This is a genomic window from Stenotrophomonas maltophilia (assembly GCF_003970865.1).
Classification (GTDB): Bacteria; Pseudomonadota; Gammaproteobacteria; order Xanthomonadales; family Xanthomonadaceae; genus Stenotrophomonas; species Stenotrophomonas maltophilia_AR.
The window spans coordinates 1-57,671 of the sequence record NZ_RXLZ01000015.1 but is presented as its reverse complement, the minus strand read 5'-3'; the positions used below and the strand labels follow the sequence as shown (position 1 = coordinate 57,671).

The 57,671-nt window shown below is 66.2% G+C and carries 46 protein-coding genes and 1 tRNA gene (1 of these 47 running past the window's edge); 20 read left to right on the top strand and 27 right to left on the bottom strand.

Going from position 1 to position 57,671, the window contains the following annotated elements; all coding sequences use genetic code 11:
• The 10 genes from EKL94_RS07030 to EKL94_RS06985 all read right to left on the bottom strand — a co-directional run.
• Nucleotides 1-1,826, bottom strand: partial view of a tetratricopeptide repeat protein gene (locus tag EKL94_RS07030; RefSeq protein ID WP_126928539.1) — the 5' portion only. It extends 13 nt beyond the left edge of the window; 1,826 of the gene's 1,839 nt are visible here — the first part of the coding sequence; it begins with the start codon at nucleotides 1,824-1,826; its stop codon lies beyond the left edge, outside the window.
• Nucleotides 1,823-2,827: a vWA domain-containing protein gene (locus tag EKL94_RS07025; protein ID WP_126928538.1), complete on the bottom strand. Its 1,005-nt coding sequence runs from the start codon at nucleotides 2,825-2,827 to the stop codon at nucleotides 1,823-1,825. The genes EKL94_RS07030 and EKL94_RS07025 overlap by 4 nt, the downstream gene beginning before the upstream one ends.
• Nucleotides 2,824-3,273: a DUF4381 domain-containing protein gene (locus EKL94_RS07020; RefSeq protein ID WP_126928537.1), complete on the bottom strand. Its 450-nt coding sequence runs from the start codon at nucleotides 3,271-3,273 to the stop codon at nucleotides 2,824-2,826. The genes EKL94_RS07025 and EKL94_RS07020 overlap by 4 nt, the downstream gene beginning before the upstream one ends.
• Nucleotides 3,270-4,199, bottom strand: coding sequence for a DUF58 domain-containing protein (locus EKL94_RS07015; RefSeq protein WP_126928536.1), 930 nt, complete (start codon nucleotides 4,197-4,199; stop codon nucleotides 3,270-3,272). Before EKL94_RS07015 ends, EKL94_RS07020 begins: the two co-directional genes overlap by 4 nt.
• Before the next feature lie 8 nt (nucleotides 4,200-4,207).
• Complete coding sequence (locus EKL94_RS07010; RefSeq protein WP_126928535.1) at nucleotides 4,208-5,233, bottom strand: AAA family ATPase; 1,026 nt, start codon at nucleotides 5,231-5,233, stop codon at nucleotides 4,208-4,210.
• Nucleotides 5,234-5,430: 197 nt separating this feature from the next.
• Nucleotides 5,431-7,401: a type IV pilus secretin PilQ gene (locus tag EKL94_RS07005; protein ID WP_126928534.1), complete on the bottom strand. Its 1,971-nt coding sequence runs from the start codon at nucleotides 7,399-7,401 to the stop codon at nucleotides 5,431-5,433.
• A 21-nt stretch (nucleotides 7,402-7,422) separates the two neighbouring features.
• Entirely contained in the window at nucleotides 7,423-7,956 is a 534-nt protein-coding gene (locus tag EKL94_RS07000) for a pilus assembly protein PilP (protein ID WP_019659994.1), read from the bottom strand.
• Nucleotides 7,956-8,633, bottom strand: a complete 678-nt coding sequence (locus EKL94_RS06995) for a type IV pilus inner membrane component PilO (RefSeq protein WP_126928533.1) — start codon at nucleotides 8,631-8,633, stop codon at nucleotides 7,956-7,958. Before EKL94_RS06995 ends, EKL94_RS07000 begins: the two co-directional genes overlap by 1 nt.
• Nucleotides 8,630-9,520: a PilN domain-containing protein gene (locus tag EKL94_RS06990; RefSeq protein ID WP_126928532.1), complete on the bottom strand. Its 891-nt coding sequence runs from the start codon at nucleotides 9,518-9,520 to the stop codon at nucleotides 8,630-8,632. Before EKL94_RS06990 ends, EKL94_RS06995 begins: the two co-directional genes overlap by 4 nt.
• Nucleotides 9,520-10,578: a pilus assembly protein PilM gene (locus tag EKL94_RS06985; RefSeq protein ID WP_010484061.1), complete on the bottom strand. Its 1,059-nt coding sequence runs from the start codon at nucleotides 10,576-10,578 to the stop codon at nucleotides 9,520-9,522. The genes EKL94_RS06990 and EKL94_RS06985 overlap by 1 nt, the downstream gene beginning before the upstream one ends.
• Nucleotides 10,579-10,797: 219 nt before the next feature.
• On the opposite strand from EKL94_RS06985, the gene EKL94_RS06980 reads away from it, so the two are divergent.
• Complete coding sequence (locus EKL94_RS06980) at nucleotides 10,798-13,221, top strand: penicillin-binding protein 1A (protein WP_071229171.1); 2,424 nt, start codon at nucleotides 10,798-10,800, stop codon at nucleotides 13,219-13,221.
• A gap of 407 nt (nucleotides 13,222-13,628) precedes the next feature.
• A complete protein-coding gene (locus EKL94_RS06975; protein WP_126928531.1) occupies nucleotides 13,629-14,273 on the top strand; it encodes a hypothetical protein in 645 nt (214 codons plus the stop codon).
• A 258-nt stretch (nucleotides 14,274-14,531) separates the two neighbouring features.
• On the opposite strand, the gene EKL94_RS06970 is transcribed toward EKL94_RS06975, so the two are convergent.
• The 7 genes from EKL94_RS06970 to EKL94_RS06940 all read right to left on the bottom strand — a co-directional run bounded on the left by EKL94_RS06970 (nucleotide 14,532) and on the right by EKL94_RS06940 (nucleotide 26,021).
• Nucleotides 14,532-15,275 (bottom strand): hypothetical protein, encoded by a 744-nt coding sequence (locus EKL94_RS06970; RefSeq protein WP_126928552.1) that lies wholly within the window; start codon nucleotides 15,273-15,275, stop codon nucleotides 14,532-14,534.
• A 69-nt stretch (nucleotides 15,276-15,344) separates the two neighbouring features.
• Nucleotides 15,345-19,523, bottom strand: coding sequence for an ESPR-type extended signal peptide-containing protein (locus tag EKL94_RS06965; protein WP_126928530.1), 4,179 nt, complete (start codon nucleotides 19,521-19,523; stop codon nucleotides 15,345-15,347).
• 62 nt (nucleotides 19,524-19,585) lie between these two features.
• On the bottom strand, nucleotides 19,586-20,296 hold the full coding sequence (locus tag EKL94_RS06960; protein WP_126928529.1) for a pilus assembly protein: 711 nt from the start codon (nucleotides 20,294-20,296) through the stop codon (nucleotides 19,586-19,588).
• An 18-nt stretch (nucleotides 20,297-20,314) separates the two neighbouring features.
• On the bottom strand, nucleotides 20,315-21,256 hold the full coding sequence (locus EKL94_RS06955; protein ID WP_312023655.1) for a CblD like pilus biogenesis initiator family protein: 942 nt from the start codon (nucleotides 21,254-21,256) through the stop codon (nucleotides 20,315-20,317).
• Nucleotides 21,257-21,456: 200 nt separating this feature from the next.
• Nucleotides 21,457-24,186: a TcfC E-set like domain-containing protein gene (locus EKL94_RS06950; RefSeq protein ID WP_126928527.1), complete on the bottom strand. Its 2,730-nt coding sequence runs from the start codon at nucleotides 24,184-24,186 to the stop codon at nucleotides 21,457-21,459.
• Nucleotides 24,187-24,246: 60 nt separating this feature from the next.
• The gene (locus EKL94_RS06945; protein WP_126928526.1) at nucleotides 24,247-24,744 is read right to left on the bottom strand and encodes a CS1 type fimbrial major subunit; all 498 of its coding nucleotides are present in this window, start codon (nucleotides 24,742-24,744) and stop codon (nucleotides 24,247-24,249) included.
• Nucleotides 24,745-25,232: 488 nt separating this feature from the next.
• Entirely contained in the window at nucleotides 25,233-26,021 is a 789-nt protein-coding gene (locus EKL94_RS06940; protein ID WP_126928525.1) for an alpha/beta fold hydrolase, read from the bottom strand.
• A gap of 92 nt (nucleotides 26,022-26,113) precedes the next feature.
• Between EKL94_RS06940 and EKL94_RS06935 the strand changes: the two genes are divergently transcribed.
• A complete protein-coding gene (locus EKL94_RS06935; protein WP_126928524.1) occupies nucleotides 26,114-26,887 on the top strand; it encodes an AraC family transcriptional regulator in 774 nt (257 codons plus the stop codon).
• A gap of 125 nt (nucleotides 26,888-27,012) precedes the next feature.
• Here the strand turns inward: EKL94_RS06935 and EKL94_RS06930 are convergent, their stop codons facing one another.
• From EKL94_RS06930 to gmk, 8 genes are all read right to left on the bottom strand, one after another.
• A complete protein-coding gene (locus tag EKL94_RS06930) occupies nucleotides 27,013-28,290 on the bottom strand; it encodes a citrate synthase (RefSeq protein ID WP_126928523.1) in 1,278 nt (425 codons plus the stop codon).
• 296 nt (nucleotides 28,291-28,586) lie between these two features.
• Nucleotides 28,587-28,829: a type B 50S ribosomal protein L31 gene (locus EKL94_RS06925; protein WP_005418951.1), complete on the bottom strand. Its 243-nt coding sequence runs from the start codon at nucleotides 28,827-28,829 to the stop codon at nucleotides 28,587-28,589.
• Between the two features lie 88 nt (nucleotides 28,830-28,917).
• Nucleotides 28,918-29,856: a nucleoside hydrolase gene (locus EKL94_RS06920; RefSeq protein WP_126928522.1), complete on the bottom strand. Its 939-nt coding sequence runs from the start codon at nucleotides 29,854-29,856 to the stop codon at nucleotides 28,918-28,920.
• 459 nt (nucleotides 29,857-30,315) lie between these two features.
• Nucleotides 30,316-32,427, bottom strand: coding sequence for an ATP-dependent DNA helicase RecG (recG, locus tag EKL94_RS06915; protein ID WP_126928521.1), 2,112 nt, complete (start codon nucleotides 32,425-32,427; stop codon nucleotides 30,316-30,318).
• A gap of 7 nt (nucleotides 32,428-32,434) precedes the next feature.
• Nucleotides 32,435-32,821, bottom strand: coding sequence for a RidA family protein (locus tag EKL94_RS06910; protein ID WP_005410875.1), 387 nt, complete (start codon nucleotides 32,819-32,821; stop codon nucleotides 32,435-32,437).
• Between the two features lie 181 nt (nucleotides 32,822-33,002).
• Nucleotides 33,003-35,165: a RelA/SpoT family protein gene (locus EKL94_RS06905; RefSeq protein WP_126928520.1), complete on the bottom strand. Its 2,163-nt coding sequence runs from the start codon at nucleotides 35,163-35,165 to the stop codon at nucleotides 33,003-33,005.
• A 106-nt stretch (nucleotides 35,166-35,271) separates the two neighbouring features.
• Nucleotides 35,272-35,571, bottom strand: a complete 300-nt coding sequence (rpoZ, locus tag EKL94_RS06900; RefSeq protein ID WP_005410877.1) for a DNA-directed RNA polymerase subunit omega — start codon at nucleotides 35,569-35,571, stop codon at nucleotides 35,272-35,274.
• Nucleotides 35,572-35,681: 110 nt separating this feature from the next.
• A complete protein-coding gene (gene gmk, locus EKL94_RS06895) occupies nucleotides 35,682-36,347 on the bottom strand; it encodes a guanylate kinase (protein WP_014038334.1) in 666 nt (221 codons plus the stop codon).
• A gap of 290 nt (nucleotides 36,348-36,637) precedes the next feature.
• On the opposite strand from gmk, the gene fdnG reads away from it, so the two are divergent.
• The 10 genes from fdnG (at nucleotide 36,638) to EKL94_RS06840 (ending at nucleotide 48,446) form a co-directional block, all read left to right on the top strand.
• Complete coding sequence (gene fdnG / locus EKL94_RS06885) at nucleotides 36,638-39,706, top strand: formate dehydrogenase-N subunit alpha (RefSeq protein WP_148105800.1); 3,069 nt, start codon at nucleotides 36,638-36,640, stop codon at nucleotides 39,704-39,706.
• Between the two features lie 10 nt (nucleotides 39,707-39,716).
• Nucleotides 39,717-40,634: a formate dehydrogenase subunit beta gene (gene fdxH / locus EKL94_RS06880; RefSeq protein WP_126928518.1), complete on the top strand. Its 918-nt coding sequence runs from the start codon at nucleotides 39,717-39,719 to the stop codon at nucleotides 40,632-40,634.
• The gene (locus EKL94_RS06875; protein ID WP_032127833.1) at nucleotides 40,631-41,278 is read left to right on the top strand and encodes a formate dehydrogenase subunit gamma; all 648 of its coding nucleotides are present in this window, start codon (nucleotides 40,631-40,633) and stop codon (nucleotides 41,276-41,278) included. The genes fdxH and EKL94_RS06875 overlap by 4 nt, the downstream gene beginning before the upstream one ends.
• A gap of 389 nt (nucleotides 41,279-41,667) precedes the next feature.
• A complete protein-coding gene (gene fdhE, locus EKL94_RS06870; RefSeq protein ID WP_126928517.1) occupies nucleotides 41,668-42,651 on the top strand; it encodes a formate dehydrogenase accessory protein FdhE in 984 nt (327 codons plus the stop codon).
• A gap of 4 nt (nucleotides 42,652-42,655) precedes the next feature.
• Complete coding sequence (selA, locus tag EKL94_RS06865) at nucleotides 42,656-44,080, top strand: L-seryl-tRNA(Sec) selenium transferase (RefSeq protein WP_126928516.1); 1,425 nt, start codon at nucleotides 42,656-42,658, stop codon at nucleotides 44,078-44,080.
• Nucleotides 44,077-46,008 carry a selenocysteine-specific translation elongation factor gene (gene selB, locus EKL94_RS06860; protein WP_126928515.1) on the top strand — a complete coding sequence of 644 codons (1,932 nt, stop codon included), beginning with the start codon at nucleotides 44,077-44,079 and terminating at the stop codon, nucleotides 46,006-46,008. Before selA ends, selB begins: the two co-directional genes overlap by 4 nt.
• A gap of 24 nt (nucleotides 46,009-46,032) precedes the next feature.
• Nucleotides 46,033-46,128 (top strand) — tRNA-Sec (locus tag EKL94_RS06855).
• 26 nt (nucleotides 46,129-46,154) lie between these two features.
• Nucleotides 46,155-47,234: a selenide, water dikinase SelD gene (selD, locus tag EKL94_RS06850; RefSeq protein WP_126928514.1), complete on the top strand. Its 1,080-nt coding sequence runs from the start codon at nucleotides 46,155-46,157 to the stop codon at nucleotides 47,232-47,234.
• Nucleotides 47,235-47,304: 70 nt separating this feature from the next.
• Nucleotides 47,305-47,796 carry a helix-turn-helix domain-containing protein gene (locus tag EKL94_RS06845; RefSeq protein WP_126928513.1) on the top strand — a complete coding sequence of 164 codons (492 nt, stop codon included), beginning with the start codon at nucleotides 47,305-47,307 and terminating at the stop codon, nucleotides 47,794-47,796.
• Nucleotides 47,793-48,446, top strand: a complete 654-nt coding sequence (locus tag EKL94_RS06840) for a nucleotidyl transferase AbiEii/AbiGii toxin family protein (protein WP_126928512.1) — start codon at nucleotides 47,793-47,795, stop codon at nucleotides 48,444-48,446. Before EKL94_RS06845 ends, EKL94_RS06840 begins: the two co-directional genes overlap by 4 nt.
• 25 nt (nucleotides 48,447-48,471) lie before the next feature.
• Here EKL94_RS06840 and EKL94_RS06835 read toward each other — a convergent pair whose 3' ends face one another.
• Nucleotides 48,472-49,332, bottom strand: coding sequence for a YicC/YloC family endoribonuclease (locus EKL94_RS06835; protein ID WP_126928511.1), 861 nt, complete (start codon nucleotides 49,330-49,332; stop codon nucleotides 48,472-48,474).
• Between the two features lie 124 nt (nucleotides 49,333-49,456).
• Between EKL94_RS06835 and rph the strand changes: the two genes are divergently transcribed.
• From rph to pepQ, 7 genes are all read left to right on the top strand, one after another.
• Nucleotides 49,457-50,182, top strand: coding sequence for a ribonuclease PH (rph, locus tag EKL94_RS06830; RefSeq protein ID WP_005410889.1), 726 nt, complete (start codon nucleotides 49,457-49,459; stop codon nucleotides 50,180-50,182).
• Nucleotides 50,179-50,568: a VOC family protein gene (locus EKL94_RS06825; protein WP_126928510.1), complete on the top strand. Its 390-nt coding sequence runs from the start codon at nucleotides 50,179-50,181 to the stop codon at nucleotides 50,566-50,568. Before rph ends, EKL94_RS06825 begins: the two co-directional genes overlap by 4 nt.
• Nucleotides 50,565-51,161, top strand: a complete 597-nt coding sequence (gene rdgB / locus EKL94_RS06820; RefSeq protein WP_126928509.1) for an RdgB/HAM1 family non-canonical purine NTP pyrophosphatase — start codon at nucleotides 50,565-50,567, stop codon at nucleotides 51,159-51,161. The genes EKL94_RS06825 and rdgB overlap by 4 nt, the downstream gene beginning before the upstream one ends.
• 56 nt (nucleotides 51,162-51,217) lie before the next feature.
• Nucleotides 51,218-52,450, top strand: a complete 1,233-nt coding sequence (hemW, locus tag EKL94_RS06815) for a radical SAM family heme chaperone HemW (RefSeq protein ID WP_126928508.1) — start codon at nucleotides 51,218-51,220, stop codon at nucleotides 52,448-52,450.
• Between the two features lie 202 nt (nucleotides 52,451-52,652).
• Nucleotides 52,653-54,932, top strand: a complete 2,280-nt coding sequence (locus EKL94_RS06810) for a DUF1631 family protein (protein ID WP_126928507.1) — start codon at nucleotides 52,653-52,655, stop codon at nucleotides 54,930-54,932.
• Complete coding sequence (locus EKL94_RS06805) at nucleotides 54,929-55,303, top strand: PilZ domain-containing protein (protein WP_126928506.1); 375 nt, start codon at nucleotides 54,929-54,931, stop codon at nucleotides 55,301-55,303. Before EKL94_RS06810 ends, EKL94_RS06805 begins: the two co-directional genes overlap by 4 nt.
• A 75-nt stretch (nucleotides 55,304-55,378) precedes the next feature.
• The gene (pepQ, locus tag EKL94_RS06800; RefSeq protein ID WP_126928505.1) at nucleotides 55,379-56,710 is read left to right on the top strand and encodes a Xaa-Pro dipeptidase; all 1,332 of its coding nucleotides are present in this window, start codon (nucleotides 55,379-55,381) and stop codon (nucleotides 56,708-56,710) included.
• 464 nt (nucleotides 56,711-57,174) lie between these two features.
• On the opposite strand, the gene EKL94_RS06795 is transcribed toward pepQ, so the two are convergent.
• Nucleotides 57,175-57,671: IS3 family transposase (locus tag EKL94_RS06795; RefSeq protein WP_126928504.1), on the bottom strand; the 497-nt coding region annotated here is incomplete at its 5' end.

Genomic DNA, 57,671 nt, shown 5'->3' with positions numbered 1-57,671 from the left:
CTCTTCCTGCGTTCGTTTTCCAGCTGGAACTTGGCCCGCAGCAATGCGCCCGGATCATCCGGCACGCGCCGCATCCACGCCTCCACCGCCTGTTGCTCCTCGCGCTGGCGCGCAGTGGTGCCGTCGCTACCTGGCACGGGTTTGCCATCCTGTTCGCCCTTGCCCTCGCGTGCCTGCTGCATGGCCTGCTGCATGCGCTGGCGCTGCTGCTCATCAGCCTGGGCCTGCACCTTGGCATCCTCCACCTGCGGTGGCGCCTGCTGTCCATCGCGGCCACGCTCGCCGGGCTGAGGCGTCGACGGCGCGTTGTCGTCACCCGCCTTGGGCTGCCCCTGCTGGCCCGGCTGCGGCTGACCCTGCCCCGGATCCTTCTGGCCCTGCTGCGGTTGCTGGCCCTGCGGGTTCTGCTGGCCCTGTGAATTGTTCTGCTGCTTCTGCTGCCCGTTCTGCGGTGGCTTCTGCTGATCCTGGCCTTTGCCACCCGATTGCTTGCGCTTGCGTGCGGCATCGACCACGGCACGGTTGGCGACCGCATCGGCCATGCCGGGATGCAGCGCCAACGCGCGGTCGTAGGCGGCAATGGCTTCGTCGTAGTTGCCCTGGCGGGCCAGCGCATTGGCCAGGTTGTACCAGCCCGCATCACTGTCGATGCCCTCGAACTGCTTGCGGGCACTGGCGAAATCGCCGTTGCGGTACGCCTGTGCACCTTCGGCCAGACGCTGGTGCTGCACCTGGTCGGCGCGCTTCCACAGCGTGCCCTGCGCCGGCGGCGCAGCCGGCCCAGCGGGCGCCTGTGCCTGCACATCACTCATCCATGGCAGCAGGCCCACCGCCAGCACCGCTGCCAGCAGCGCGCGGCGTCGGAAGGCGAGCAGCGCCAGCAGCATCACCGGTGGCAGCAGCCAGAATCCTTCATCGCGCCATTGCTTGCCCTCGCCGGGCCGCTGCGCCGCAGTACCTTCGCGTGCATCAAGTACGCCCAGCGCACGCAGGTCACTGTCATCGGCGGCGATGCGGGCATAGCGGCCACCACCTGCGGTGGCCACCGCACGCAGGCTGCCTTCGTCCAACGCAGCCTGGCGGATCTGCCCACTGCCATCCCGGTACGCCGCACCAGCGGACGTACCCAGGCCCAGTACCGACACCTGCAGGCCGAGGCTGCGCGCCTGCGCTGCGGCCAGCGCCGCTTCACCATCGGCCTGATCGCTGACCAGCAGGATCTGCCCCCGCAATGCCCCGATCTGGCGCATCAACCGCGTCGCCCAGTCGATACCGCGGTCGGCACGCTGGCCGTCGCGTGGCATCACATCGGGCGACAACGCGTCCAGATACAGCGCGACATTGCTGCCGTCGTCGGTCAGCGGCGCCACGGTGTAGGCATCCTCGGCGTAGACCACCAGGCCCACCTGGCCACCCAGGCGGGCACGCAGCAGTTCGCCCACTTTCGCCCGCGCCTGCAGCAGGCGCGACGGCGGCAGGTCGGTGGCATTGATCCGGCTGGACAGATCCAGCACGACCAGCAGCGGTGCGCTGGCCTGGAACATCGGCTGTGCCTGCTGCCGCCAGCTCGGCCCGGCCATGGCCAGCGAAGCCAGCGTCCACCCCAGCAACACGGCCCAGGGCTGGCGTGCACGGCGGCGTTTGCCCGCAGCCAGCAGATGCGGCAACAGGTGGGCATCCACCGCTGTTCGCCACACATCGCTGCGGCGCTGCCGGTACAACGCCAGCGCGAGGATCAGCGGCAATGCCAGCAAGGCCCACAGCCATTCCGGGCGCAGGAAGTGCAGCGCGTTCCAGTCAGGAAGATTCGAAGCAAGCGCGATCATCGGCGACGCTCCGGCCACAGCCAGGCCAATGCACCCAGCAGCAAGGCCAGGCCCAATGGCCACGCATAGCGTTCTTCGCGCGGCCGCAGGCTTGGCCCCTTCGCAGTGATCGGCTCCAGCAGGTCCAGTTCGGCATAGATGCCGACCAGCTGCGCGGTATCACGCGCGCGGAAGAACTGGCCACCGGTCATGCTGGCAATCTTCTTCAAGGTGGCCTCATCGACCGGGTCCTGATCGGCGGAAATGGGAATGCCGAACAGGCGCATGCTGCCACCGCCACCAAATGCAACGGTATGGATGCGTACACCTTCGGCGCGGGCCACTTCCGCCGCACGCAGCGGTTCCAGCACGCCGGCGTTGCTGACGCCGTCGGTCAACAGGATCAGCACGCGCTGCCCCTCCGGTTGGCTGCGCAGGCGTTTCACTGCCAGGCCGATGGCATCACCGATGGCCGTCTCGCGCCCGGCCAGGCCGACCACACTGTCGCGCAGCTGGTCGCGCACGCTGGCCAGATCGGCAGTAAGCGGCGTAAGCGTGTAGGCGCGGTCGCCGAAGATCAGCAGGCCGATGCGATCACCGGCGCGGCGGTCGAGGAAGTCGGCCAGCACCGCCTTCGCGGCAGTGAGGCGATCCACCGCCTGGCCGCCCAGCACCATGTCGCCCTCGCCCATGCTGCCAGACACGTCCATCGCCAGCATCATCTGCCGGCCCTGCTGCGGTGGGGTGATGGCCTCGCCCAACTGCTGCGGGCGCGTGAGCGCGATGCACAGCGCACACCAGCCCAGCCACAACAGCAGCGTGCGCAGCCACGACACATCAACACGGCCGCCACCGGCCAGCGCTTCCAGTTCCGTCGCCGCATAGGGCACGCGCAGCGCAGCGCCGGGATCGGCACGACGCTTCCACCAGCGCATCAGCAACGGCAACGGCAGCGCCAGCAGGGCCAGTGGCCAGGCCAGCTGCAGGTCCGGCCATGGCCAGTAACTTGCCAGCAGGTTCATCGGCGCCGCTCCAGCAGCATGGTCAGGTAGCGCTCGCGCGCCCAGCTGCGCAGCGCCTCTACATCGTTGACGTCCACCCGTGGGCGATAGGCACCTTCCGCCAGCAGACTGCGACGTGCCGCGGGCAGCGTGCCCTTCGGATCCACGCGCTGCCACCAGGCGTCATCGCGCAGGGATTCACTGCCGGGCTGTGCCTGGCGTGCAGCGCGACGCAGCAGTCCTGCGATCGCCGCCAGTTCGGCAGCAGCATCGGCGGTGGTTGCCAGCTCCTGATCGAACAGCTGCAACCAGCGTTGGCGGCGTCGGCGGCGCTGCCACCACAGGAAGTCCATCGCCACCAGCAACAGCAGCACCACGCCGCCGATCATCAGATAGCCCGGTGCCGGTGGCCACCATGATGGCGCCGACGGCAGCTGCACATCGCGCAGCGGCAGGTTGGCGCTCATGCCGGCACCTCGGTGGGGGATGGCGCCAGCCAGGCATCGCTGGGCGCATCGGTGGACAACACCTGCACATCGACGCGGCGCGCTCCCAGCTGGCGTCGCAGTTCCTGCAACGGTTCAACGAAGTGGGCCTGCCAATGGGCCTGCACCTCGCTGCGGCGCAGGTCGAGGCCGATGCGCTGCTGCAGGGTCTGGAACTGCAGCGCGGCTGACGGAGGTTGCAGTTCCAATGGATCGACCAGCAGCACCAGGCTGAGGTCATGGTGCTGGGCCAGCGCACTCCAGCGCGCCGGCGGAATACGGATGGCCTGCTGCGGATCGGCCAGCACCAGCACACGTGCACCCGGGCGCAGGACGCGACCGGCATGGTCCAGCGCGCGCTCCAGGCCAAGGTCATCGGCCGGGGGCTGCGCATACCAGCGGGTGAGCGCATCCAGCACGCGCAGCACGCCGCGCGGGCCTCCTGCCGGGGCGATCGGTGGTTCACGGTCGCTGCCCCGCAGGGCGCCGATGCGATCGCCACGACGCTGCGCCGACCACGCGGCGACGGCGCCCGCACGTGCGGCCTGCACCGATTTGAAGCGCACGCGGGTGCCGAAGTACAGCGACGGCGAGGTATCGGCCACGATCAAGCTGACCCGCTCGCGTTCGGCCTGGAACAGTTTGGTGTGGGCACGACCGGTCCGTGCGGTCACCCGCCAGTCGATATGGCGTGCATCGTCGCCGGCCACGTACTCGCGTGACTCGGCATATTCCATGCCACGCCCACGCAGCGGTGACGGGGCCTGCCCGGCGTTGCCGGCACGGCCACGGCGTGGCGGCGGCGGTCGCTGCGCAAGGCGGCGCAGGGCCACCAGTTCGGCCAACTGTGGGCGCAGCCCGTCACCGCCGCTGACGGAGGAGGCGTGGTGCAGGGATGGATCGGTCATGCGCAGGCTCAGGGTGCCGGCACCCGGGCCAGCAGCTCCTGCACCAGGCGTTCGCCATCCCAGCCTTCGGCAGTAGCTTCGTAGCTGGGCAGCACGCGATGGCGCAGCACGTCGGCGGCAACCGCTCGCACGTCATCGGGGGTGACGAAATCGCGGCCGGCCAGCCAGGCGCGCGCACGTGCGCAGCGTTCCAGTGCGATGGAACCGCGCGGGCTTGCCCCCCAGGCAATGCGGCGGCCAAGGCCAGCGTCATAGCGCGTCGGATCACGCGAGGCCAGCACCAGCTCGATCAGGTAGCGTTCCAGCGCCGGCGCCATGTGCAGGTCCAGCACTTCGCGGCGGGCATCGAACACATCCTGCATCGGCAGCTTCTCCGGTGCCGGCGCGGCTTCGCCCAGCGCGCCACGGGCGCGCTCGCGGGCCAGGCGCAGGATCTCCGATTCGGCGGCCTGGTCCGGGTAGCCGATGCGCACATGCATCAGGAAGCGATCCAGCTGTGCTTCCGGCAGCGGGAAGGTGCCTTCCTGCTCGATCGGGTTCTGCGTGGCCATCACCAAGAACAGCGGCGGCAGCGCGTAGGTGTGGCGGCCAACGGTGACCTGGCGCTCGCCCATCGCTTCCAGCAGTGCCGACTGCACCTTGGCTGGCGCGCGGTTGATTTCATCGGCCAGCAGGATCGGGTGGAAGATCGGGCCAGGTACGAATTCGAAGCGACCTTCCTGCGGGCGCCAGATCTCGGTGCCGGTCAGATCGGCCGGCAGCAGGTCCGGGGTGAACTGCACGCGGGCGAAGTCAGCTTCCAGGCGCGAGGCCAGCGCGCGGATCGCCGTGGTCTTGGCCAGGCCCGGAGCGCCTTCCACCAGCAGGTGGCCATCGGCCAGCAGCGCGATCAGCAGGCGTTCGACCAGTGCCGCCTGGCCGACGATCTCGGCCGACAGGGCATCGCGCAGCTGGGTGAAGGCGCCATGCAGGCGGGAGGTGGCCGGCGCGGGCGGCGGCGAGACGGTTTCGGGCATCGGCGGTGGCAGGTTCATGGGGGCCTTTGACCGGCGCGGGACGGCACGGGTTCCCGACATCATCGCAGGGTGCCCTGCGATTGGCATCAAGAACGGCTGAACGGCCCATCCACGCATGGCGTGGATCTACTGGACATGGGCGGCGTGGATCTACTGGCAGAAACGCAGAAGGGCCGCGCATGGCGGCCCTTCTGCGTTTCGCGGGTGGCGCGGGCTCAGTTCTGCTTGGCCACACGCAGCACCTTCGGCGTCACGAACACCAGCAGCTCGGCCTTGTCCTTGTTGCGGCCGCGCCTCTTGAACAGGTTGCCCAGGAACGGCACGTCGCCCAGGAACGGCACCTTGTTGATGCTGCTGCGGTCGGTGAACTCGTACACACCACCGATGACCACGGTCTGCCCATCCTCGACCAGCACCGCGGTGTTGACTTCGCGGCGGTTGATCGACGGCACCGTGCCGTAGCCCTGCAGTTCGATCAGGCGGTCGACTTCGTCCTTCTTCACCTGCATGTTGAGGAACACGCGGTTGTCGTTGGTGATGGTCGGGGTCACCCGCAGTTCCAGCACCACTTCCTTGAACTGCACGTTCGGGGTGGACCCGGCGCCACCGGCAGCACCGGTGCCGCTGATGGTGACGTAGCCGATTTCCTTGCCCTGCTTGATCATCGCCTCGCGCTGGTTGGTGGTGACCACACGCGGGTTGGAGATCACCTCACCCCGCGACTCTTCCTGCATGGCCGACAGCTCCACGTCCAGCAGGTAGCCTGCATTGAGGATCGACAGCGCCAGTGAGCCAGGGTTGTTGGCCGCGGCTACCGGCAGGCTCCAGTTCAGGCCACGGGTAATTGCCGACCCCGTCGGCACCGGCGGCGGACCGACGCGACCGCCCGTAATCCAGTCACGTTCGGCCTTGGCATTGTCCTGTGCCGCCTTGACCTGGGATTCGCGGGTCAGGCGATTGGATTCCAGGTTGCCGCTGAAATACACGTTGTCGCGGCTGCCGCTGATGCCGAACTTCGCGCCCAGCTCGCGGGCGAAGGTATCGGTGGCGATGACGATGCGGCTTTCGATCAGCACCTGGTCGACCGGGCGATCAATTACACCGATCAGTTCACGCATGCGCGCGATCTTCTTCGGGATGTCGCTGATCATCAACGTATTGGTGCGCTCGTCGGCGACGATGCGACCACGCGGCGAAAGGAAGCCACTATCCTCCTGCGATGAACTGCCTCCATTACCGCTGTTGTTGTTACTTCCGCCGATGCCCTTGGCCTCGGTCAGCGCTTTGAAGATTTGCGTGGCGCTGTGGTAGTTGATCTGGACGTAATCGGTGACCAGGTCTTCGCGGTTCTCGATGGCGATGCGCGCGTCTTCCTTCTCCTGCTCGAACTTGGCCAGCTCAGCCTGCGGAGCGACCCAGATCACGCTGCCATCGCGACGCTTGTCCAGGCCCTTGGCGCGCAGCACGATGTCCAGCGCCTGGTCCCACGGCACGTTGACCAGGCGCAGGGTCACATTGCCCTGTACCGAATCGGACGCCACCACGTTGAGATTGGATTCCTCGGCGATCAACTGCAGCACGGTGCGCACCGGCACGTCCTGGAAGTTGAAGGTCACCGGCTTGCCGGTGAAACCGCGCTGACCGACAGCCTTGGCAGCCTGGGTGACGCTGCCGGCGGTGACTGCACCGACAGCGGCCGGAGCCTGCCGCGGGCTGATCTCCACCACGTACTCGTCGCCGCTCTGGTAAGCCAGCGACTCCACCGCACCACCGGTGCTGAGCACCAGCTGGGTACCGGCACCGGACGGCTTGGCGTCGATGCGCTGCACCGGCGTGGCGAAGTCGGTGACGTTCATCGGCTTCTGCAGGTTGGCCGGCAGTCGGGCATTGCCGACATCGACCACCACGCTGTTGCCCTGCGTACGCAGGTCCGGGACCGCGCCCTGGCCGTCGAACTGGACGATCAGGCGCCCGGCGCCATCATCGCCGCGCTTGAAATCGATCTTGGCCACCGACAGGCCCGCCGGCGCTGCCGCCGGTGCCACAGTGGCGCCCACCGGCTTCTCGGCCGGTGCGGCGGCCAGCGCCGGAGCGCAGGCCAGCATCAGCGCGACTCCCAACGCGCTGACACGGTTCAAGGTAGAGCGCCGGATGGCACGCAGCCCCTTGGCTTGGTGAAAGGTCATCGTGCTATCCCCAGTAAACGATCATTGATCTTCAAGCGAGAGCGTTGCCGGCCGTTCCAGCCAGCCACCCGCGCCATCCGGCACCAGTTCGATCAGCTCCACGTGGTCCTCGAAGACCGCCGTGACCCGCCCGTCGCTCTGCCCAAGGTACCCACCCGGGCGTACCCGGTAGGTCACCTTGTCCGGCCCCATCACCAGCGCCACGGTGGCGGCGCCGGTGCCAATGGTGCCGACCATGTCCAGCGCGTCCAGCGGGAAGCCTTCCAGCGGCTCCTTGCGCCGGTTCGGATCCGGACGCAATCCGCCATTCCCCTGCTGCGGATTGGTCCAGGCATCGGTGAACGGGTCGCGCAGACCCTGTGCGGAGTATTCGAAGGTTTCGAACTGCTGCATCACCGGCAGCGGCTCCAGCGGCTGCGCCGGTCGCGCACGCTCGCCTTCCACCCACTTTTCAAGGTTCGGCGCATCACCCGGCGTGCTGGTCACGCCGCGGCCACAGGCGGCCAGCAACAGGACCGCCAACGCCACTGCACTGCGTGCGATGTACGTGCGCATCACTTCTTGCCCCCCTTGCCGTTCTTCTTTTTCGCTTCGGCATCGGCGACAGCCTGCTGCGCCTGTACTTCCGTCTCGTCCAGGTAGCGGTAGGTCTTGACCGTGCCGGACAGCTCCAGTGCACCGCCGCGGACGTTGCCCTTGGTCTTGTCCTTGGGCTTGAGGTTGATGTCGTGCATGGTCAGGATGACCACGCGCGGCAGCGACGCCACGCCACTGACGAAGGCACCGAACTGGTGGTAACTGCCCACCATGCGCAGCTTGATCGGCTTTTCGGCGTAGAACTCCTTGACCTGCTCCTGCTCCGGCTCGAACAGCTCGTTGGTCAGGCCGCTGGACAGCGCGGTCTGCGAGATGTCGATGATCAGGTCAGGCATTTCGGTCTTGCTGGGCAGCTGCCGCAGCATCTGCTGCAGCACCTGTTCCATCTGTGCCAGCTGCTGCTTCAGCGGCGTCAGGTTCACCGCGCGTTCCTGCTGCTTGGTGAACTCAGCACGCAGGTCGGTTTCCTTCGATTCCAGGCCGGCCAGTTCCTCGCGCTTGCCACTGATCAGCAGCATCCACGCAACGAACATGATCACCAGCGCCAACAGCGAGCAGAAGACAATCTTGGCCTTCTGCGGCCAGTTGCCGATGTCGTTGAAATCCAGGTTCTTCAGATCGATTTTCTGGCTCATGCGCGATCCCCCTGCAACGGGGCGTTGAAGGCCTGCGGCGGCTGCGCCAGGCGGCTGCCCTCGGGCTTCGGCGCAGGCTTGGCAGCCGGTGCTGCCGGCTGGTTCGGCGCGGCCGGGGTGGCAGCAGGTGCGTTGACCGGAGCGGCGGCGGGTGCGGGTGCAGCCGGTGCAACAGCGGGCTGGCCTGCGGCCGGTGCAGCGGCTGCCGCTGCATCCGGACCGGCTGCAAGCGGTGCCACTGCGGGCGCGGCCGGCGTTGCCACCGAACCATCCGCGTTGAGGCCTGGCGTACCGGCCACTTCCTCACTCTGTGCCGGCAGCTTCACCTTGACTACGAACACATAGGGCAGCGCCTTGATGTCGGCCAGCGGGCCAACCTTGCCGTCCTTGTCCTTCTCGGGATCACGCGCTTCGATGATCGACAGTTCCGGGTTGGTCATCCAGCCGGAGGTCTCCAGGTTGCGCATGTACGCCGAAACACGGGCGTTGGACTGGGTGCGGCCTTCCAGGGTCAGCACGTCGCCTTCCTGCTTCAGCGCGGTCAGCACCAGGCCATCGGGAATCGTGCGCACCAGCGCATCGAACAGGTGCACCATCTGCGAGCGCTTGGCCTGCAGCTCCTCGATCACCTTCTTGCGGGCCAGCAGGCGTTCCTTCTGCGCATCGAGGCGGTCGATCTCCTTGTTCTGTTCCTTGACCTTCTCGATCTCGGCTTCCAGATAGGCATTGCGGTCCATCTGGCCGCTCACCTGGCGGTCGTAGTAGAACCAGATCACCAGCGACAGCAGCAGGCCACCGATCGCGGCCATGCCCAGCATTGCGTAGAACTCGCGCTGGCGTTGCTTGCGCCGCTCGGCGCGCCAGGGCAATAGATTGATGCGTGCCATCAGTCGAAGCTCCTCAGCGCCAGACCGGTTGCGATCATCAGCGCGGGGGCATCCTGGGCCAGCGCATGCGCGTTCACCTTCGGCCCCAGGGTCATCTGTGCCAGCGGGTTGGCCACCACGGTCGGCACGCCCAGCTGTTCCTCGACCATTTCCGGCAGACCACCCAGCACGGCGCAGCCACCGGCCAGCACGATGTGATCAACGCGGTTGAACTCACTGCCTGCATAGAAGAACTGCAGCAGGCGGCTGATCTGCTGGACCGTGGCTTCCTTGAACGGCTCCAGCACTTCCATCTCGTAGCTTTCCGGCAGGCCGCCCTGGCGCTTGGCCAGGCCGGCCTCCTCGTAGCTCAGGCCGTAACGGCGCATGATCTCGTCGGTCAGCTGCTTGCCACCGAACACCTGTTCGCGGCTGTACAGGCTGCGGCCGCCGCGCAGGACGTTGAGTGTGGTCATGGTGGCGCCGATATCGACCAGCGCGACCACGCCCTCGATGGACACCGGCAGCTCACTGGCGACCAGGGCATAGGCGTTCTCGACCGCGAAGGCCTCCACGTCCATCACCTTGGCCTGCAGGCCACCCAGTTCCAGGGCCGACTGGCGCAGTTCCACGTTCTCCGAACGCGACGCGGCCAGCAGCACCTGGACCATTTCCGGGTTGTTCGGGATCGCCCCGATCACCTCGAAGTCCAGGTTCACTTCCTCGATCGGGTACGGAATGTAGTTGACCGCTTCCAGCTCGATCTGGGCTTCCATGTCATTTTCGTCGAGCTCGGCCGGCATCGGGATCACCTTGGTGATCACCGCCGAACCGGCGACGGCGGCAGCGGCCAGTTTGGCCTTGCTGCCCGAGCGGTTCATCGCGCGGCGGATGGCCTCACCCACGGCCTCCACTTCCACGATGTTCTTCTCCACCACCGCGTTCGGCGGAAGAGGTTCCACAGCGTAATGTTCCACACGAAAACGGTTGCCACTGCGGGACAGCTGCAAAAGCTTTACCGCAGTCGAACTGATGTCGACGCCTACAAGCGGCGACTGACTTTTTGGGATGAGCCCCACGGTTTCTCCCCTGCCGACGGGCACTTGGACGCAAGACCTGCGCCCGAGCATTAATAACGTATTCTTAGCAAATGGCAACGGCCCTGCTGTGAAGTCCCTCACGGATTCACCATGCAGCCCCTGACTGTTCCCCTTGCGCTCCCCGGTGACGACCCCAGCCGCCACCTTGCGTAATCTATACTCTGCGACCACGAAATTCGCAATCGGAATCTGAACCCGATGACTCGACTCCGCCGCTGGCTGCGCTGGATCTTCCTGATTGTCCTGGTCCTGGCGCTGATCGGCGCGGCCGCTGTGGGCGGTCTGTACTACGCCGTGTCCTCCAAGCTTCCCGACGTGCAGACCCTGCGCGACGTGGAAATGCAGGAGCCGATGTACGTCTACGCTGCCGACGGCAAGCTGATGGCCGTGTTCGGCGAGACCCGGCGTACCCCGATCACCATGAAGGACGTGCCCGAGCGCCTGAAGCAGGCGTTCCTGGCCACCGAGGATGCCCGCTTCTACGAGCATGGCGGCGTGGACTACATGGGCATCGGCCGTGCGGTGTGGCTGCTGGCCACCACCAACGACAAGCGCGTGCCGGGTGGCTCCACCATCACCCAGCAGGTGGCCCGCCAGTTCTTCCTCAGCTCCGAGTACAGTTATACCCGCAAGTTGGCCGAGATCCTGCTGGCGCGGAAGATCGAGTCCGAGCTGAGCAAGGACGAGATCTTCGAGCTGTACCTGAACAAGAGTTTCTTCGGCAACCGCGCCTACGGCGTGGCCGCTGCTGCCGAGTTCTACTACGGCAAGAAGCTGAACGAGCTGGACCTGGACGAGATGGCCTCGCTGGCCGGCATCCCCAAGTTCCCGTCCTCGGGCAACCCGATCTCCAACCCGGAACGTGCCCGCCAGCGCCGCGACAACTACGTGCTGCAGCGCATGGCCGACCTGAAGTTCGTCAGCCAGGCCGAGGCCGACGCGGCCAAGGCCGTGCCGATGCACGCCACCGCGCATGAGCCGCCGGTGCAGGTCGATGCCCCCTACGTGGCCGAGCTGGTGCGCCAGGAAATGATTGCCCGCTTCGGCGGCGATGTGGTCAACAAGGGTTACCACGTCACCACCACCATCGATGCCACCCTGCAGACCGCCGCCAACCAGTCGGTGCGCGACGGCCTGCTGCTGTACGACCACCGCCACGGCTGGCACGGCGTGGAGAAGCAGGTGCAGGTGGGTGCCGGCGAAGACGCCGCCGCTCTGGCCGAGCACCTGCGCGGCATGTACGGCCAGGCCGGCCTGCTGCCGGCCATCGTCGCCAGCACCGGCGCCGATGGCAGCGCCACCGTGGTGCTGGCCAACCGCAGCGAGATCGTGCTGCCGGCCGGTGCTGCCAAGTGGACCAACAAGACCCCGGGCAAGCTGGTGCAGCGCGGCGACATCGTGCGCGTGCGTGCCGGTGCCAAGGAAGGTGAGTGGTTGCTGGACCAGATCCCGCGCGGCCAGTCCGCGCTGGTCTCGCTGGATGCCCACAACGGCGCCCTGAAGGCGCTGGTCGGTGGCTTCAGCTTCTCCGGCAACAAGTTCAACCGCGCCACCCAGGCCCGTCGCCAGCCGGGTTCGAGCTTCAAGCCGTTCGTCTACGCGGCCGCCTTCGACAAGGGCTACAACCCGGCCTCGATCGTGCTCGACGCCCCGGTCGTGTTCCGCGACCGCCGCGGCAAGACCTGGGCCCCGCAGAACGACGGCGGCGGCTTCCGCGGCCCGATGCGTCTGCGTGAAGCGCTGGTGCAGTCGCGCAACCTGGTCTCGGTGCGCCTGCTTGATGGCATGGGCGTGGACTATGCGCGGAAGTACATCAGCGAGTTTGGCTTCGCCGAATCGGAACTGCCGCCGAACCTGTCGATGTCGCTGGGTACCGCCTCGCTGACCCCGCTGTCGGTGGCCCGTGGCTACGCCGTGTTCGCCAATGGTGGCTCGCGCGTGGACACCTGGCTGATCGACCAGGTCAATGACCGCGACGGCAACCTGGTGTTCAAGGAAAACCCGGCACTGGCCTGCCGCGACTGCGCCGGCAGCAGCGACCAGCCGGTGAACCAGGTGGTGGACGGCTTCAACTTCGGCGCCCCGGCCCCGAAGGTGGACCCGGCCGCTGCGGCCAAGGCCGAAGCCAAGACCGAGACCCCGGCCGCGCCGGTCAACCCCGATGCCCGCACCGCCCCGCGCGCGATCGACGCCCGCACCGCCTACCAGCTGGTGTCGATGATGCGCGACGTGGTCCAGCGCGGTACCGGTGCCCAGGCCAAGGTGCTCGGCCGCGAGGACGTGGGCGGCAAGACCGGCTCCACCAACGACCACCGCGACGCCTGGTTCTCCGGCTTCGGCGGCCCGTACGTGACCACCGTGTGGGTGGGCCGCGACGATTTCCGCTCGCTGGGTTACCGCGAATACGGTGGCAAGGCCGCCCTGCCGATCTGGATCGACTACATGCGCACCGCGCTGAAGGACACCCCGATCGCACAGAACGAACCGCCCAGCGGCATGGTCCAGGCCACCCTCAACGGCGCCACCGAGTGGGTGAAGGTGGAAGACATGGACCGCCTGACCGACTACGACCTGAACCTCAATACGCCGCAAGCCGACGCCGCTGCGTTCGACATCTTCTAAGAGGCAGGTGGGGGTGGGTGCCAACCTTGGTTGGCACCGATGCGGCTCCGGTAGAGGCCAACCTTGGTTGGCACACCGATACAGCCCCGGTAGACGCCAACCTTGGTTGGCGCCCTGTGCCGACCAAGGTCGGCACCTACCAAAGCGTTGGTGGGTGCCAACCTTGGTTGGCACCGATGCATCCGCCGGGCACGGCCCCGCGCTGCCCTGGTAGATGCCAACCTCGGTTGGCACCGATGCGGCTCTGGTAGCTGCCAACCTTGGTTGGCGCCCCGTGCCGACCAAGGTCGGCACCTACCAAAGCGTTGTGTGGGTGCCAACCGTTGGTTGGCATCTCCGCGCCATACCCACGCAGATGTCACATCCGTGCGCTAGTCTGTAGCCAGGTCGCAACAGGGAGTCATCGCATGCATCGCGCCCGTCAGCATGCTGCCAGCCAGACCCGCGAGCGGCGCCACCGCCTCGCCCACGAAGCCGCCCGCCTGATGGCCGAAGGCGGCATCCGCGACTACCACCAGGCCAAGTTGAAGGCCGCCAGCCGGCTCGGCATCCACGACGATGCCTCCCTGCCCCGCAATACCGAGATCGAAGACGCCCTGCGCGAGTACCAGCGGCTGTTCTCCGGGCCCCAGCACGACAACGAACTGCAGCGCCGCCGAGAGGCCGCAATGCGTGCGCTGGAGTTCCTGCACGGCTTCTCCCCGCGCCTGGCCGGCCCGGTGCTGGAGGGCACCGCCGATGCCAACAGCCCCGTGCAGCTGCACCTGCACAGCGACGACCCGGAAGCCGTACACCGCTTCCTGGAAGACCACCGCATTCCGGCCGAGTCGCGCACGCGACGCCTGCGGATGGACCGCGAGCGCATCCTGGACGTACCGGTCTGGGTGTTCAGTGCCGAGGAACTGACCTTCGACCTGGCTGTGCTGCCGTACGACGCCCTGCGCCAAGCCCCGCTGTCGCCGGTGGATGAAAAGCCGATGCGGCGCGCGTCTGTGGCGCAGCTGCGGCAGCTGCTGGCCGAAGCGGAGATCACCGCGTACATCGGCGGGTGACGGTAGCGCAGCGGTGCCTGCCTTGGGTGGGTGCGGACCGTTGGTCCGCACGGTGCTTCGGGCATTTCGATGGCTGAGCGGAGAGCAGTCGAGCAAGCTCGACTCTACAGGGGCGCTGCACCCGCCGTTGGTAGGTGCGGACCGCTGGTCCGCACTGTGCTTCGGGCATTTCGATGGCTGAGCGGAGAGCAGTCGAGCAAGCTCGACTCTACAAAAACCTGCATCACCTGCTCTGGCAGGTGATGCCCATCATGCGCGCTACCAGACAAAACGAGTATCGCGCAGCGGGTCGCTTAACAACCGCGGCAACCACGGGGCAGGAGCTCGCTGCGGATACTCCCGCATCATCTGTGCGTGCATGGCCTGCAGATCCCGCAGCAACCAGGACTGGTAATAGATGTCGTTGAACCCATCCGACCAACCACTCTTCACGCGCTCATGCTCGTCTGCCTCCAACGGCGGCATCTGGTCCAGCGGCACCTCCAGGATTGTCGACAGCGCCGCGTTGATCTGCGCGTTCTCAACCCCCGCCTGGCGCACGTAGTCCAATCGGTCGAGGACCCGCCGGCAGTTGTACGGGAAGCACCCGCCCGTGGCGGTGATGTAGTCAGCAATATCCGCCAGCATGTCGGCTTTCAGCCGCCACACCACTTCGCTGTCCATCACCTGGCGTACCCGCATCGTGCGCAACGTGCTTGCCCGCACCTCTTCCGGCGTAGTGAACGGGGCCCCCGGCGTGCTGCCCGCGTGGCGTACCAGCACGATGCGATGGATCGCCTCGCTGGTGACGCCGTCGATGCGCAGCGCCGCTGCCTGAGGGTGCACGCGCGGCGGCGGCACGCCCAGCATCTGCCACAGGTACCACAGCACCAGCAACAGACCGGCAATGCACAGCCCGCTCATCAGCGTCCACAGGTCCAGGTTCCGGGTGTAGTAGCGAAAGCGCGCCCGCCAGATATAGAACGTGCGATAGCTGATAATTCCGCGTACCCATCTGTACATTGCCATCTCCTCGGCAAGGACCCCGGCGCGGCGGGGTTCATTACGCGCACTACGCCGGGGCGGCATGGCTTACCAGCCGATGCCCACGCCGACGCCCATGCTGCGCTCACCGCTGTTGGTGAACGCACCATTGAGGCTGAAGGTGGCCGAACCCTTCTCGTTCAGCACACGCTGGTAGCCCACGGCCATCGCCGACTCACCCTCGCTGTAGCCGACGCCCGCACCGAGGCGGTTGTAGGTGGCCAGGCCGGCGGTGTTCATCGCCATCGCACTCTGCGCGCTGCTCATTGCCGCCATGCGGTTGAAGCGCTTGTCCATCTTGTCCAGGCGACGTTCGACGTTGCTGATCGCACCATCGGTGTACTCGTTGGCACGGGCCAGCATCTTTTCCAGGTCCGCGGTGTCGACCTGCGGCTTGGGCGTATCGTCGTTCTTCGACTTCGGCTGCGGCGTGGGCTTGTCACCTTCACCGGTAGAGGCAATCTGCGGCGAGCCGCTGGTCTCCGGCGTCGGCGCGATCTCTTCGGTGGACGGTGAAGGCGTGGATGCTGCCGCCATGGCGCGGGCCTGCGGCTGATCGTCAATGCGCTGCTCCAGCCCATCCATGCGGCCATTGAGCTGCTGCTGCATCGAGTGCAGCTGGCCACCGTTGACCGCATCACGGCTGCCGGCCGCGATCAAGCCATTGGCCACGTTGGAGATGACCATGCCGTTTGCGCCTGCCAGGGTGAGCTGTTGGGTGCCGTCTGCGCGGACCGAGGGGGTTTCCTGGAACACGGAGCGGAGCTGGGATTCGACCTGGTTCACGCGCGAGGTGGTGCTGACGACTGCGCCGTCGAGCGCTTCCAATGCGCCATTGAGGGTGGATTGGGACTGGCCCTGCACGTTGAAGCTGGGGCCGACGATGTTACCGTTGGCGTCCACTTCGCTGCCGAGAGCGGACAGTGCACCGCGCAGCTGGCCGACGGTGGCGGCGTTGTGGTTGGCGGTGCCGTTGGCGATGTTGGTGAGGCGTCGCTTCAACGACATGTGACCGAATGATGCCTCCATTTCGGACTCAGCGATCGACTGAGCGCCCACAGCAACGGCAAATCTTGCCCCCACCTCCACCCTACTGTAACTCCCCAGAGCAACACCCCAATCTGCGAACACGCCTGCGGCTTGGCCAAGCGATACTCCGGTAAGTGCATCGGCAGCTATGTGTGCACCGTATCCAATTGCGGTGGATTGCTTACCAAGTGACGCTGCATAACTACCAACGGAAGTCGATCCTTCCCCCAAAGCCCGAGTGTCCCCACCAACCGCTACGGACAGGAACGCTGCCTCAGCCGGAGTACTTAAGTCATCGTGATCCACTATCACGTTGTTGAACCGATCAGCCAAACTGGCTACTACCTCATTAGTTCGGAATAGCTGACTGCCGCGCACGACATCCGAGCTATCAGCCGACAGCCCTGCCTCGGCCACACCAGTCAAACGCGCACCGCCGAAATCGATCGGACCACTCGCATCCAGTCCACGCATGGCCTGCTCGCCCATCTCCCGCTCCTTTCGCATCGCCTCCAGATCATTCCGATTCTGCGAGATCTTCTGCTCGGCGGCGTACAACTGACTTCCGGTTACGGCATCGCGGCTTCCTGGCGCCACTCGTCCGTCAGCCAGGTTGGTCAGCACCATGCCATTCACGCCATTCAGCGCGATCTGGTTCGTGCCGTCGGCACGAGTCGAGGGCGATTCCTGGAAGATTGAACTCAGCTGGCCTTCCACCTTGTCCGTGCGACGGCCTGCGGTGATGACGGCGCCATCGAGTGCCATCAGCGCGTCCTCGACGCTGCTCTGCGTTCCGCCCTGCACCGCGTAGGTCGGAGCGATGATGTTGCCATTGGCATCCATGCCTGCGCCGCCGCCGAGGGTGGCGAGGGAATCCTTGAGCTGAGAGACAGTGGTGGCGTTGTGGTCGGCGGTGCCTCGGGCGATGTTTACAAGGCGGCGCTGGATGCCGACACTCCCGAATGACGCAACCCCAACCTCATCAGCTTGGGAACCCATTCCAAGTGCTAGCGAGTTGAGAGCTCCACCTTCAACGCTTGCGCCAGCACCGATCGCCACACCTCCACGTGCACCGCCAGTGTCTCCGCCGACCTGTGCACCGACTCCCAATGCGAACCCATTCTCGGAATCCACAGAGACAGTTGCCGCTCGACCAATTGCGGTGGAGTTCTTCCCCATTGCCTCCGCAAACGTGCCTACCGCAGTACCTCCCTCCAGTCCCGTCTTTGCTGAATTTCCCAACGCAACGCCTGCCACACCCGCTTCGGCGCGTTCACTGAAGGGCGCTGAGCCGATACTCACAAACTGCGCGATATCCTCAAGATCTGAGACGCGTGAATTGGTTGAATGCAGCTGCCTACCAGACACAGCCTCATCACTACTGGCGCTCAAGAGCCCATCCGCTACACCACTGATCTTCCGATTGGCATTGGCGCTGTTGCGCACGTCCAACGTCGCACCGTTGTTCTTCCCGCCCAGGCGCACATCGCCGGACGCGGAAACCTGCGCCACCAGCCCGCCCAGCGCCGCGGTCTCGGCCAGCGCCTTGGTTGCATCCGTCTTTGCCACACCAGCATCTGCACCCGCAGACCTAGCGATACCCTCCACCGTCGTCACCTTGTCATTGGTGGCACTGAGCTGCCTGCCGTTGACGGCCTCGTAGCTGCTGGCGCTGACCACGCCATCGGCCACGCCGGTCAGCTTCCGGTTCGCATTTGCACTATTGCGCACATCCAGCACGGAGCCACTGTTCTTCTCACCCACGCGAACATTGCCGCTGGCACTGACCTGATTCAGCAGTCCGTTGAGCGTCCCCACCTGCGTCAGCGCGGTGTTCGCTGCGGTCTTGGCGGAACTAGCATCGCTCATCGCAGTGCTGACGTTGCTGTTGGTGGTGTTGAGCTGCCGACCGGTCACCGCATCGGTACTCGCCGAGGACAACGTCGCGTCCGCAACACCCGTGATCCTGCGGTTGGCGTTGGCACTGTTCCGCACGTCCAGGACCGTACCGCTGTTGGATGCGCCCAGACGGACGTTCCCCGAGGCTGATGTCTCGCTCAGGAGGCCCGAAAGCGTGTTGGCCTTTGCCAGTGCGCTGTCAGCATTGGTCTTCGCGGCGTCGGCGACGGAGCGCGCGGCCGCCACATTGCTGTTGGTGGAATTCAGCTGCTTGCCTGAAACAGCATCCGTACTGGTTGCGTTTAGCGTGCCATCCGCCACGCCCGTGATCTTTCGATTGGCGCTGGCGCTGTTGCGGACGTCCAGCACAGTTCCGCTGTTGCTGGCGCCCACACGAACATTGCCTGAGGCTGAGGTCTGACTCAGAAGACCGGAGAGGATGTTGGCCTTCGACAGCGCGCCATCCGCAGTCGTCTTGGCGGTGTTGGCCGTGGTCCGTGCGGCGTTTGCCGTACTCTGAGCTGCGTCTGCCACGGACTTGACGTTTGCTATGTCCTGATTGGTCTTGTAGAGCTGTTTTCCAGAGACCGCGTCACTGCTGCTGGATGTCAATCGCGCATCCTCGATATTGACGATGCGGCGCTTTGCAGCGGCCGTCCCCACGGACACAGTGTTGGCTTCGGTTGCTACGGAGTTGGCGCCCAGCGCGACGGAGTTCGCGACGCGCGACGATGCTCCGCTACCAATGGTGACAGCGTTCTCAGCTCTCGCCTCGGATCTGTTCCCGATGGCCGTGGCACCGATGTACGCCGCATAAGCGTTTGCACCAAGCGCGACGTTATGACCGCCGTTGGCACTCGTCCGTGCGTTGTATCCAATGGCGATACTGTCCACATCGTAGACGCTGGCCTTGAATCCAAATGCTGCGCTGTTCTGCCCGTCAATTCTGGTCCCGTGACCAAAGGCAAAAGAATTCTGGCCGTTGACACGCGCACCGGCGCCCATGGCCATAGCGTTCACAGCAGTGGTGTTGGCATACGGCGTGAATACCTTCTCGTCATAGTGGCCAGCATGTGGCGTGCAGTTCAATAGATCCCCAGATGAGAATGGATTACATCCAAGGTAAAGACCCGCACTGGCGCTGTTCATCCCTCCGCCAAGCATCAGAAAGCCGAGCAGCATCGTAACTCTGCGATCAATCAAGGAACGCGACCGCTTGCCACGTATGGCTACAAGCTCGCTGCCCACTACCCAGCAGTTCTTGGCAACACTCCAGATACGACGGTAGATGTGGTTCATGCTCTTTCTCCTTAACAGGACATCGGAAATGAGGCCCTGCACATGACGCAGGGCCAGAACGTTCAGGCGCTCGGCGCCAGGGTTGTTGTGTGTTCGCGGTGACCGTCCGTGGACAGGCGGTAGTGCAGCTTCAGGGTGCTGCCCGGCTGAGGCTGGAACGGCAACTTCAGCTCCGCGTCGGGGTATAGGCTTTTGGCAAAGTCGTGGGATGCGCAGGCACCGCTGGCACTGCACTCGGCCAGCCCGGTGATTCCCACGCGCAGGGTCCCTACATTGCGCAGGGTGTCGCCTTGAAACTGCAGATCCACGCTGCCGTTGGTGGGCAGCACGTTCACCAATGCTCCCCAGACCAGGCTGACGCCCACGTTGGCCTGGGCAGCCTGCTCGTCGCCTTCGAGCAGGGTTCCGTCCGGCCCCCTGACGCCCTCGAAGTAGACGCGGTAGGCCGCTTCCTTCTCGACATTACGCAGCGGAATGACGCGGATCAGGCGGTTGCCGCCGCCACTGAGTGCGAACTTTCCAGGCGTGATGGCAATGGCTGCCTCGGCGGCCTCCACTTCCATCTCTTCCTCGCCGGCCTGCGCGGGATTAGAGATGCGCAGCAGGCGTGCCTGCACGTACTGTGGCTGGGTGGAGTGCGAGTACACGCGGATCTGCCCGCCACGCTTGGCATCGACGGCTGCGCGCATCGGATGGATGGAGAGGTTGGCATGTGCCACCGGCGGGGCCAGCAGCGCGCTTAACGGCAACAGGCAAAACAGCAGCTTCTTCATGATGTGGCTCCGTAGGAATCAGGGTTTCGCGGTTGGCACGCGCAGCTCAACCGTCAGCTCGCCGTCGTAGAGGCCGGGACGCTTGCTGGCGATGGGCGTAGGCGGGGTTTCCAGCGTCAGCGGTGTGGGCACGCAGTACACGGGCTGACTGAAACCCGGCAGCATCACCAGTCGCAGCTGTGCACTGTCGATGCCGCGCAGCAGCTGCTCCTCGCCGTTCTTCATCGCCAAGCGGTTGCCGGCGTAGTTCAGGCTGACCTGGTAGTCGAGGCGCTGGGTGTCATCGCTGCCACCGTCCCCGTGCCAGACCGCGTAGTCACGCCCTGGAGGTGGTCGTGGACCGCTGTCGCGCACGGTGACGCCGAGGAACTCGCTCTGCGAGCCCACGCCGTCGTACAGGCACATATCCACTTCCTTGTAGCCGCCGACCACCTTGCGGATGGGGTCGTAGCGCAGGTCCATGTTGACCAGTGGGGCAATGCCGTCGAAGCCGGGGAAGTAGATCGAGATCGCGTCATAGTCGGTGACGGTGAAGTCGAAATTGAAGACAGCCGCTGCAACCGGCGCTGCGGCCGGATCAGCTTTGATGTTCAGGCGCATCGTGGCCTTCCAGTGGCCTGCCACGAGTCGCGAAATCTCGCGTTGCGGCAGGATCATCTCGACGCCGGTTCCGAGCGGCTGATCTGCCCCGCTCCCTATGCCGCATGTGTACCAGAATGCTGAATTCAGAACACGCGGTACTGAGTCCCAGTAATCTAAAGTGCAGCGATACCCCGACATAGCTCGCTGTAGGTTTCCTACTGCACGAATCTCGGTACGCAGGCCAGTTCTGATTTCAACGAGACGCAACGTTATCTCTGTTGTTCCCCCTGACGAGCTCAGATCAGCGTCCGTCGGGCACCGCCCAAACTCACTATCAGAAGCAGACCCACAAACCACATGTATCTGCCCATACTTCATCGCTAGATCGTGACTGAACCCCAGCACCGTCCGCGGCGCCCACAGCTCCACGTCACCCGGCACCGCCGAGCGATCCCAGCTCATCACGATGTCCCGGCTCTGGTCCGTCGGATGCGTCTCCGGCGGCCACTGCGCCCACACTCTCGGCATCACCAGCACCAGCGCACACACCAGCATCAACACAACCATCCAACGCCGGCTCATGGCGTACCTCCTGCAGCAGCGGTCTGGGGCGCGGCGGCAATCAACGCGCGTTCCTGCAGCAGGCGGGTCACCCGGGCCTGCTGGCGGATCTCCGGCGGCAGCTGGGCCACGGCCAGCGGCTCGCAGTGCACGGCACCGACCAGCAGCACCACCTGGCGGCGCTCGCGCACCTGCAGCGGGCAGTGCAGCAGGCGGTCGTCCTGCAGCAGGTACAGCGTTGTTTCGCGACGCGGAAAATCGGCAACGAAGCTGCCGTTGGCGCTGGTGCCGAGCACCGGCGCGTTGAGGATGCGGGCGCCGCCCAATGGCGACCCCGCAAGATCCTTGGCGCTGCCGATGAAGGTGTAGGTCACTTCGATCGGCACCGGCATGCGCATCAGCTTGCCGGGCGTGAGGAACATCGGCCGCGCACCGCCCGCGCCGGTCACGCGGATGGCGGCGATGCTGTCCAGCGTGCTGGCGTCCTGCACTTCGGCACGGTGCGACTGGTACGACGACAACGGCAGCAGCCGACGCTCTCCAATCTGCAGGCGCTGTCGGCGCAGACCGCCCACCTGCAGTTCGGCGGCCACACCACGCAGGTCGATGTCGTCCGTGCCGTCCACCTGCACGGCCAGACCGGCCTCGGCGCCGTTGGCGCCGCTCCAGTAGACGCCCCGGCGGCCCAGGGCGAAGCCGGAGCTGTGGCTGCCGCTGTAGCCCGTCTCGCCGCGTCCGCGCTGCTCATAGTGCGCAATGCTGGCGGTGGTATTGCCGATGCCGTTCTGCAGCTGGCCACTCAACGAAGCGCTGTAGCGATCATTGTTGTTGGCGCGCAGTTCGGCGTTCAGCTCGCGATAGTGCGTATCCCGTTCCTGGCGCAGGCTCTGGCCCACGCTGTAGTCGATGGCCGGGCGCTGATGCTGCGGCTGGCGCACGTCCACCGCATAGCGGCGCTGGCCACTGCTGTCATGGTTGCGCTGCAGGCGGGTCAGGCTGAGGTTGAAGTAGATGCCGCGATCGCGTTCGTTGCTGCCGCGCACACTGTCGGTGCTGCGCTGTTGCCACAGGCCCACGCGCGTGGACACGCTGAAGTCCTGCCAGCGATGGCTGCGGCTGAAGCTGGCCTGCCAGGTGCGGCTGAGCACGGGCTCGCGGCGCGGCTCCAGCGGGCCGGGCGGCAACAGCGGATCGAGCCCGAACAACGGGTCCTGATCGAATTCGGGCCGATGCCAGCCGGTGCGCCAGGTCTGGCGCCGGGTGTAGCCCACGTAGACGTTGCCACCGGCCAGCGGCAGCGACACCGAGCCGCTGAGTGAGTTGGTGCAGCCCAGCTGGTCGCGCGCATCGGCTTCGAACTGGCAGGCCTTGCCGCGCATGCGCTGCTGGTAGAGATTCCACGACGCCTTGCGCCGGTACGACAGCTGGTGCTGCTGGCCATTGCTGCCATCACTGCCCCGCATGCCGCTGAGCGTGGCGCGCATCTCATGCGTGGCCAGCACGCGGCGCAGGTCCAGGCGCAGCTCGCCGTAACTGTGACCGCCGAGGTTGGCGGCACCGGCGGTAAGGGCGGCATCGCGGCCCAGCGGCACGCGTACGCCGGCCATTGCCACACTCTCCCCATCGAAGCGGTCGCTGCGGCGCTCGTTGCGGCGGCCGCCCTGCACGAACCACTGCCACTGGCTGTTGGTCCAGTCGCCACCCTTGTCGAACGGCGCTTCCTCGGTGCGCACCAGCACACCGTCTTCGTAGATGCGCATGCGTACCAGGTAGTTGCCGAACGGGAAATTGCGGGTGTCGATCTGGTTGATGCCCGCCTGCAGGTAGAAGGTCTGCAGCAGGCGCTCGCCGTCGAACACGTCGACGCGGGCATCGCGCGCCAGCAGCACCGTCAGTGGCGTAGCCTGCACGGCGGCGTCGGTATCCACGTAGGCCTGGGTGGTGCCCACGCGTGCGCCCTGGAAACGGTCCAGCGGCAGCATGCTGAAGCTGAAGGTGCCGCCCTGCGGGCTGGACAGGTTGCGGCGGTCCATGCGCCCGGCCTGCAGGTAGTGCGCCGGCCCCAGGTCATGGCGGTAGTAGACGTTGTCGAACTGGAAGTCGTCGTTGCTGCTACGGCTGCGGTAGCGCTGCTGGGTGTAATACCAGTCGGCGGACAGGTGGCCGCGATCGAACAGGCCCAGCGTGCCCACGCCGCGCGCGGACAGCGCCTGGTAGTCGCGGCCCCCGCTGACGTTGAGTGTCTGCTGGTGCAGGAAGGCGTTCTCGGCATTGGCCGTGACCGTGTGGTAGCGCTCAGCCGCCGGTTCGCCGGGAATCCACTGCCGCGCCACGAACAGGCGCACGGCGCCCTCGCCCTCGTCATACAGCGCGCGTACGGCTGCGGGGTCTTCGGGTGGATCGAGATAGCCGCAGCCCGCCGTGGCGCCACCAAAGCGGCAGGCCAGGTGGCTGTTGCGCGGCAGGGGTTGCGACAGCGCCGGTAGCAACGCTGCCTGTGCTTCCGCGGGCAGGTCCAGCGCCTGCAGCACGCGTGCAGGATCTTCCAGCTGCACGTGCTCCAGGGTCACGCGCACCGGTGACAGCCCGGCCGACCGGCCGAACAGCTGGATGTCGAGTTGTTCGGTCTGGCCTTCAACCAGATCCTCGAAGCCGGCGGGGACGCCGTGGGCTGCGACCAGAGGAGCAGCCATTGCCAGGGCGAGCGCGACCGCCAGCCGGGTAACGGCGGGGGCGTGTGGGGTCATGGGGGTATCGCTGCAGAAGCGGCCGGCCCGGAATGCGGGCCGGCGCGGGGAAGCCCTGAATCAGGGCTTCTGGTTCATGATGATGTAGACCATGCCTTCGTAGCGGCCCTGTACGGCAAGCGGCCCGCCGGTACCGGCCTGGGCGATGGTCAGCGGCATGGCGATGGACGCACCCGGCGTCGAGCTGGCACCGGTGAACAGGTCAGCGGCCTTGTACTCGGTGACCGCGGTGCTCAGCGCATCGGTGTTCAGGCTGACGGCCAGCGGCACGCGGGTGCTGCCATTGAGCAGTACCGGATCGTGGCCGAGGCGCACCTCGATGTCCGCGGTTTCGTCATTGGAATGGATGCGCACCTGCTGCGTCGACGGCAGCAGGCCGCGCAGCGGATCGTGGGTCATCTGCACGGTGTCCGGCAGCGGGGTGCCATCGTCGCGCAGCAGCGCCAGGGTCGGATCGACGTCGGCGTAGACGGTGATCTTGGTTTCCAGCGCGTGCGCGGACAGCGAAGCGGTGGCCAGCGCTGCAGCGAGCGCGGCCTTCTTGAGAATGGCGTGCATGGGTGTCTCTCTCGGACAGGGGGAATATGAAAGCCCCCCTCCCCTAAGGAGAAAGGGAGGGAGGCGCCGCCCGCAGAGGTGGATGCAGGCGACGGAGAGAATGTTAGGAATCCATTGCCATGCAGGCCATTCAAGCATTCCTAAAACGTGGAACGTTAAGGAGGATTCTTGAAGGCGCTCAATGTTTGAGGGTTATGCAAACTCCCTCACTGTTTGAATGCAACAAATCTCATTGCCCAGCCCTTGTAGAGTCGACTGTTAGTCGACTGCTCTTCCGACACTGCGCGAAACACCCGCGCTGCGCGCGTGAGTCGAGCACGGCTCGACTCTACAACGGGCCATCCACGCATGGCGTGGATCTACCGGATGGGGTTATGCAACTTTCCTCATCCAGTGAATACAACAAACCTCATTGCCTCACCTTTGTAGAGTCGAGCCACGCTCGACTGTTGTTCGCGCCATGACCGCGAGTCGAGCACGGCTCGACTCTACAGTGGGTCATCCACGCACGGCGTGGATCTACTGGATGGGGTCAGGAAGGACTCCATGGCCGCCACCAATGCCAAGGGTGTCTCATTCATCGGATAGTGCCCTGCACTTTCGATGACCTCCAGCGTCGCGTTTCGATAGCGGCACAGATAAGTCTTCTCCATCAGTGACCAGTTGAACGTTGGATCATTCCCGCCCACCACCACCTTCAACCGATGGTCGCCGATGATCTCGTCGCTGAAATCCGTATCTGCCCATGCGGAAAGATAGGCGGCAAACGCGCCGGGCGTGGAGCGCTCCATTGAGTAGCCGGTCTTCCAGTCCAGCCAGGCGGCGGGCAACCGCCCGCCGGTGCTGCGATCGATGATGGCCCTTCGGCTGGCCACGCTGCCAGCAGCGCCCTCCAGAAGTCCTCGCGTGGGCGCGTCATAGGCGATACCGCCGCAGGGAACGGGCGCGATGGCCAGCATGGACCGCACACGCTGTGGCGCGAGCACGGCAATGCGCTCGATCGCCATGCCTCCCATGGAATGCCCCACCACGCTGAAGGTGTCGATCTGCAGCGCATCGGCGAGCGCCAAGGCATCATGTGCCACCTCGTCGATGCTGAACTGACCCGTCGCATCGCGCATGCCTCCGTAGCCACGGCAATCCATGAAAACGTAGCTGAAGTGATCGTGCGACAGCCACGGCTCGATCGGCTCGAACGCATGCGCGTCGCCGAACCAGCCATGCAGGACCAGGACGAAGTGAGGCCCCTGCCCCACGCGATGAAAAGTGTTGGCCATGAAAATCGCCACAGTCAAAAGGAGTACTGATGCTAGGCAGGGCAAGTGCGGCCCGCCGTCGATGGCGGGTCAACCGCTATAGAATCCGGGCCATGCGCAATTCGCTGCTCGATCCCTACGAAGACCTGCCGCGCGATGTCGTGGTCACCTCGAACGACTACGCGGCCGCGTCCACGTTTCCCCGCCATGCCCACCGACGCGGTCAGTTCGCGTTCGCCGCGCGCGGCACCATCAGCGTGACGACACCGCAGGGGCGCTGGCTGGTGCCGCCACAGCGCGCCTGCTGGGTACCGGCCGGGCTGGCCCACGAGATGACGATGCGCGGCCCGGTGACGATGCTCAATGCCTTCCTTTCCATCGAGGCAGCCACTGCTGTAGCACTGCCAGCGCACTGCCGCGTGTATGCGGTCTCTCCCTTGCTGCGGCAGTTGCTGGAGGATGCAGTGGACCTGCCGCCGCTCTACGACGAGGACGGGCGAGCGGGCAAGCTGATGCAACTACTGGTGGCGGAGATCGCGTCGATGCCGACGCTTTCCCTGCATGCGCCATTGCCTGCCGATGCACGCCTCGCGCGCATCTGCCGGGCGCTGTTCGATGCGCCTTCGCTCGCCATTGGGCTTGATGAGGTGGCTGCGGAAGCGGGCATGAGCCGTCGCACGTTCACGCGGGTGTTCCGTGCGGATACCGGGGTGAGTTTTGCCGAGTGGCGACAGCAGGTGTGCCTGCTGGTGGCCATCGAGCGGCTGGGGCAAGGTCAGGCGGTGACACGCGTGGCACTGGACCTGGGATATGCGAGCCCGAGTGCGTTTTCTGCGGCATTCCGGCGTGTGCTGGGGAGTTCGCCGAGCCAGTATTCAGAGGTGTAGCAAGAGCAGTCGAGCATGGCTCGGCTCTACAGAAGCGTGCCAACCAAGGTTGGCACCCACCAGGGTGGCGGCAAAAAAAACGCCCCGCAGCTGCGGGGCGTTCTCGGCACAACCTACGCGGGCGATCAGCCCTGGTAGTCGCGCACGTCGCTGCCGGTGTAGACCTGGCGCGGACGGCCGATCTTCATTTCCGGGTCGACCTGCTGTTCCAGCCAATGCGAGACCCAGCCGGAGGTACGGCCCAGGGCGAACATGACGGTGAACATTTCGGTCGGGATCTGCAGCGCCTTGTAGATGATGCCGCTGTAGAAATCGACGTTCGGGTACAGCTTGCGGGCGACGAAGTACTCGTCCTGCAGCGCGGCCTGTTCCAGCTTCACGGCCACATCCAGCAGCGGATCCTGCACGCCCAGCTGCTTGAGCACCTTGCTGGTCATCTCGCCGATGACCTTGGCGCGCGGGTCGAAGTTCTTGTAGACGCGGTGGCCGAAGCCCATCAGGCGGAAGCCGGAGGTCTTGTCCTTGGCCTTGACCACGGCGGACTCGACGTTGTCGGCGCTGCCGATCTCTTCCAGCATCTTCAGCACGGCTTCGTTGGCACCGCCGTGGGCCGGACCCCACAGCGCGGTGACGCCAGCGGCGACCGACGCGTACGGGTTGGCACCGGTCGAACCGACCAGGCGCACGGTCGAGGTCGAGGCGTTCTGCTCGTGGTCGGCGTGCAGGATGAACAGCAGGTCCAGCGCCTTGACCACGTCCGGGTTCAGATCGTACTGGCCATCAGCCGACTCGAAGGTCTGCTTCAGGAAGCGGCTGACGTAGTCCAGCGAGGTGTCCGGCTTGTTGGCCGGCAGGCCCTTGCCGTGGCGGTAGATCAGCGCCGACAGGGTCGGCACCTTGGCGATCAGGCGCACGGCAGCCTGGCGGCGCTGTTCGGCGTCGGACAGGTCCAGCGAGGCGTGGTAGATGCCCGACAGCTGCGCGATGGCGGCGGTCAGGATGGCCATCGGATGAGCATCCTTGGCGAAGCTGCCGATCAGGGTGTTGATCGAGGCATCGACATCGGCTTCAGCGGCCAGCTCGTCGGTGAAGGCCTTCAGCTGCTCGGCGCTCGGGCGCTCGCCGTTGATCAGCAGGTAGGCCACTTCGACGTAGCTCGACTTTTCCGACAACTGTTCGATCGGGTAGCCGCGGTACAGCAGCACGCCCTTGTCGCCGTCGATGTAGGTGATGGCGGACTTGCAGCTGGCCGTCGCGGTGAAGCCGGAATCGTAGGTGAAATACCCCGTTTCCTTGGTCAGCTTCGCGATGTCGACGCAGTCGTTGCCAAGGGTGGGTTTGATGACGGGCAGAACGACCGACTTATCGCCGGCGTTGAGCGTGACCTGATCAAGATCGGACACTGTGTGCGCTCCTTCATGGGAAGGCGCCTGCCCAAGCGCATTGGTCAGGCACGTGAATGACGTCCTCGGCCTGTGCCGGGGATCAGGTCATTATCGCACAGCAGCATTTGCCCGGCGCTAGACAGAAGTCGTATACGACAGGCGGCCAGACGCCGGCCGTTGAGCGGCCCGGATCGGCAAAAGCGTTGTCACACGAACGCAGTGTTCCGTCCATCCAAACGCCCGTTGGGTTGGCGTTGGGGAAAAACAAACGGCCGCGCAGAGCGCGGCCGTCGGTTCGAAGCTGGATCGACAGATCAGCGCGCGTAGCGCTTCTGGAACTTGTCGATACGGCCCGAGGTGTCGATGACCTTGTGCTTGCCCGTGTAGAACGGGTGCGAAGCAGAGGAAATTTCAACCTTGACCAGCGGGTATTCGTTGCCGTCTTCCCACTGGATGGTTTCCTTCGTGCCCATGGTCGAGCGGGTCAGGAACTTGAAATCGGAGGTGACGTCATGGAAGACGACGTCGCGGTAGTTCGGATGGATATCGGCCTTCATGGGCTCACACCGTAAATGGGCTGGTGGTCAAGAGCGGCATTATAAGCACCGGTTGCCGCTCGGGGCAACCGGTGCGGGTCAATCGACTTCAGTTTGCGCCCAGGGCCTGGCGCACCAGGGCCTCGAAACGCTGCTGGTCGTAGACCATCAGCAGATCGCAGTTGTCCGGCTGGCCGGTCTGGCGGTTCCAGTCGACGATGGTGGCGCCGCGGCTGAACGTACCGTTCAGCTCCACGTTCAGCGGCCGCGACTCGACCTGCAGCTGCCCTTCCGGGTTGAGCGCCCAGGCCATGGCCACCGCATCGGCGGTGTACCAGCGCCCGCCCTTGCTGTCTTCGGACAGGCCACGGGTCTTGCGCGAGATCAGCTCGTAGAAGCGGGCGCGATCGGAATCGGCCTGCAGCCACTTCTCGGCGTCCTGCAGCGGCAGGCCATGGGCGACGGTGGCCTCCCAGTCCGACACCAGCAGGTGCTTGAACGAGGTGAACACCACGTGCGCCGCTTCCGGATCGAACGCAATGTTGAATTCGGCCGCCGGGGTGATGTTGCCGTGGCAGGTGACTGCGCCGCCCATCACCACGATGCGCTTGATGCGCTCGGGCAGGGTCGGGTCCAGCTTCAGCGCCAGGGCCAGGTTGGTCAGCGGGCCGAGCATCACCAGCATCAGTTCGCCGGCGTGCTCATGCGACAGGCGCAGGATGGCCAGTGCAGCGTGCTCGGCTTCAGCCTGACGGCTCGGCGGCGACAGGTCCACGTCGCCGTAGCCGTCACGGCCATGCACGTGGGCAGCGTCAACGGAGGGGTGCAGCAGCGGATCCGGGCTGCCGGCAAACACCGGTACGTCGGCGCGGCCGACGATGTCGCAGAGCTTGAGGGCGTTGCGGACGGTGTACTGCAGGCCGACATTGCCGGCGGCGATGGTCAGGGCGACCACGTCATGCCGTTCATCGGCAAAGGCCATCAGCAGGGCCAGAGCGTCGTCCACACCGGGGTCGGTGTCGATCAACAGGGGGATCTTGTGGGTCATCGTTGCCGTCTTCAGATCGGCAACGAAGTGTGGACCGGGATGATGACCGTTGCAAGTACGGGGATTGGGGTTCGGCAGGGCTGCGCCCTGCACCCGCCGAATCAACGGCAAACGCCAGAGCAACGGCAAAAGCTGGTTTCCTGGGGATGGCAGGGTGGGTCCGGTTGCGGGGGACGCTGCAAGTACGTCCATGTAAGCTCGGTCGCCGCATCCATGCGGCTCACGCCCCCGCAACCGGACCCACCCCGCCTTCGACAGATTTCCGCGGTCTGCCGGAACGGCGGATGTTGGTGGGTGTCGACCTTGGTCGACACATCCATGCAATGCGTGGATGAACATGGAAATGATCGAAAGCGCTGTCTGTAGAGTCGAGCCTTGCTCGACTCCCGCGCGCAGCGCGATGTTGATCCACGCCATGCGTGGATGTGCGGACCAAGGTCCACACCCATCAAGGTGGCATTACGCCGAGGCGTAACGCACGGCGGTGCCGATCCAGCGCTGCACCACTCGATCAGCCAGCGCGGGTTGCTGGTCCAGCAGGCGCTCGGCCAGGTCATGCACGCCGGGCAGCAGGCCGGCGTCGCGGGCCAGGTCGGCGATGCGGAAACCGGCCAGGCCGGTCTGCCGGGTACCCAGCAGTTCGCCGGGGCCGCGCAGTTCCAGATCCTTTTCGGCGATGACGAATCCATCGTTGGTTTCGCGCATGGTCTGCAGGCGCTCGCGTGCCATCTGCGAGAGCGGGGCCTGGTACAGCAGCACGCAGCGCGACACCGCCGAACCACGTCCGACGCGGCCACGCAGCTGGTGCAGCTGGGCCAGGCCCAGGCGCTCGGCGTTCTCGATCACCATCAACGACGCATTGGGCACGTCCACGCCCACTTCAATCACCGTGGTCGCCACCAGCAGGTCGATGTCGCCGGCCTTGAACGCCACCATCGTCGCCAGCTTCTCGGCGGCTTTCAGGCGGCCATGCACCAACCCCACGCGAACGCCGGGCAGCAGCGCCTGCAGCGATTCGTAGGTGGCCTGCGCGGGGGTGGCATCCAGTTCTTCGCTTTCTTCGATGAGCGTGCACACCCAGTACACCTGCCGCCCTTCCTGGCAGGCCAATGCGATGCGCTCGATCAGCTCGGGACGACGATCATTGTTGAGTGCCACGGTCTGCACCGGGGTGCGGCCGGGCGGCAGTTCGTCGATGGCCGACACATCCAGGTCCGCGTACTCAGACATCGCCAGCGTGCGCGGAATCGGCGTGGCGGTCATCACCAACTGGTGCGGCACGCTGTGTGCGCCCGCGCCCTTGTCTCGCAGCGCCAACCGCTGGTGCACGCCGAAGCGGTGCTGTTCATCGACGATGGCCAGGGCCAGATCCTGGAACACCACCGCCTCCTGCATCAGCGCGTGGGTACCAACCACCACCTGCGCTTCACCGTTGGCGACCTGCTCCATCACCTTGGCGCGCGCCTTGCCGGTGACCTTGCCGGCCAGCCAGGCGATGCGTACGCCGAGCGGTTCCAGCCAGCCGCGCAGGTTGTTGAGGTGCTGTTCGGCCAGCAGTTCAGTCGGGGCGGCCAACGCAACCTGCTTGCCCTGCTCCACCGCCAGCATCGCCGCCAGCGCGGCGACCACGGTCTTTCCGGAGCCGACGTCGCCCTGCACCAGCCGCAACATCGGGCTGGGGCGCGCGAGGTCTTCGCGGATCTGCTTGAACACGCGCGCCTGTGCGCCGGTCAGCGCGAACGGCAGCTGCTTCAGCAGCGCCTTGCCCAGCTTGCCGGGACCGGCCAGCGGCGGTGCATGGTGTGCCTGCAAGGCAATGCGCTGGCGACGCAGGCTGAGGTGATGGGCCAGCAGCTCTTCCATCGCCAGGCGGCGCTGCGCCGGATGGGTGCCGGCAGCCAGCGCGGCCAGGTCGGCATCCGGTGGCGGCCGGTGCACGGTCAGCAGCGCGCTGCGCAGTGACGGCAGGCCCAGGCCATCCAGCCAGCCGCTGGGCAGCAGCTCCAGCGTACTTTCCTCGGGCAGGCGGTCCAGGGCCTGGCCAATCAACTTGCGCATGGTCATCGGGCCGACGCCTTCGACGGTGGGATACACCGGGTCGAGGCGGTCGCCGAGTTCTGGATCGTCGTTGCGGCCCAGCACCTGGTAGCTGGGATGGACGATTTCCAGGCCGAGGTGGCCGGGTTTGGGCGTGCCGAAGCAGCGCAGCCGGTTGCCGACCGCGAACTGGCCGACCTGCTGCTGGCGGAAATGGAAGAAGCGCAGCACCAGGGTGCCCTGCCCTTCGTCTTCCACCGCCACTTTCAGCATCGGCCGGTAGCGCATGCCGCGCTCGACCGCGACCACCCGCCCTTCCACCTGTGCCGGCACGCCGTTGCGCAGGTCTTCGATGCGGGTCAGCCGGGTCCGGTCTTCGTAGCGCAGCGGCAGATGAAGCCAGAGATCCTGCAGGGTGGCCAGGCCACGCGCCTGCAGTTTGGCGGCCACGGCCGGACCCACGCCGGCAAGCATCGCCAAGGATGCTTCGCCGGACGGTGACAGGACCGGGGTGACCGCCGCCTTGCGTGCCACGTGGCGGTCAGTCGATGACCATCACCGCGTCGACCTCGAAGTTGGCGCCCTTCGGCAGGCCGGAGACTTCGATGGTGGAACGGGCCGGGTACGGGGCCTGGAAGTAGTCCTGCATGACCGCGTTGACCTTGGCGAACTCGCCCAGATCGGTCAGGTACAGGCCCAGACGCACGACCTTGTCCAGCGAGCCGCCAGCGGCTTCGGCCACGGCCTTGAGGTTGTCGAAGGCGCGACGGGCCTGCGCTTCGACGTCGCCGGCGCCGACGATGTCGCCGGTGGCCGGGTCAAGCGGGATCTGGCCGGAGAAGTACACGGTGTTGCCGGCGCGCACGGCCTGCGAGTACGGGCCGATGGCGGCGGGGGCCTTTTCGGTGTTGATGATCTGGCGGGACATGGGTCGCTCCGGTGCTTGGGGGAAAACAGAGCGGTGATTGTACCGGCTGGGGGTGCATCCACGCATGGCGTGGATCTACCGCACCGCTTCGGTAGTGCCGGCCGCTGGCCGGCAACCCATGGATCCTCGGCTGCATCGCGATTGCCGGCCAGCGGCCGGCACTACCGGGTACGCGCGGGATCTACTGGCGGCGCACGGCCTGCACGACCGACAGGCGGCGCAGGCGGCGCATCACTTCGGCCAGGTGGTTGCGGTCGCGCACTTGGATGTTGAACGCCAGCACGGCGGCGTTGAAGTCGCGGTCCAGGTAGTCCACGCGTTCGATGTTGGAATGGCTCTGCGCGATGGCGGCGGCCAGCTGCGCCAGCACGCCGGTGCCGTTCTCCACTTCCACCACCAGCGAAGTGTCGTAGTCGCCGGAGACGGTGGTGTCCCAACCGATCGGCACCCAGCGCTCGGGCGACTTGCGCAGCTCGGCCAGGTTCGGGCAGTCCATCCGGTGCACCACGATGCCCTTGCCGGCGGTGTGGTAGCCCATGATCTCGTCGCCGGGAATCGGCTGGCAGCAGCCGGCGAAGGTGACCACGCCGCGCTCGCTGCCGTTGATCAGGATCTTTTCCTGCGAGTGATGGCGCGAATGCGGGCCGCCACGCAGTTCGGCGTAGGCCATCAGCGCCTGCGCGGCCTGGGTCGGCATCCAGTTGCCCAGCGCGACCTCGGCCAGCAGCGCCTCCAGGCGCGGGAAACGATGCTCGGCCAGGAACGCATCCAGGCGCCCCTTCGGCAGCCGCTCCAGCGAGGAATCCATCGCCTCCAGCGCACGGTCGAGCATGCGGTGGCCCAGCTGCACGGCGTCTTCGTGCTCCAGCTGCTTGAGCTGGTGGCGGATGGCGGTGCGCGCCTTGCTGGTGACCACGAATTCCAGCCACTGCGGTTTCGGCGTGGCCGAGCGTGCGGTGATGATCTCCACCGACTGCCCGGACACCAGCTTGGTGCGCAGCGGCACCAGTTTCTTGTCCACGCGCGAGGCCACCGCCATGTTGCCGACGTCGGTATGCACGGCGTAGGCGAAATCGAGCGCGGTGGAATTGCGCGGCAGGGCCAGGATCTTGCCCTTCGGCGTGAACAGGTAGACCTCGTCCGGGAACAGGTCGACCTTGACGTTGTCGAGGAATTCCAGCGAGGACCCGGCAGCACGCTGCGAATCGATCAGTTCGACGATCCAGGCGTGCGCGCGGCTCTGCGCGCTGTTGGGCGAATCGCCACCGAACTTGTAGGTCCAGTGCGCGGCCACGCCGCGTTCGGCGATCAGGTCCATTTCCTCGGTACGGATCTGCACTTCAATCGGCGAACCATACGGCCCGAACAGCACGGTGTGCAGCGACTGGTAACCGTTGGCCTTGGGAATGGCGATGAAGTCGCGGAAGCGGCCATCCAGCGGCTTGAAGGTGGCGTGCACCGAGCCCAGCGCGTGGTAGCAGCTGGGCACGCTGCGCACGACCAGGCGGAAGCCGAACACGTCCATCACCTGGTCGAAGGTTTTGTTCTCGTCGCGCATCTTGTTGTAGATGCTCCACGGGGTCTTGATGCGGCTGACCAGGCGGTGCTCGATACCTTCCTTCGCCAGCCGCTGCGACAGCTGCACTTCCACCTGCGCCAGCGCTTCACGGCGTACCACCGGCTGGCTGCGGATGTGCTTTTCCAGAATCGCGTGACGCCACGGATACAGCGCCTTGAAGCCGAGGTTCTGCAGCTCGCTCTTGACCAGGCTCATGCCCAGGCGCTGGGCGATGGGCGCGTAGATCTCCAGCGTCTCGCGGGCGATGCGGCCGCGCGCTTCGCGGCTCTGCGCGCCCAGCGTGCGCATGTTGTGCAGGCGGTCGGCCAGCTTGATCATGATCACGCGCAGGTCGCGCGACATCGCCAGCAGCATCTTGCGGAAGCTCTCGGCGGCCGCTTCCTGGCGGTCGCGGAACTTCAGCTTGTCCAGCTTGGTCACGCCGTCGACCAGTTCGGCCACGGCTTCGCCGAACTCGGCGGCCAGCGCCTCACGGGTCAGCGGGGTGTCTTCGATGGTGTCGTGCAGGATCGCGGCGATCAGCGCTTCCACGTCCAGGCCGAGCTCGGCCAGCACCTGGGCCACGGCCACCGGATGGGTGATATAGGGCTCGCCCGACTTGCGCGTCTGCCCAGCGTGCGCGGAGGCTCCGACTTCCCAGGCACGGCGCAACAGCGGCAGCTGTTCCGGCGGCAGGTAATGGGCGGCGCGTTCAAGCTGGAGGACGTAGTCGGGTACGGCGGCAGCGGGGGCTGCGGCGACCTTGGCAGTGGGGCCTGGGTTCATGCCCGAAGCCTATTCCAGCGCGACGTTTACGGCAAATCCTGAATGCGAAACAGCCCGCACGGGGCGGGCTGTTCGGCACATCCAACGATTACGTTGATCGATGCGATCAATCGTCGTTCTTGGACATGTCTTCGTCGGCGACCACTTCCGCGGCAGCCCACTCCAGCGCTTCGCGCTCGGCACGCTCACGCTCGGCCTTCTCGACTTCGTCGATCAGCGCGTTGTCGATCTTGCGGGCGGCGATTTCGCGCAGCGCCAGCACGGTCGGCTTGTCCTCGGTCTCGCTGTTGTCCAGCGTGGCCTGCACGCCGTTGGCGAGCTGGCGGGCACGCTTGGAAGCCATCATGACCAGTTCGAAACGGTTGTTAACGACTTCCAGGCAATCTTCTACGGTGATGCGGGCCATACGGGCTCCCGGCGACCGGTCGGCCGCTCAGTCGAATGAGGGAAAGGGGACGGAGTGTACTGGCAGGGACTGGACAAAATCAAGCCAGCCCCTGCCCGATTCTTTTGGAATCAGTCAGTTGCGCCCGGATCGGGGGTCAACAGGGCCTGGATCAGGCCGGCGTGGCGGACCTTCTGGGCCTCCCGGCGCAGGCGGCTGGCGGTGAAGATGGCGCACAGCTCGTCCACCGCGGTGTCGAATACCTCGTTGACGATGACGTAGTCGAACTCGTTGAAGTGCAGCATTTCATCGCGGGCCGCGCCCAGGCGCTGGGCGATGACCGCCTCGCTGTCCTGGCCGCGCTTGCGCATGCGGTCCTGCAGGGCCTGCTTGGACGGCGGCAGGATGAACACGGTGACCGTGCCCGGCACCAGCTGGCGCACCTGCTGCGCGCCCTGCCAGTCGATTTCCAGCAGCACGTCCTGGCCGGCGGCCAGCTGCGGCTCCACCGACTGGCGGGCGGTCCCCTTCCAGTCACCGTGCACCCAGGCATGCTCGAAGAAGTCGCCGGCGGCGATCATTTCCTCGAACTTCTCCGCAGAGACGAAGTGGTAATGCTGGCCGTTCACTTCACCCGGGCGCATCGCGCGCGAAGTGAAGGAGATCGACAGGGCGATCTGTGGGTCACGCGCCAGGGTGGCATTGACGATGCTGCTCTTGCCGGCGCCGGACGGGGCGGCAACGATGTACAGCGTGCCGCGCGCAACGGCGTCCGACGGCTTCGACGGGGCGCTCATGCGCGGAACCCAACTGGTTGATTTCGCAAAATTTTTCCTCGGTGTTCCAGATCCGGCGCGGAGGATCGCGCCAGGACGGCGGGGGCTGCGCGGAACATACTGGAACCAGGCCCGGCAGACGCTTCCCCGGGATGCGGGCACGCAACTTTACCAGAGCGGCCCCGTTGCGCGCCCGCCCGGCAGGCGCCGGGCCTTGTGCCACATGGGCGTGCGGGGGCCTGTGCTATAACCGGGCCGTACCCAACGACAGCCCGGAGGCCTGCGCCTCCCCGCCATCCCAGGAGAACGGCATGCCATCGATGAGCCGCCGCCAGTTCCTGAAAGTGACCGGGACAACCCTGGTCGGCTCCAGTCTGGCATTGATGGGCTTCGCGCCCGGCATCGCGCTCGCGGAGGTCAGGCAGTACAAGCTGACCCGCGCGACCGAGACCCGCAACACCTGTACCTACTGTTCGGTGGCCTGCGGCATCCTGATGTACAGCCTCGGCGATGGCGCCAAGAACGCCGAGCCGAGCATCTTCCACATCGAGGGCGACCCGGACCATCCGGTCAACCGCGGCACGCTGTGCCCGAAGGGTGCCGGCCTGGCCGACATCATCCACAGCAAGTCTCGCCTGCTCTACCCCGAGTACCGCGCGCCGGGTTCGAACGAGTGGAAGCGGCTGAGCTGGGACGATGCGCTGGACCGCATCGCACGGCTGATGAAGGAAGACCGCGATGCCAACTTCGTGCAGAAGAACGAAGCCGGGCAGACGGTCAACCGCTGGCTGACCACCGGCATGCTGGCGGCCTCGGCCACCAGCAACGAAACCGCGGTGCTGACCCACAAGGTCGTCCGCTCCCTTGGCATGTTGGCATTCGACAACCAGGCACGTGTCTGACACGGCCCGACGGTGGCAGGTCTTGCCCCGACGCTAGGCCGTGGTGCGATGACGAATCACTGGGTCGACATCAAGAATGCCGACCTGATCCTGATCATGGGTGGCAATGCCGCCGAGGCGCACCCGTGCGGGTTCAAATGGGTGACCGAGGCCAAGGCACACAACAAGGCCCGGCTGATCGTGGTCGATCCGCGCTTCAACCGCTCGGCCGCGGTGGCCGACGTGTACGCGCCGATCCGCACCGGTACCGACATCGTGTTCCTGGGTGGCCTGATCAACTACCTGTTGACCGAGGACCGCATCCAGCACGAGTACGTGCTGAACTACACCGACATGTCGTTCCTGGTGAAGGACGAGTTCGCCTTCAAGGACGGCCTGTATTCGGGCTACAACGAGGAAAAACGCAGCTACGACCGTTCCAGCTGGGACTATGTGTACGGCGATGATGGCTTCGTGCGCAGCGACCCGACGCTGAAGGACCCGCGCTGCGTCTACACCCTGCTCAAGCAGCACTACGCGCGCTACACCGTGGAGATGGTCGAACGCATCTGCGGCACGCCGGCCGACAGCATCCGCCAAGTCTGGGAGATGATCGCGTCCACCGCCAGCAAGGACAAGGCGATGACCATCCTGTACGCGCTGGGCTGGACGCAGCACTCGATCGGCGCGCAGAACGTGCGTGCCGGCACCATGGTGCAGCTGCTGCTGGGCAACATCGGCGTGGCCGGTGGTGGCATGAACGCGCTGCGCGGGCATTCCAACATCCAGGGCCTGACCGACATCGGCCTGATGTCCGACCTGCTGCCCGGCTACCTGACCCTGCCGAAACAGGACGAACAGGACTACGACGCCTACATCGCCAAGCGCACGCAGAAGCCGCTGCGTGCCAACCAGATGTCGTTCTGGCAGAACTACCCGAAGTTCCACGTCAGCCTGATGAAGTCGTGGTGGGGCGATGCCGCCACCGCCGACAACAACTGGTGCTTCGACCACCTGCCCAAGCTCGACAAGCCGTACGACATGCTGCAGGCGTACGAGCTGATGAACGAAGGCAAGATCCATGGCTACATCTGCCAGGGTTTCAATCCGCTGGCCTCGGCGCCGAACAAGGGCAAGCTGATCAGTGCGTTCTCCAAGCTGAAGTTCATGGTCAGCATGGACCCGCTGGAAACCGAGACCATCGCCTTCTGGCAGAACCATGGTGCGTTGAACGACGTCGATCCGGGCACCATCCAGACCGAAGTATTCCGCCTGCCGACCACCTCCTTCGCCGAGGAGAACGGCGCAGTGGTGAACTCCTCGCGCTGGCTGCAGTGGCACTGGAAAGGTGCCAATCCGCCGGGCGAAGCACGCAGCGACATCGAGATCATGTCCGAGCTGTTCCATCGCATCAAAGCGATGTACGAGAAGGACGGCGGTGCATGGTGGGAACCGGTGCGCGACCTGGCCTGGAAGTATTCCAACCCGGAACTGCCGACGCCGGAAGAACTGGCGATGGAATACAACGGCAAGGCGCTGGCCGACGTGTTCGATCCGAAGGACCCGACCAAGCTGGTGCGCAAGGCCGGCGAGCAGCTGGCCGCGTTCGGCGACCTGCGCGACGACGGCAGCACCTCCTCCGGCTGCTGGATCTACATCGGTGCCTGGGGCCCGACCGGCAACATGATGGCGCGGCGTGACAACAGCGACCCCACCGGCATCGGCAATACGCTGGGCTGGGCCTGGGCGTGGCCGGCCAACCGCCGCGTGATGTACAACCGCGCCTCGTGCGACGTGGCCGGCCAGCCGTTCGACCCGCGGCGCACGCTGCTGGCCTGGAACGGCATGAACTGGGGCAGCGTGGACGTGCCGGACTTCAAGGCCGACGAAGATCCCGCCGGCGGGATGGGCCCGTTCATCATGAACCCGGAAGGCATCGCCCGCTTCTTCGCCAAGGCCGGCATGGCCGAGGGACCGTTCCCGGAGCACTACGAGCCGTTCGACACGCCACTGCGCAGCAACCCGCTCAGCCCCGGCCAGGCACTGACGCTGAACAACCCGGCGGCACGCGTGTTCGCCAGCGACCGTGCCCAGATCGGTTCGCCGGACGAGTTCCCGCATGTGGCCACCACCTACCGCTTGACCGAGCATTTCCACTTCTGGACCAAGCACGGCAAGTTGAACGCCATCATCCAGCCCGAGCAGTTCGTCGAGATCGGCGCGGCGTTGGCCGACGAGCTGGGCATCAACAACGGCAGCCGCGTGCGCGTCAGTTCCAAGCGTGGTCACATCGAAGCGGTAGCCATGGTGACCAAGCGCATCAAGGCCCTGCAGATCGATGGCCGGACCGTGCATCAGGTGGGCGTGCCCATCCACTGGGGCTTCCTCGGTGCGGCCAAGCCCGGATACATCGCCAATACGCTGACCAATGCCATCGGTGACGGCAACTCGCAGACGCCCGAATCGAAGTGCATCCTGGTCAAGGTCGAGAAGGTGTAGGAGACACGTCATGTCACTGCAATCCCTGGACATCATCCGCCGCTCGGCCACTACCACGCCCTCGCCGGAGGCGCGTGGTGCGCACACCGGCCAGGTCGCCAAGCTGATCGATGTGAGCAAGTGCATCGGCTGCAAGGCCTGCCAGGTCGCCTGCATGGAGTGGAACGACCTGCGCGACGAAGTGGGCAGCTGCGTTGGCAGCTACGACAACCCGCCCGACCTGAGCGAACAGTCGTGGACGGTGATGAAGTTCCGCGAGTACGAGGACGAGAAGGGCAAGCTGGAGTGGCTGATCCGCAAGGAAGGCTGCATGCACTGCAGCGACCCGGGCTGCCTGAAGGCCTGTCCGTCGCCCGGCGCAATCATCCAGTACGCCAACGGCATCGTCGACTTCCAGGAAGAGAACTGCATCGGCTGCGGCTACTGCGTGACCGGTTGCCCGTTCGACGTGCCGCGCATCTCCAAGAAGGACCACAAGGCCTACAAGTGCACCCTGTGTTCGGACCGGGTGGCGGTGGGCCAGGAACCGGCCTGCGTGAAGACCTGCCCGACCGGGGCGATCACCTTTGGCAGCAAGCAGGCGATGACCGAGCACGCGGCCGGACGCGTGGAAGACCTGAAATCGCGCGGCTACGAGAACGCCGGCCTGTACGACCCGCAGGGCGTGGGCGGCACCCACGTGATGTACGTGCTGCAGCACGTGGACAAGCCGGAGCTGTATGCCGACCTGCCCAAGGACCCGCGAATCAGCCCGATGGTGGAAATCTGGAAGGGCGTGGCCAAGCCGCTGGGCGTGCTGGCGATCGCCGCCACCGCCTTCGCCGGCTTCCTGCATTACATCGGCATCGGCCGCAACACGGTCAATGACGAGGAAGAAGAGGAAGCCGAGCACGAGGCGAAGAAGATCGAAGAGGAGCAGCGGCCATGAAGTACGCCCCGCACCCGCGTCAGATCATCCGCTACCGCGCACCGACCCGCATCAACCACTGGATCGTGGCGATCTGCTTCGTGCTGACCGCGCTGTCCGGGCTGGCGCTGTTCCACCCTGCCCTGTTCCCGTTGACCCAGTTGTTCGGTGGCGGCCCGTGGACGCGCATCCTGCATCCGTTCATCGGCCTGGCCATGGTGGTGGGCTTTGCGCTGCTGGCGTTCCGCATGTGGCGCGACAATCTGCCGACCGCCGACGATGGCAAGTGGATGCGCGGCATGCGCGATGTGCTGCGCAACGAGGATGAGAAGCTGCCGCCGGTGGGTCGCTTCAATGCCGGCCAGAAGCTGCTGTTCTGGGCCATCATCGGCTGCCTGTCGGCGCTGCTGCTGACCGGCTTCGTGATCTGGCGGCAGTACTTCAGCCACTTCTTCCCGATCGGGGTGATCCGCTTCTCGGTGCTGGCCCATGCGCTGTTCGGCTGGGTGCTGGTGTGCGCGATCGTGGTGCACATCTATGCGGCGATCTGGATCAAGGGCTCGGTGCGGGCGATGACCCAGGGCAAGGTGACCTATGGGTGGGCGTACAAGCACCACCGGCAGTGGTTCCGGGACATCCTGCGCGGACGTCGGGAAGAGGGGTAGCGGCAGGGCCTGCGGCCCTGCACCCGCAGAGGCAACGTCAACGTCAAGAGCGGGTTTCCTGGGGGATGGCGGGGTGGGTCCGGTTGCGGGGGACGCTGCAAGTACGTCCATGTAAGCTCGGTCGCCGCATCCATGCGGCTCACGCCCCCGCAACCGGACCCACCCCGCCTTCGACAGGTTCCTGCGATCTGTCGGGACGGCGTTCTGCGTTGCTGTTGGTGGGTGTCGACCTTGGTCGACACAATGAACACGGCAACAACCGATGGGGTCAGATCCGTTTTCCTATGGAAAACGGATCTGACCCCATCCATTTCAAATGGCCTGCAATGCGCTGGACGCCAGCGCTGACAACGGCGAGGATGGAGGCTGGTTCTTCTGGCTGGCCCTGCATGGCGCAACGCATCCTTGAACCCGGTGAGATCGAGACGCTGGCCTCGCGCGATGTTCCGCGCATCATCCTGCCCGATACCGCGTCGCTGTTTGCCGGACGTGCGGACCGCCTGCGCAGTCTGGCTGCACACAGTGCCATCGGTGGTTACCTGCAGCTGCTGGCGGCGTTGGCCGATGCGCAGCAGGCGCTGCTGGAGGATCTGACACCGCAGCAACGCGAGGAACTTCAGGCACAGGCGCGTGCACAGCAGTCGAGTGCGGCGGCCGGCGCCGGGATGCCGTTGCGGCCGGCCAACACACTTCAGCTGGATGGCTGTTGGCGCGACTGGCTGCGCACGCTGTGCCAGCACTGTGCCGACGAAGCGGGGCTGCCGGTGGAAACCCGGCAGGAGCTGCAACGCGTCGCCGCGGCCGACGACGCCTGGCTGGATGCGCAGGCACACGCGGTGCTGGAGCGCGATGATGCGCCGTCGGTGGATGCGGTCGCTGCGCTGCTGGTGATGAACGCACTGCAGGTTTACTGGGCGGTGCTCTCAGCCAGCTTCCGCCCCACCGACCTGAAGCCGCTGGCCGATGCGCCTGGGCTGTGCCCGCTGTGCGGCACGTTGCCGGTGACCAGCGTGGTGCAGGCACGCCCACCCTATGCGTCTTACCGTTACCTGTCGTGCTCGCTGTGCGCCTGCCAGTGGCACTACGTGCGCGTGCAGTGCAGCCAATGTGGTGCCGCCGGCAAGGACATCGCCTATCGCGCCCTGGCCGATGTGCACGGCGACAGCGGCGAGGCGGTGCGCGAGAGCGCGGTACGCGCCGAGACCTGCGACCACTGCCACAGCTACCGCAAGATCCTGTATCTGGAGAAAGACCCGTCACTGGAGCCGGTGGCCGATGACCTCGGCACGCTGGCGCTGGATCTGCTGCTGGCCGAGGAAGGCTATGCGCGTGCCAGCCAGAATCCGCTGCTGTGGCAATCCGACGGCGATTGAGGCGATGACAGCCACGCCCCCCACCCCGGCATCGGCCGCCACCCTGCCCTCACTGGACCGGGTGCTGCGCCTGCCTGCACTGGCGGCGCTGATCGAAGGCCACGGTCGAAACCGCATCACCCAGCTGCTGCGTTCGCACCTGCAGGTGCTGCGCGACCGTATCAGCGCCGGCCAGTTGTCGACCGCGCAGCTGCAGGAAGCGGTTGACGGTCCGGCGCTGGTTGCGGCGGTCGAGGCCGCACTGGCGGCCGATGCACGGCTGGATCTGCAGCCGATGTTCAACCTGACCGGCACCGTGCTGCATACCAATCTGGGCCGCGCATTGCTGCCCGAGGCCGCGGTGCAGGCCGTCACCCGCGCGATGACCGCGCCGGTGGATCTGGAGTTCGACGTCATCCGTGGCCGTCGCGGAGACCGCGATGCACGGGTGCAGGCATTGATCTGCGAACTGACCGGCGCTGAAGCCGCCACCGTGGTCAACAACAATGCGGCAGCGGTCCTGCTGCTGCTCAACAGCCTGGCCAACCGCCGCGAGGTGGCCGTCTCACGCGGCGAGCTGGTGGAGATCGGCGGCGCTTTCCGCATCCCGGATGTGATGCGCAGCGCGGGCGCTCGGCTGCTGGAAGTGGGTACCACCAACCGCACCCATGCGGCCGACTTCACCAACGCCATCGGCGCGCGCACAGCGCTGCTGATGGAAGTGCATGCCAGCAACTACGCGATCACCGGATTCACTGCCAAGGTCGACACGGCGGCGATGGCCACGATCGCGCACAAGCATGGCCTGCCGCTGGTGGTGGACCTGGGCAGTGGCAGCCTGTGCGATCTGGCCACGTTCGGCCTGCCGCACGAGCCCACCGTGCAGGAAACACTGGCGGACGGCGCCGATCTGGTTTCGTTCAGCGGCGACAAGCTGCTGGGTGGCCCGCAGGCCGGCATCATCGCCGGTCGCGCCGACCTGATCGCGCGGATCAACCGCAACCCGCTCAAGCGCGCACTGCGCATGGACAAGATGGGCCTGGCCGCACTGGAAGCGGTGCTGGCCCTGTACCGCGAACCGGAGCTGCTGGCGCAGCGGCTACCGACGCTGCGCATGCTGTCGCGCACGCAGGAGCATATCGATGCGCAGGCCCAGCGCCTGCTGCAGCCGATGCGTGCCTCGCTGGCGGCGGACTACACCCTCGAGCCTGCGTCGATGCGCAGCCAGATCGGCAGCGGCGCGCAGCCACAGGCGCAGCTGGCCAGCGCCGGACTGCGCATTGCCAGCGCACGCCGTGGCGGACTGGATCGCCTGGCCAAGCGCTTGCGTCAGCTACCGCGCCCGGTGCTGGGCCGCATTGCCGATGACGCGTTGTGGCTGGACCTGCGTTGCCTGGAACCGGCCGACGAAGCCGACTTCCTCGCCCAGTGGAGCACGCTGCAGGCATGATCGTCGGCACCGCCGGGCATATCGACCATGGCAAGACCAGCCTGGTACGGGCACTGACCGGCATCGAAACCGATCGCCTGCAGGAAGAGCGTACGCGTGGTATTTCCATCGAGCTGGGCTATGCCTATGTTCCTGTGGAACGCAGGGACGGCACAGGTCCTGTCGCGACGCTGGGTTTCGTCGACGTGCCGGGCCACGAGCGCTTCGTGCACACGATGGTGGCCGGCGCCACGGGTATCGACGGCGCCCTGCTGGTCATCGCTGCCGACGACGGCGTGATGCCACAGACCCGCGAACATCTGGCCATCCTGCAACTGCTGGGCGTGAACCGCGGTGCGGTGGCGCTGACCAAGATCGACCGTGTGGATGCGGCGCGCCTGGCCCGGGTCGAGATCGAGGTCGCTGCCCTGCTGGCCGGCACGCCACTGCAGGATTCCCCTGTGTTCACCTGCAACAGCACCGCACCCGACGATGCTGGCATCAACGCGCTGCGTACCCAGCTGCACGCGTGGGCGGCGGACGACGCCAGCACGCGCCAGGCCGAACTGCGCAGCGAGCTGTTCCGCATGCCGGTGGACCGCGTGTTCTCGCTGGCCGGCCACGGCACGCTGGTGACCGGCGCAGTGCACGGCGGCATCGCCTCGGTGGGTGAGCATCTGCAACTGATGCCGGCCGCCACTGAAGTGCGCATACGCAGCATCCACGCGCAGAACCAGGCCAGTGACCACGCGATGGCCGGGCAGCGCTGCGCGCTGAACCTGGCGGCCATCGCCCGTGACGACATCCACCGCGGTGACTGGATCGCCGACGCACGCGCACTGCTGGCCACCACCCGCGTTGATGTGCGGTTGCGGCTGTCCGCGTTGGCCGCACCGTTGCGCGACTGGGCACCGCTGCATATCCACTGGGGCACGATGCACCGGCAGGCCCATGTGGTGCTGCTGGAGGACCATGACCACGGTGATGGGCAGTTGGTGCAACTGGTGTTCGATGCTCCGGTCTGTGCGATGTGTGGCGATCGCTTCATTGCCCGCGATTCAGCGGCCACCCACACGCTGGGCGGCGGCCTCGTGCTCGATCCGGACCCGCCACAGCGGCGCCGGCGCAGTCCTGCACGGCTCGCATGGCTGGGAGCACTGGAGCAACTGGCCGCGGGTGCGGGAATCGGCCCACTGTTGCAGCAGGCGCCCTTCGGCGTTGCCATGGCCGCGCTGCAGCGCTACTGCCGGCGCGCCGCCGACCGGATCGATCTTCCTGCAGGCACGCGACGCATCGTCACCCGCGAAGACACGGTAGTCATCCTTGTGTCGCACTGGCAGGCATTGCGCGAGCAGGTGATCGCCTCACTGCGTGGATGGCATGAGCGACGCCCGGACGAACCCGGTGTCGACAGCGGCCGCCTGCAGCGCAGCACCCTGCCCGCGCTTGCAGCGAGCCTCTGGAATGCGCTGCTGCAGGACCTGCTGGACGACGGCAGCGTGCAACGCGTGGGTGCCTGGTGGCGCCTGCCCGGGCATGACCATGCGCCACCGGAACGCGAGCGTCTGCTGCTGGAACGCGTGCTGCCGCAACTGCACGCCGGTCGCTTCGATCCGCCGTGGGTGCGCACCCTTGCTGCCGAGATCGGCCTGGCCGAAGACGAAGTCCGCGCCGTCCTGCGCCGCGCCACCGCACGTGGCGAGCTGTTCCAGGTGGTGCCGGACCTGTTCTATGCACCCGCGTGCATTGCGGAACTCGCCGCGATCGTCGCGCAGCTGTCACAGGCCAGCGGCACGGTGGATGCGGCCACGTTCCGCGATGCTATCGGCCTGGGCCGCAAACGCAGCATCCAGATCTTGGAGTTCTTCAATCGCGTTGGCTACACTCGACGCGTCGGTGACCAGCATCGGCCGCGCGGCGACCTGCAGTGGAACGCAGCCCGCGACTGAGCCCACCGGTACCGCCGTACTTTCGGAAGGCATGCGCATCCGGGCATGCGGCTGGGCTTCAAACCCAGTAGGGGGCGTCGATCGTTCCCTGGTAGGTTCGACTCCTGCTGCCTTCCGCCATTCGCGTTCCCGCAGGAGATGTCGGCATGGCCACGCACGCACAGTCCCCCGCCCCTTCAACGGCCGATGCCCCGCAACGACTGACCTCGCTGGCACACGGTGGTGGCTGCGGCTGCAAGATCGCGCCGGGCGTACTGAGCGAACTGCTGCGCGGCGTTCCGGCGCTTCCGGCACCGGTTGAACTGCTGGTCGGCCGCGAGACCAGCGACGACGCGGCGGTGTACCGCCTCGATGATCGCCAGGCAATTGTCGCCACCACCGATTTCTTCATGCCCATCGTCGACGACCCGTTCGACTTCGGCCGCATCGCCGCCACCAACGCGTTGTCGGACCTGTACGCGATGGGTGCCCGGCCATTGTTCGCACTGGCCATCGTCGGCATGCCGATCAACACGCTGCCGCAGGACACCATCCGCGGCATTCTTCAGGGGGGCGAACGCTCCTGCGCCGATGCCGGCATCGTGGTCGCTGGTGGCCACAGCATCGATTCGGTGGAACCCATCTACGGCCTGGCCGCGATCGGCGTGCTCGACCCGCAGCGACTCAAGCGCAATGCCGATGCCCGCGCAGGCGACGTGCTGGTGCTGGGCAAGCCGTTGGGCGTGGGCGTGTATTCGTCGGCGCTGAAGAAGGAAGTGCTGGATGCCGACGGCTACCAGCAGATGATCGCGTCGACCACCCGCCTGAACACCGTGGGCGTGCCGCTGGCTGCGCTGGACGGCGTGCATGCCATGACCGACGTCACCGGCTTCGGCCTGCTCGGCCACCTGCTGGAAGTGTGCCGCGCCAGTGGTGTCGCTGCCGAGGTGGGCAGTGCACAGGTGCCGCTGCTGCCGCAGGCGCTGGAGCTGCTGCAGCGTGGCTGCGTGACCGGCGCTTCCCACCGCAACTGGGCCTCGTATGGCGCCGAGGTGCGCTTCGCCGATGGGTTGCCGGCACACTGGCAGCCACTGCTGACCGACCCTCAGACCAGCGGCGGCCTGCTGGTGTCCTGCGCCCCGGAAGCGGCGGATGCGGTGCTGGCCTGCTTCCACGACGCGGGGTTCGGCCAGGCAGCCGTGGTCGGGCGTTTGAGCGAAGGAGCGCCGGGCGTCAGCGTGGTTTGAGACGTGAAGGTTTGCCAACGTCCCGTTTCCGGGGGCTTGAATTATGTCCAAAATATTGGACACTCAAGCCATGAACCTGATCGACATCGGCAAGGCGGTTCGTGCCCGCCGTGAGCAGCTTGGCCTGTCGCAAGGCCAACTGGCTCATCTCAGCGGCCTTTCCCGGCAGACCGTGGTCGGCCTGGAGGGGGGCACCCTGAGCGACCTGGGTGTCAATCGCGTGGGACAGTTGATGGCCGTGCTCGGTCTGGATGCACCGGCACCAACCACCGAAAGCCGGCTGCGCAAGCAAGGCCTGAAAATGGCCGCACGCACCGCCAACGTGAGCTACGCAAGGGAACTGACGGCTGGCGAGCTGGCGCGCGTGCTGGTCAGTGGGGAAGTTCCTGCCACCTACGCGGCGCAGATGGCGCACCTGCTGGATGAAGCCCCTCCCGCCATGATGGTGATGGCGGTCGAGGAAGCTGCAATCGGCGCGCAGATGCCACCACGGCGCATCTGGCGCAACGTGGCGAAGATGGCCAACACACTTTCTGCCCATCGCAAGGACCTGTGGATGTGAACCGCGAATTGCCTGGCGGTGCCTGGCAGGCGCTGCTGCCCCGGGCGCTTGTCCTCATCGGGGAGATCCGGTGCCATGGCGGCGTCACCGATCCGTTCTGGACGTTGGGCGGCGGAACGGTACTGATGTTTCGACATCGGCACCGACTCAGCAAGGACATCGACATTTTCGTGCCGAACCCCCAATACCTGGGCTTCGTCACTCCCCGCTTGAGCGATGTGGCCGCAAACCTGACCAGCGACTACAGCGAAGATCCCAGCGCCTGGGTCAAGCTGCAGTTCGAGGAAGGCGAGGTGGATTTCGTCGCGGCGCCCAATCTTCTTGATGATGCCTGGGAGGAATGGACGATCGATGGGCAGCGCATACGCGTGGAAACGTCGGCGGAAATCATCGCCAAGAAAATGTTCCATCGCGGGCATCGAACAACGGCCCGAGACCTGTTCGATCTTGCGCTGGTCATCGAACGCGAGCCGGACGCGCTGGCGGCCGCCGCAGACGCACTGGTGCGCCATCGATCAACGTTTCTTGATCAGATACGCAATCCCCATCCGACATTGAAGATTGCGTTCAAGGCCATCGACACGCTGGACTACACGCCAGGCTTCGACCACTGCGTCGCGATTGCCGGAGACTACCTGGAAGGACTTTGATCCTCCCAGGCGATTGCGCAGAGCATCACTCGATGTTCTGCACCTGTTCGCGGATCTGGTCGATCAGCACCTTCAGCTCCACCGCGGCATTGGAGGTACGGCTGTCCACCGACTTCGAGCCCAGCGTGTTGGCTTCGCGGTTGAACTCCTGCAGCAGGAAGTCCAGGCGTCGACCGACCGGCTCGCGCTGCTTGAGCACGCGGCGGATCTCAACGATGTGGCTGCCGAGGCGGTCCAGCTCTTCATCCACGTCCAGCTTCTGCAGCCACAGGACCAGCTCCTGCTCGGCACGGCCGGGGTCGACCGGGTGCGGCAGGTCGGCCAGGCGTGCGGCCAGCTTGGCGCGCTGGCCGTCGCGAATGGCCGGAATTAGCGTGCGCACTTCGGTGGCGATGCGTTCGATGCCGTCCACGCGCTCGCTGATGGCCGAGGACAACTTGCCGCCTTCGCGCTCACGGGCCTCGACGAAGCCATCCAGCACCTGGTCCAGCAGCGCCAGAGCCTCGACCTGCAGGGCGGCGGCGTCGGTGGCCTCGCCACGGGTCACGCCCGGCAGCTGCAGCAGGTCGGTGAAGCTGACCTGCAGGTTGGGGAAATCGGAGGTCAGGCGGTGCGCCAGGCGGCCCAGCTGGCCCAGCAGGGCCTCGTCCACCTGCAGGTTGGCCGCCGCTTCCGGCGCGCGCAGGCGCATCACCAGATCCAGCTTGCCACGGCTCAGGCGCGCGGCGATGCGCTCGCGCAGCTGCGGCTCGAGCGCCCGCAGTTCCTCGGGCAGGCGGGTGCCGACCTCCAGGAAGCGGTGGTTGACCGAGCGCAGCTCGCAGCCCAGCGTGCCCCACGGGGTGACCCGCTCGCCGCCGGCATAGGCGGTCATGCTTCGAATCATGGATTGTGTCCGGTGCGTGCAAAGGGGGAATGGTACCCTAGCGCCCTCACCAGAGCCCCCTTGCCCGCCCCGTGAAGGCTGCGGGCGTGGCGGCGTACTCCCTCGCCATTACGGAACCCGCACCATGTCCGATTCCCGCCCCAGCGGCCGCCAGCCCGACCAGCTCCGCCCGGTCGTCATCCAACGCGGCTTCACCCGCCACGCCGAAGGTTCGGTGCTGGTGTGCTTCGGTGAAACCCGTGTGCTGTGCACCGCCAGCGTCGAGAACCGCGTGCCGGGCTTCCTGCGTGGCAAGGGCGAAGGCTGGGTGACCGCCGAGTACGGCATGCTGCCGCGTGCCACCCACACCCGCAGCGACCGTGAAGCGGCCCGCGGCAAGCAGGGTGGCCGCACGCTGGAGATCCAGCGCCTGATCGGCCGCAGCCTGCGCGCGTGCGTGGACCGCAACGCGCTGGGCGAACGCACCATCACCCTCGACTGCGACGTGCTGCAGGCCGACGGTGGCACCCGCACCGCCGCCATCACCGGCGCCTACGTGGCGCTGGTCGATGCGGTGAACGTGCTGATGAAGCGTGGCGACATCAAGCGCAACCCGATCCTGGGCGCGGTGGCCGCCGTATCGGTGGGCGTGTACCGCGGCACCCCGGTGCTGGACCTGGACTACGCCGAAGACAGCGACTGCGACACCGACATGAACGTGGTGATGAACGACGGTGGTGGCTTCATCGAGCTGCAGGGCACCGCCGAAGGCCACGCCTTCCGTCGTGATGAACTGGACGCGCTGCTGGGCCTGGCCGAAAAGGGCGTTGGCGAACTGCTGGCCGCACAGCAGGCGGCGCTGTCGGCATGAACCGCCGCATCGCCCTGACCACCCTGGTGGTGGCCGACTATGACGAAGCCATTGCCTGGTACACCGGCAAGCTCGGCTTCGCCCTGCTGGACGACATCGACCAGGGCAGCAAGCGCTGGGTGGTGGTCGGGCCGACCGATGGCAGCGCCGCCGCCCTGCTGCTGGCCCGCGCCAGCGACGAGGAACAGCGCAGCCGCATCGGCAACCAGACCGGTGGCCGCGTCGCCTTCTTCCTCAACACCGATGACTTCCATCGCGACCACGCCGCGATGCTGGCCGCCGGGGTCGAGTTCCTGGAAGCGCCGCGCGAAGAACCCTATGCAACGGTCGCGGTGTTCCGCGATCTGTATGGCAACACCTGGGACCTGCTGGAGCCCCGCCAATGAAGAAACTGGTACTGGCCAGCCACAACGCCGGCAAGCTGGTGGAGATGCAGGAGATCCTCGCCGACCTGCCGCTGCAGATCACCTCGGCCGCCGAACTGGGCCTGGGCGACGTGGAAGAGACCGGCCTGACCTTCGTCGAGAACGCGCTGCTGAAGGCACGCGCAGCCTGCGAAGCGACCGGCCTGCCGGCGCTGGCCGATGATTCGGGCCTGATCGTCGATGCCCTCGACGGTGCGCCCGGCCTGTACAGCGCGCGCTATGCCGGCCACCCGACCAACGCCGCGGCCAACAACGCCAAGCTGCTGGACGCGATGGCCGACATTCCCGATGGCCAGCGCAGCGCCCGCTTCTATGCGGTGATCGTGCTGCTGCGCCACGTCACCGACCCGCAGCCGCTGATCTGCGAAGGCCGCTGGGAAGGCCAGATCATCCGCGAGCTGCGTGGCACCAATGGTTTCGGCTACAACCCGGTGTTTCTGGACACCGCCCACGGCCTGACCGCCGCGGAAATGGAGCCGGCGCTGAAGAACGCCATCAGCCACCGCGCCATTGCCCTGCAGCAGCTCAAGCAGCAGCTGGCGACGCTGTACTGACGCCACCCGATCGAACCAGGGAAGCCGGCCAGCGGCCGGCATTACCGAAGAAGCCCATGCCGCACGCCCACGACCACGACCACTGCAACCACCTGCCCGGCGAAGCCTGCTCCGCCGACCACGACAGCCCGCCGCGGCTGGTGCCGCCACCGCTGTCGTTGTACGTGCACCTGCCGTGGTGCGTGCGCAAATGCCCGTACTGCGATTTCAATTCGCACCAGGCCAAGGGCGAGCTGCCGTTCGATGCCTACATCGATGCACTGCTGCGCGACCTGGACCAGGACCTGCCGCTGGTCTGGGGCCGGGTGGTGCACAGCGTGTTCTTCGGTGGCGGCACGCCCAGCCTGTTTCCGCCGGAGGCGATCGACCGCTTCCTGCAGCAGGCCAGCGCGCGCCTGCGCTTTGCCCCCAACGCCGAAATCACCCTGGAAACCAACCCGGGCACGGCCGAGCATGGCCGTTTCGACCGCTACCGCGCGGCCGGCGTGAACCGCCTCAGCTTCGGCATCCAGAGTTTCGACGATGCGATGCTCAAGCGCCTGGGCCGCATCCACGACAGTGGTGAAGCCGAGCGCGCGGTGAAGATGGCCCAGGACGCGGGCTACGACAACTTCAACATCGACCTGATGTACGCACTGCCGGAACAGACCCTGGCCGGTGCCGAGGCTGACCTGGAACGCGCGTTCGCGCTGCAGCCGGCGCACATCTCGCACTACCAGCTGACCCTGGAACCGAACACGGTGTTCTTCGCGCGGCCGCCGCAGGGCATTCCCGATGAAGACAATGCCTGGGACATGCAGGAACACTGCCAGGCCCTGCTGGCGCAGGCCGGCTTCGGCCAGTACGAGGTCAGCGCCTATGCCCGGCCGGGCCGGCAGAGCGCGCACAACCTGAACTACTGGCGCTTCGGCGATTACCTGGGCATCGGTGCCGGCGCGCACGGCAAGATCAGCTCGGGCGCCGAGGAACACGTGCTGCGCCGCTGGAAGCTGAAGCATCCGCAGGCCTACCTGGACAGCGCCGGTACTCCGACCTCGTTCGGTGGCGACGACGTGATCGCAGCCGAACGCCTGCCGTTCGAGTACATGCTCAACCTGCTGCGCCTGCACGAAGGTTTCGGCCTGCGCGATTTCGAATCGCGCACCGGGCTGCCACGCAGCGTGCTGGACGCTCCCCTGGCCGAGGCCGTCCAGCGCGGCTGGCTGGACGTGACGGATGGCCATGTGCAACCGACCGAGCTGGGCCGCCGCTTCACCAACGATGTGGTGAGCCTGTTCCTGGAAGATTGATCCTCGCCTGACAGAGGGTCGTGCCGGCCGCTGGTCGGCAATCCGGTGAAGACAGAACTGCCGGCCAGCGGCCGGCACTACCGTTCATCGGTCGGGCCATGCCCGGCGAACGGGATGCACATCCACCCTAAAGTAGCGCCGACAGCGGCCGACACGGTAGATTCACCAGATCGATCCGCGGGAATCCGGGTACCGCCTGCCGATGTCAGCTGTCTTTTCCATCACTCCTGCCGACAAGAACCGCCTGGCCGCCAGCGACCTGCCACCGCGGGTACGTGAGCTGCTGGGCGCGCTGATCGGCCTGTGCCGGCAGACGCTGGCGGCGCCCCTGATTCTGACCGTCGAAGCGCTGGAGCAGACCCTGCTGCACGACGCCGATCGCGCACGCAATCCGCAGCAGCAGGCCGAGCTGATGGCCCAGCGTGGACAGCTGCACGCCTTCGCCGGCCACTTCGCCGACCGCATGCTCGATGCCGTGGCCGACGCCCTCGCACGCCTGCGCGAACCGGTCAGCGGTGTCAGCACCAGTGCTAGGCCGCCAGCGCTGCCGGGCATGCTCGGGCTGTCGCTGGTTGATGAGCACGAAGTGGATCGCGACCTGCTGCTGACCGAGATGGTGCGGCGCGAAACCCTGCGTTCAACCAACACACTGAACCTGCTGGGCCAACGCCTGGGCGTACTGGCGGCGGCGCCGGCCTTCGAGGCCGACACCCTGCCGCTGGCACCGCAGGCACTGTGCGCGATGGTGCGCCGGATTGCCGAACAGGACGCGCTGAGCGTCGAGGTACAGCTGGCGCTGTATCGCAGTTTCGAACGGCAGGTGCTGGAACGGCTGGGCGATATCCTTGACCGTGCCAATGCCCTGCTGGCCCAGTCCGGCGTACTGCAGGGGCTGGTCTACACCCCCTACCTGGCACGCTCGTCGAGCACGCGGCGGATCATCACCCAGTCGGTGGGAGGTGGCCGCACCACGCAGCCGGCCAAGCGCACCGCAGCCCCCCTCACCGGCTGGAACGGTTCGGCACCGGCCGGCTCCTGGTCCAGCCTGGTGCAGGACGCCTTCCACGAGGGCGGCGCAGCCGGCCCCGCCACGCCGGGCGTGACCACATCCACCGGCAGTGCATTGCATGAACTGCTGCAGCAGGCGCGGCATGCCAGCCCTGCACCGGCGGACAGCGGCGCGGTGCCCAGCGCGGCAGTCGACGCGGTACTCGCGCGCCTGCAGGCCCAGTCCAGTGCGGCAACCGGTGTGGCCGACCTGCAGGCTGCCGTGGTCGCGCAGCTGCGCAGCGAGCATGGTGCGCAGGCCCAGCTGGGCAGTCACGACCGGGACAACCTCGACCTGCTGCGCATGCTGATGCAGCAGGTGCAACAGCAGCAGCGTCCCGATCCGGTGCCGGCCGCGCTGCTGGCTCGCCTGCAGGTGCCCCTGGCACGCGCGGCGATGGCCGATCCGGGCTTCTTCGTGCGCGACGAACACCCCGCGCGTGAGCTGCTCAACCAGATCGCCGAAGTCGGCGCCAACTGGCTGGGCGATGAGGATGTGGACCCGCAGCTGCTGCAGCGCATGGCGCAGAGCGTGCAGGGCCTGCTGGGGCAGGATGCGCGTGCGCCGGAAGCCTTTGCCGCCGCCAACGAAGACGTGCAGCAGCACCAGCGCGCGGCGGCCCATCGTGCCGAACTGGCCGAGCGCCGCCACGTGGAAGCCGCGCGCGGCAAGGAACGATTGGAACTGGCCCGTCGCCAGGCCACCGCACAGATCGACCAGTGCTGCGACACGCAGTCGCCACCGCGCTTCGTGCAGACCCTGCTGCGCCAGGCCTGGGCCGATGCACTGACCCTCACCCGCCTGCGCCATGGCGACGATTCGCCACAGTGGCAGGAACGCCTGCAACAGACCGAGCGCATCGCTGCCATCACCGCGCAAGCCATCGACGCCCCCGGCGGCACCGATACCGCGCTGGCAGCGGACGTGGAGGCCGCACTGCTGCAGGTCGGCTACCACGCCGAGGAAGCCGCCGCCGTCGCGCGCAGGCTGGCCACGCCCGGCGGCGAGGATGAAAGCACCTCGCGTACCGAGCTCAGCGCACGCCTGAAGGCACGTGCGCGCCTGGGCGAGCACGCCGGCACGAACAGTGGCACCGCACCTGCCACGCCGCGCAGCAGCGCCGAAGAAGCGGCCTACCGACAGCTGTCCAGCCTGCCGTTCGGCAGTTGGTTCGACATCGACATGGGCGATGGCACGATGCGCCGCCAGCGCCTGTCCTGGTACAGCCTGCTGACCGGCCACGCGTTGTTCGTCAATGCGCGCGGGCAGAAGATCACCGATACCGACCTGGATGCGCTGGCACGGCAGATCAGTGCCGGGCGCGCGCAGCTGGTCACCGAAGACAAGGGCCGGCTGGTCGACCGCGCCTGGGAAGCCAGCCTCGGTGCACTGCGTGCACTGGCCACGGGCCGCGCACAGGAGACCCCCGCATGAAAGCCGTACCGCCGCAGGACACCCGACGCGCGCCACGCCGCCAGGTCTCGGACCTGGTGCCGGTTACCGACCAGATGCGCGAGTGCGTGGTCGGGCGCCTCGGCAATGTCTCCGAAACCGGCATGCTGATGCTGGCCAGCGCCCCGCTGCGCGAGGATGCGCTGTACCAGCTGCGCTTCCCGTTGCCACTGGGTGATGGCCGCCAGCAGGCCATCGACGTGGGCGTGCATCTGCTGTGGAGCGAGCCCGCGCACGTTCCCGGGCAGAGCTGGACCGGCTTCCGCTTCCTGACCCTGTCACGCGAACATCGGCAGCTGCTGCGCCAGTGGGTGGGCGAGGACAGCGACGAGGGACCGGTTTCGACGGCCTGAGTGCCGGTTCCGGCACAGCGGTTTTTCGCGGTATGCGGCAGAATCTAGGGCCGTTTTCCGTGTCGAGCCACCGCAATGATCCAGCAAGACCCCGGCGCCCTGTATTCCGACCACCTGGCCGTGCTGTGCCGACGTGCCGAACAGGCGCTGGCCCGCGGTGGCTTCGATCACCTGGTGGTGCCCAGCGGCACCCTGCACTACCAGGTGTTCGACGACCGCGACTACCCGTATGCGGTCAACCCGCAGTTCAAGGTCTGGCTGCCGCTGACCCGCGTGCCCAACAGCTGGATCGTGTTCACCCCGGGCAAGCGCCCGGCAGTGATCTTCCACCAGCCCTTCGACTACTGGCACGTGGTGCCGGATGCCCCCAGCGGCTGGTGGGTGGAGCACTTCGACATCCACATCATCCGCAAGCCCGAAGAGGCGCTGGCCCTGCTGCCGGCCGACCCGTCGCGCTGCGCGATCCTCGGCGAGCCGCAGAGCGCGCTGGGCAACTACGTGCCGAACAACCCGGCGCCGGTGGTGAACTACCTGGAATGGCACCGCGGCAGCAAGACGCCGTATGAAATCGCACTGATGCGCCAGGCGCAGGTGCTGGGCGTGCGCGGCCACCGCGCCGCCGAAGCCGCGTTCCGCAACGGCGCCGACGAGTTCAGCATCCACATGGCGTACTGCCAGGCCGTGGGCCAGGATGCCAACGAGCTGCCCTACGGCAACATCGTAGCGCTGAACGAACATGCCGCCGTGCTGCATTACACCGAGCTGGGCCGCAAGGCACCGCAGCCGCTGCGCAGCTTCCTGATCGATGCCGGTGCCAGCGCGTACGGCTACGCCAGCGACATCACCCGCACCTACGCCGCGCAGGGCCACGACGAATTCGCCGCGATGATCGCCGCCGTTGACGCCGCCCAGCAGCAGATGTGCGCAGCGGTGCGCCCGGGCTTCGACTACAAGCAGCTGCACGTGGACGCACATCTTTCGCTGATGGGCGTGCTGAAGGACTTCGGCGTGATCAAGGTGTCGCCGCAGACCGCGCTGGAGACCGGCGTCAGCGCCGCGTTCTTCCCGCACGGCATCGGCCACCTGATCGGTCTGCAGGTGCACGACGTGGCCGGCTTCGCGGCCAGCGACGAAGGCGGCCGCATCGAGCGCCCGGCCGGCCACCCGTACCTGCGCCTGACCCGCGTGCTGGAACCGGGCATGGTGGTGACCATCGAGCCGGGCCTGTACTTCATCGACATGCTGTTGAATGAAGTGAAGGACGCCGGTCATGGTGATGCGATCAACTGGGACCGCGTGGACTTCTTCCGTCCGTATGGCGGCATCCGCATCGAAGACGAAGTGCTGTGCACCGAGGGCGAAGCGGACAACCTGACGCGGCCGGAGTTTGCGGCGGCGAACGGCTGAGCCCCTTGTGGTTGGATGCGGAATTCAAAAGCCGCGCTTGGCGGGGCGGGTAGGCCATGCAGGGGACGCTGCAAGTACGTCCCTGTAAGCTCGATGGCGCCATCCATGGCGCCAACGCCCCTGCATGGCCTACCCGCCCCACCTTTGACAGTTTCCTGCCGCGTCCAACCACGGAAAAGAGAAAAGAAAAGCAAAAGCGGGTCGCTCGCTGCGTTCGCTCTGTGTCGACCAAGGTCGACACCTACCAACAGCCGCGCGTGCCAACAATCGCAATTGCCAGTAGATCCACGCCATGCGTGGATGATTCATTCGATATCTGACAGATGTGCCGACCAACGGTCGGCACCCACCAACAGCCGCGTGAACCTGTCGAAGGCGGGGTACTGTGGGTTTGCGGGGTGTGAGCGGCATGGATGCCGCGACCAAGCCCCCATGGTGAAGTAACCCCCGAGACTTGGACGGGGTCAGGCGGCCGATTGGGCCCGCTCCCGGTACTTTACCGGGCTCAGGCCTTTCAATTTCAATTTGATGCGCTCTTCGTTGTAGTACTGGATGTATTCCACCAGCCCAGCCTCCAGATTTTCGATGCTGTCAAAGCTGTTCAGGTAGAAGAATTCCGACTTCAGTGTCCCGAAGAAGCTCTCCATTGCCGCATTGTCCAGACAGTTGCCACGCCGGGACATGCTTTGCTTCAAAGAGTGTTTTTCCAGCATGTGCCGGTAGTTTTCATGCTGGTACTGCCAGCCCTGGTCGGAGTGGATCATGGGGCGCTCATCCGGTGCGAGCTTCTTGATGGCCTCCTCCAGCATCTGACCCACCAGGTCGAACACGGGTTGGCGCTTGATCTGATAAGCCACAATTTCGCCGTTGTAGAGGTCCATGATCGGCGACAGGTACAGCTTCATGCCTTGCACCTTGAACTCGGTCACGTCAGTCACCCACTTCTGATTGGGCCGCTCGG

Excerpts from the sequence above, each read along its gene's own strand:
- EKL94_RS06995 (WP_126928533.1), bottom strand. The coding sequence starts at position 8,633 with ATGAGCCAGAAAATCGATCTGAAGAACCTGGATTTCAACGACATCGGC.
- EKL94_RS06925 (WP_005418951.1), bottom strand. The coding sequence starts at position 28,829 with ATGAAGGCCGATATCCATCCGAACTACCGCGACGTCGTCTTCCATGAC.
- pepQ (WP_126928505.1), top strand. The coding sequence starts at position 55,379 with ATGATCCAGCAAGACCCCGGCGCCCTGTATTCCGACCACCTGGCCGTG.
- gmk (WP_014038334.1), bottom strand. The coding sequence starts at position 36,347 with ATGAGCGCCCCGTCGAAGCCGTCGGACGCCGTTGCGCGCGGCACGCTG.
- EKL94_RS06835 (WP_126928511.1), bottom strand. The coding sequence starts at position 49,332 with ATGATTCGAAGCATGACCGCCTATGCCGGCGGCGAGCGGGTCACCCCG.
- EKL94_RS06970 (WP_126928552.1), bottom strand. The coding sequence starts at position 15,275 with ATGTACAGATGGGTACGCGGAATTATCAGCTATCGCACGTTCTATATC.
- EKL94_RS07005 (WP_126928534.1), bottom strand. The coding sequence starts at position 7,401 with ATGACCTTTCACCAAGCCAAGGGGCTGCGTGCCATCCGGCGCTCTACC.
- rpoZ (WP_005410877.1), bottom strand. The coding sequence starts at position 35,571 with ATGGCCCGCATCACCGTAGAAGATTGCCTGGAAGTCGTTAACAACCGT.
- EKL94_RS07020 (WP_126928537.1), bottom strand. The coding sequence starts at position 3,273 with ATGAGCGCCAACCTGCCGCTGCGCGATGTGCAGCTGCCGTCGGCGCCA.
- EKL94_RS07000 (WP_019659994.1), bottom strand. The coding sequence starts at position 7,956 with ATGCGCACGTACATCGCACGCAGTGCAGTGGCGTTGGCGGTCCTGTTG.
- EKL94_RS06940 (WP_126928525.1), bottom strand. The coding sequence starts at position 26,021 with ATGGCCAACACTTTTCATCGCGTGGGGCAGGGGCCTCACTTCGTCCTG.
- EKL94_RS06950 (WP_126928527.1), bottom strand. The coding sequence starts at position 24,186 with ATGACCCCACACGCCCCCGCCGTTACCCGGCTGGCGGTCGCGCTCGCC.
- EKL94_RS06990 (WP_126928532.1), bottom strand. The coding sequence starts at position 9,520 with ATGGCACGCATCAATCTATTGCCCTGGCGCGCCGAGCGGCGCAAGCAA.
- EKL94_RS06975 (WP_126928531.1), top strand. The coding sequence starts at position 13,629 with ATGCATCGCGCCCGTCAGCATGCTGCCAGCCAGACCCGCGAGCGGCGC.
- EKL94_RS06920 (WP_126928522.1), bottom strand. The coding sequence starts at position 29,856 with ATGACCCACAAGATCCCCCTGTTGATCGACACCGACCCCGGTGTGGAC.
- EKL94_RS06875 (WP_032127833.1), top strand. The coding sequence starts at position 40,631 with ATGAAGTACGCCCCGCACCCGCGTCAGATCATCCGCTACCGCGCACCG.
- EKL94_RS06825 (WP_126928510.1), top strand. The coding sequence starts at position 50,179 with ATGAACCGCCGCATCGCCCTGACCACCCTGGTGGTGGCCGACTATGAC.
- selB (WP_126928515.1), top strand. The coding sequence starts at position 44,077 with ATGATCGTCGGCACCGCCGGGCATATCGACCATGGCAAGACCAGCCTG.
- EKL94_RS06960 (WP_126928529.1), bottom strand. The coding sequence starts at position 20,296 with ATGAAGAAGCTGCTGTTTTGCCTGTTGCCGTTAAGCGCGCTGCTGGCC.
- hemW (WP_126928508.1), top strand. The coding sequence starts at position 51,218 with ATGCCGCACGCCCACGACCACGACCACTGCAACCACCTGCCCGGCGAA.
- rdgB (WP_126928509.1), top strand. The coding sequence starts at position 50,565 with ATGAAGAAACTGGTACTGGCCAGCCACAACGCCGGCAAGCTGGTGGAG.
- selD (WP_126928514.1), top strand. The coding sequence starts at position 46,155 with ATGGCCACGCACGCACAGTCCCCCGCCCCTTCAACGGCCGATGCCCCG.
- EKL94_RS06805 (WP_126928506.1), top strand. The coding sequence starts at position 54,929 with ATGAAAGCCGTACCGCCGCAGGACACCCGACGCGCGCCACGCCGCCAG.
- EKL94_RS07025 (WP_126928538.1), bottom strand. The coding sequence starts at position 2,827 with ATGAACCTGCTGGCAAGTTACTGGCCATGGCCGGACCTGCAGCTGGCC.
- EKL94_RS07010 (WP_126928535.1), bottom strand. The coding sequence starts at position 5,233 with ATGAACCTGCCACCGCCGATGCCCGAAACCGTCTCGCCGCCGCCCGCG.
- EKL94_RS06935 (WP_126928524.1), top strand. The coding sequence starts at position 26,114 with ATGCGCAATTCGCTGCTCGATCCCTACGAAGACCTGCCGCGCGATGTC.
- fdxH (WP_126928518.1), top strand. The coding sequence starts at position 39,717 with ATGTCACTGCAATCCCTGGACATCATCCGCCGCTCGGCCACTACCACG.
- selA (WP_126928516.1), top strand. The coding sequence starts at position 42,656 with ATGACAGCCACGCCCCCCACCCCGGCATCGGCCGCCACCCTGCCCTCA.
- EKL94_RS06965 (WP_126928530.1), bottom strand. The coding sequence starts at position 19,523 with ATGAACCACATCTACCGTCGTATCTGGAGTGTTGCCAAGAACTGCTGG.
- EKL94_RS06945 (WP_126928526.1), bottom strand. The coding sequence starts at position 24,744 with ATGCACGCCATTCTCAAGAAGGCCGCGCTCGCTGCAGCGCTGGCCACC.
- EKL94_RS06955 (WP_312023655.1), bottom strand. The coding sequence starts at position 21,256 with ATGAAGTATGGGCAGATACATGTGGTTTGTGGGTCTGCTTCTGATAGT.
- EKL94_RS06810 (WP_126928507.1), top strand. The coding sequence starts at position 52,653 with ATGTCAGCTGTCTTTTCCATCACTCCTGCCGACAAGAACCGCCTGGCC.
- EKL94_RS06980 (WP_071229171.1), top strand. The coding sequence starts at position 10,798 with ATGACTCGACTCCGCCGCTGGCTGCGCTGGATCTTCCTGATTGTCCTG.
- EKL94_RS07015 (WP_126928536.1), bottom strand. The coding sequence starts at position 4,199 with ATGACCGATCCATCCCTGCACCACGCCTCCTCCGTCAGCGGCGGTGAC.
- EKL94_RS06845 (WP_126928513.1), top strand. The coding sequence starts at position 47,305 with ATGAACCTGATCGACATCGGCAAGGCGGTTCGTGCCCGCCGTGAGCAG.
- rph (WP_005410889.1), top strand. The coding sequence starts at position 49,457 with ATGTCCGATTCCCGCCCCAGCGGCCGCCAGCCCGACCAGCTCCGCCCG.
- fdhE (WP_126928517.1), top strand. The coding sequence starts at position 41,668 with ATGGCGCAACGCATCCTTGAACCCGGTGAGATCGAGACGCTGGCCTCG.
- EKL94_RS06910 (WP_005410875.1), bottom strand. The coding sequence starts at position 32,821 with ATGTCCCGCCAGATCATCAACACCGAAAAGGCCCCCGCCGCCATCGGC.
- EKL94_RS06905 (WP_126928520.1), bottom strand. The coding sequence starts at position 35,165 with ATGAACCCAGGCCCCACTGCCAAGGTCGCCGCAGCCCCCGCTGCCGCC.